Genomic DNA, 52,240 nt, shown 5'->3' with positions numbered 1-52,240 from the left:
TTTGAATACCGCGTCATGCAAGGTCGGTGTAGTATTTTTTCTCATGGCGGGTCACTGTCCAAAATTGCCTGGAGGAACTTTATCACAAGCAGCAATTTGTTAATATGCAGCCTGTTCCGAGGCTTGCCTACCTTCATATCAGTACCAAGAAAATGGTCGCTTGACCGAAAAATGGCCCAGAGGGAGAATTCCGGGCCAACGTGCATGACTACATAAATAGGTTCAAACTTATACCTGAACTGCTTCCAGCATCACCGGATGAAAATTCCGCTTAAAGTAGATCAAGCCATGCCCATCTTTGCTCAGGGTGATTTGCTTGATCCTGACCAGATGAACCAGATGTGTACCTATGGTTTGTACCTGATCGATATCCCCTTCCAGACAGGCCAACGCATCGCGCAGCATAGGTTGCCCCAGTACGCCTTTGTCCCAGACATCCCAGCTGAAACGCTCTTCCATACTGACTTTGGTCATGCCGGCGAAATGGCGCGCCATCAGTTCCTGCTCGTGGTTAAGTACATTGACGCACAGTTGACCGTTCTCCTGGAATACCGGATTCATGGCGCTGTTGCCATTGATACAAACCATCAGTGAAGGTGGCGTATCGGTGACCGAGCATACCGCCGTAGCGGTGATGCCGCAGCATCCGGCGCTGCCATCAGTGGTCACCACATTCACCGCAGCGGACAGGCTGGCCATCGCGTCGCGAAAACGCAGGCGGTGTTCATTTTCTAAAGACATACGGGCCTCCCCAGCCGAATTATTTCAGCAGTTTATCCAACTGATTGATATCTGAATTGTTGTGCAGATAGGGTACGGTCCAGCCATGCTGATCGTAATCGCTGAGGCATTTGTCGACCATCTCCATCATCTGCCCCATCGCGCCTGAATTCTGTGCCTGACGCAGACACTGCATGCGCACTTCATCCTGACTGCCCGCGTAGTTGATCTCATACAGTTCATGGCGACCGCCAAATTCACTGCCCATTGCATCCCACATCAGTTTGAGGATTTTGATGCGTTCCACATGATCCATACCGTTCGAACCGCGAACGTAGCGCGACAGGTACTTGTCAATTTCTGGATTGTTCATGTCACGCACGCTGGACGGCAGATAAATCAGCCCACTGGTGACGTTGCGCTCAACGATATTCTTGATTTTGGCGTAGGCCATCGGTGCCATAACGCGGTACGTTTGCAATGCTGCGGCGTCTGGCAAGTATGCGCCGCTCTTCCACTCTTTGGATTCAGCCCACATCGCATCGCTCAATGCCCAGAACAGATTGCGCCAGGCGACGACTTCCCCCAAATCGGCTTGCACGCCACGGAATTCCAGTACACCGGTACAGGCCAGGCTTTTTTGCAGCAGTGCCGTGATGAAGTCCAGTTTCACGGCCAACCGCACGCAGGCTTGCAGTGGGAATAATCGGGCGAATCCGCCTTCGGTGCTCCAACGGCGACAACGGTCAAAATCGCGGTAAATCAGCACGTTTTCCCAGGGGATCAGCACATGATCCATCACCAGAATCGCGTCATTTTCATCAAAGCGGCTGGAGAGCGGATAATCGAACGGTGAACCCATCGCACCGGCCACCAATTCGTAGGAGGCGCGGGAAATCAATTTCACCCCGTCGGCATCCATGGGGGCGACAAACATCAGCGCGAAATCCGGGTTTTCCCCCATGACTTGCGCAGAGCCGAAGCCGATAAAGTTGTAGTGGGTCAGCGCCGAGTTGGTGGCAACGACTTTGGCACCACTGACGATAATCCCGGCATCCGTCTCTTTTTCCAGCTTGATATAGACGTCTTTGACTTCATCGGCAGGTTTGTGGCGATCGATGGGCGGATTGACAATCGCGTGGTTGAAGTACAGACCGCTCTCCTGAATACGCTTGTACCAATGGCGGGCATTGTCCTCAAAAGGGCCATAAAATTCAGGAAAAGCACCCAATGCGCTGCCAAATGCCGCTTTGTAATCCGGGGTGCGCCCCATCCAGCCGTAGCTCAGGCGAGACCAATCGGCGATCGCATCACGCTGTTGGCGCAGTTCATCCGGGCTGTTGGCAAACCGGAAAAACTTATGGGTGTAGCCACCGTTGCCGGTATCGGTGTTCCAGCACAACTGGTAGTGTGATTTCGGATCGTGCAATGCATCGTACATTTGGGCGATTGAGGCGGCGGAGTTACGAAATGCCGGATGCGTGGTGACGTCTTTAACCCGCTCACTGTAGATATAAATTTCACGGCCATCCTGCAAACTCTTCAAATACTCTTCCCCGGTGAAGGGACGTTTTTTATCGCTGCGGAAATCTTCAGGTTTCATCATTTACCTCACAATCGGAATGAAAGGAGTCAGCCTGCGTAGGGTGAGCTGACCATGGTGTAAAATATTTGTTTCTTTTTTGTGAGCTAATTGAAGCGCGATACGTCTCTTCAGTGAAGAGACGTTTAGGGTAATCACGGGTACTTTTCAGTGGCGAGGGTTGTTTGTTAAAAAAATGTGATCCAGCAAGCTGATTGAATTATGAAACAGGGATTTGGCTGGCACGGAACGAGCTCGGCGAACAACCCACTAACCGATTGAAAAATCGTGAAAAATAGGCTGGATCCTTAAAGCCGAGTTGATAGGCGATGTCGCTGACCGCATGATCGCTAAACAGTAACAAACGCTTCGCCTCCCGCAATTGTCGGTCAAAAATCAAGCGCTTTGGCGAAAGGTTAGCGAAACGTCGGCACATATCCGTCAAACGTGACTCCGTAATTCCCAACTGAATTGTGTAGTCAGTGAGAAGCCAGTGTTCATAGAAATGATCATCAATCATCCGGTTAAAGCGCTGGAACAGTTTGAGTTCGCCGCGCATACCGCTCATGCGGTGATCGTTGAGGGGCACATTACGCAGCATCAGGCCGAATACTGCCTGCGCCAGCAACACCAGCATAGTGTCGTGTCCCGGCATGCCTGTGGTTGATTCATGCTGGATAAGCGGCCAATAGTGTTCAAGTGCCGCCAATTCATCGGGTTTATCAGCCATCGACAGGCAGATTCCCGGTACACCAAACGCATCTTTGGTGCCGGGATACATCTGCTCCAGCAAGGGCCAAATCAGCTCTTGCCGCACGGTCAGGACGTGACCATCACTGTCTGGCCTGGTAAAAAACGCATGGGGGACTGACGGGGGAGTAAGAACAAACAACGGTGCCAGCGCGGAATGGCGCTGATCGTCCAGTTGCAGCTCTATCTGCCCGGTTTGCAGGTAATGCAATTGAAAAAAACGGTCATGACGGTGGGCCTGCATATCGCGGCCAAAGAATGTCGCCATCCGGGAAAAGGATTGATAATGCACATCCTCTGAGCCCTGGCTTTCGTCATAATCCCGGCTGATGTCAATGTTGGCGATGATAATTTCAGCCATATGGAACCTCGTTTCACTGCATCCCTGCCGCGCCATCTACGGACGTCATCAGGGATCGCGTATCAAGCTGACAACGCGGTTGGAGGATCCCGGAACCGTGGCCCTGGCGTGGGTTTTTCCGGGATCTGTCCTTATACACCGCACTAGATTTACGGGGTGGCCCTTGGTCTGGAGCCCTGCATTGGGATCATCCAGATGATGAATGCACCGACGACCAGCAATCCGGCGACAAAGTAGAGTCCCGAGTTGAAATTACCGGTGGTGTCTTTAAGCCAACCAATCACCACCGGACTGACGGCGGAGCCCACATTGCCTACGGCGTTGATGACGGCGATGCCCACTGCTCTGGAGCGGAGACTGATCGACTGATCCGGTGTCGTCCAGAAAATGGCCATCGCGGTAAATGAGCCCACCGACGCCATAATGATTCCCGACAGTTGTATCGCGCTGTGGTTGGTTGCCGATGCCAGCATCCACCCCGCCGCGGCAAACAGATACGGCAAGGCGGTGTGCATTTTACGTTCCTGCAGGCGATCGGAGCGTTTACTCCACCAGAGCATCCCGGCAATGGTACAAAACTGTGGGATCGCCGCCAGGATGCCGATCATGATGGTGCTACTGCCCTGATTGAAGCTCTGGAGGATCTGTGGCGTCCATATATTGATCGCACTCAGGGTATTGGTCAGACAGAAATAGGCCAGCGTATACATCAGCACCACAGGAGTGAAAATTTCACGCCACATACTGCGTTGTTGTAATGCGGACTGGCTGAGCGCCCCTTCTGGCTGCACCAGACTCAGGCGATCGTCTTCCATCATCTGTTGCAGGTTTTTCTTGTCTTCATCCGTCAGCCATTTGGCTTTGGCCGGGGTATCATCCAGATAGAACCACACCACGACACCCAGCAGCACGGACGGGAAGCCTTCCAGCAGGAACAACCACTGCCAGCCCTTCAGCGCCAGAATACCGTCCATCGAAAGAATGTATCCCGATGCCAGCGAGCCAAGCGCCATGGTGACCGGCATGGCGATCATAAACAGCGCATTGGCGCGGGCGCGGAAATAGGCCGGAAACCAATAGGTCAGATACACCAGAATTCCCGGCAGGAAACCGGCTTCGGTAATCCCCACCAACATGCGCAGAACGTAGAGACTGGTTGGCCCGGTAGCGAACATGGTCGCCGTCGAGGCGAGTCCCCACAGCACCATGATGGTGGCGATCCAGCGCCGCGCACCGATAATCCCCAGCATGATGTTGCTGGGAATGCCAAAAATAACGTAGGTCACGTAAAACAGCGTCGTCGCCAACCCAAACATCGTGGAGCTCAGGCCAAGATCTTTCCCCATGGTCAGACCGGCAAAACCGATGTTGATGCGATCCAGGAACGAGAAGATAAACAGCACGAATAAAAAGACGATTAACCGGCGGAACAGTTTATTGATTACCGACTGCTGCTGGGCATTAAGATTCTTATGCTGGTGGGCAGGATTCTGATTCTCCGCACCTTTCACTATTGATTGTGAATCGTTCATTGTGCCTTTTCCTTAGATTGAGGTCGGTCAATCAATACACGCCAGAAGACGTTGGCGGTGCTATTTCCCTGCTCGTGACAAACCGTGCGGCCAGATTTTCCGCTGCCCGTGCCAGTAATGTGGTATCCACGCCCACGGCAACAAACAGCGCCCCCAGTTGCAGATAGTGTTCAGCGGCTTCCGGGGCAGCCATCAAAATACCCGGCGCCTTGCCTGCGGCCTTGATCTGCCCAATAGCCTGTTCGATCGCGGCTTTCACTACGGGATGCTGCGGATTGCCGGAGAATCCCATGTCGGCACACAGATCGGCTGGGCCGATAAAGACCCCGTCGACACCGTCAACCTGCAAGATTTGTGGCAAATTCTTCAGGGCTTCGCGCGTTTCGACTTGCACCAGGACGCACATTTGCGCATCGGCCTGATGCAGATAATCCGGCACGCGGTTCCAGCGCGAGGCGCGTGCCAGCGAACTGCCCACCCCACGAATGCCATTGGGTGGATAGCGCGTCGCCCGCACTGCATCCCGCGCCTGTTCGGCGTTTTGCACCATCGGAATCAATAGCGTTTGTGCGCCCACATCCAGCAACTGCTTAATCTGTACGGCATCGTTCCAAGATGGTCGGACCACCGGATGGCTCGGGTATGGCGCGATGGCCTGCAACTGGGTCAGCACGGTTTGCACGTTATTGGGTGCGTGCTCACCGTCGATCAGCAGCCAGTCAAACCCCGCACCCGCCAGAAGTTCAGCGCTGTAACTGCTGCATAACCCAAGCCACAGCCCAATCTGTGGTCGCCTTTCGTTCAGGGCCTGTTTGAATTCATTGATCAAGGGATTCATGGCATTTTCCTTATACAAAGCGACAACTGATGGAGCCCATTTGGCCGTAATCGACATGGAATGTATCGCCACGATGCGCAGCGACAGGCCGGGTAAATGAGCCGCCCAGAATGATTTGTCCGGCCTCGAGCTGAACGTCATGCGCGAAGAGTTTATTGGCGAGCCAGGCCACACCATTGGCCGGATGGTTCAGCACGGCGGCGGCCACCCCGGACTCTTCAATCACCCCGTTGCGATACAGCAACGCGCTGATCCAGCGCAGATCCAGTGCGTCAGGCTTGATTGGCCGGCCACCGAGGATCACCCCGGCGTTGGCGGCGTTATCGGAAATGGTGTCGAATACTTTGCGTGGGCGCTGGGTTTGCGGATCGACGTTGGGGCAGCGGGCGTCGATCAGTTCCAGCGCAGGGATGACGTAGTCGGTCGCGTTATAGACATCAAACAGGGTGCAATTCGGCCCACTCAGCGGTTTGGCCAGTACAAACGCCAACTCCACCTCAATGCGCGGCACGATGAAATTGTCGATGGGAATATCGCCCCCTTCCGGGAAAAACATATCATCGAGCAGGGCACCGTAATCCGGTTCGGTAATTTGCGAGCTGAGCTGCATGGCGCGGGAGGTCAAGCCGATTTTATGCCCCTTCAGGACGCGTCCCTCTTTGATTTTCAGATCGACCCAATGGCGCTGGATAGCATAGGCATCCTCGATGGTGATCTCCGGGTGATCGAGGGAAATCTGGCGAATCTGCTCGCGATTCCGCTCGGCCTGATGCAAGCGCTGTGCGATGTGGGTGACGATGTTTTTATCTAGCATGCTTAAGCTCCATTGCTTTATTTCCTCATACAGCGAGGTTTTTTATTTCAGTTCGCCGATGTGCCCCTGAGGCGCGTTGACTCAGAAAACTCAGGACGGCACATATCGCCATCACGAGAACCATGGAAAACGGTGAATCATCCTGTAACCAGGCCACCGCGACGCTGGCCAGTGCCCCCATCCCAAACTGTAAAGAGATGGCCAGGGCGCTGGCGCTACCGGCCTGCTTTCCGTGACGTTGTAACAATAATGAGAGGCTGTTGGTTCCAATGGCATTGACCAGAGAAATAAACAGCACCACCAGTAGCACCACCACGCCGAGACTGTGCGGGTAGAAAATCAGCAGTAACAGGCCGAACAGCGCTTGTGCGGCGCTTTGAACCATCAACAGGCGCGTCAGGCTGTAGACTCTCAGCAAGCGCACATTCAGCAGAAGCACGGCAATCATGCCAAGCACATTGCAGCCGAAAAGCAGCCCGTAATATTTGGCCGGGACATGGAAATAGTCGATGTAGACAAAAGGAGACCCACTGATGAAGGCAAACATCCCGCCAAACGAAAAGGCCAGCGTACCGATCGTGCACATCGACTCCCTGTTCATCAGCAATTGCCGGTAATTGCGCAATGCCGCCGGTATGGCGCTGTCATGGGTGGACTGCCTGACCAGCGTTTCGGGCAATACCCACCACACCAGAAGCCCACTGATGCATCCCACTGCGGTAAGCAGGATGAAAATGGCCTGCCAATTCAAAGACAGTCAGCAGTGCGCCACCGAGCAATGGGGCAAGCAACGGTGCGATCATCGTCACCAGCGTCATGAGCGACAGCACGCGTGGTAATTCGCCTGAGGGATAAACATCGCGCGCAATGGCCCTCGCCATCACCACCGCCGCGCCGCTGCCAAATGCCTGCAAAGCACGCAAAAACACCAGTTGCTGAACCTGTGTGACCTGCGTGCAGAGCGCGCTGGCGATGACAAACAGCGCCATGCCACTCAACAGCAATTTACGTCGGCCAAAGCGATCGCTGAGGGGGCCATACATCAGCATCCCGATACAGAAACCCGCAAAGAAAGAGCCGAGTGAATGCTGCATTTGCCCCTGCGTCGCAGACAACTGTTCTGCCATCGCCGGTAAGGCAGGCAAATACATGTCGATCGACAGCGGGCCAAAAGCCACCAGCGATCCCAACAGAGGGATCAACCAGCGAGGCGCGCGCGAGGCAAAAGGTGACGGCATGGTTTATTCCTTGCTAAACAATGCGTGAACGTTGTTTTGCTTGTAATTCAACACCGGATCCAGCTCTTCAATGGCAAGGGAGATCGCCAGATAGCGTTTCTCCATCAGCGCCGCAAAATGGTGCTTGATGAAAATGAACAGCGTTTCGCCCACCTCCTGACGGCTTTTCAGGCTGCGGCCCGCGCCGATTTTCAGGGTCATATGAACGAATGCGTAATTGTTTTTGCCGTCGGCCATTTGCCAGGTATCGAGCCAGATAGCCCGGCTGCGGATCCCGCCGATCGGGAATATCCCGGTATCGGCCAGCAATTGATTGACCCCTGCGAAGAGTTTTGGCAAATCCGCTTCGGCGCGGATGTTGTCTGTACATTCAGCATAAAAATGCGGCATATCAGCTCCTTATTTTGAGCAGTGCCAACGGGCGGGCGAACGAATCCCGGTAAGTCAGTCTCTGCCTTGACGACTTAAATAGTGACTTTGAGCAGGCCACCCGATTATGGCCTGCGTGGATTCCAGGTCCGTGTCTGGTTTGGTTAGGCTTGCACCGGTAACGGGAAAACCGCGTTCACCTGGCCGGTGCCGGAACTGGCAAACAGTTCGGTAAGGAACTCGACCTTACCGTCGTATTTGTCCCAGCCGAGCATGCCCAGCAACATCACGGTGTCGTGCATATTTCCTTCACCGAAACAGTACTGCGCGTACTCCGGCAGCATCTGGCAGAACGCGTCGAACTGGCCTTCACGCCACAGTTTCACTACCCGTTCATCCATCTGGTGGTCAAACTCGCGGGTATAGCTGTGCATGCCCTCTTCTGCGCGTTGATCGTCGATAAAACGGTGGGACAGCGAACCGCTGGCCAATACCGCAACGGTACCGTCATATTTTTCGATGGCACTCTTGATCGCCTGACCCAGCTTGCGGCTGTCTTCAAACGCATGCACGGTGCAGAACGCCGAGATCGAAATGACTTTGAATTTTTTGTCAGCGTTCATGTAGCGCATCGGCACCAGCGTGCCGTATTCGAGATTCAGGCTCGGGATGTTATGCGCCTGGGCACGCACACCCAGTTGGCGGGCTTCGTCAGCGATCATATTTCCCAATTCAGGATTACCGTCGTAGTCATACGCCATATCGCGGATGAAATGTGGTAATTCATTGCTGGTATAGACACCCTTGTAATGGTCGGTACAGTTGATGTGGTAGGCGCTGTTGACCAGCCAGTGCGTATCAAACACGATGATGGTGTCGACACCCAATTCCCGGCAGCGTTTGCTGATCTCTTTGTGACCATCAATGGCCGACTTGCGGCAGCCGTGATTTTTACCCGGTAATTCTGATAAATACATGGATGGAACATGTGTCACTTTGGCCGCTAATGCTAACTTACCCATATATCCTCTCTTGAAAACTCGGTTGGTTTTCTTCGCGAACGGGAGAACCCTTCCCCCAGGAAAGTCCGTGCAAACCGGTTTGTAGGGTATGGGGCGGTGACCCCCCGCTATCGGTTTCCGGTTTCGTCCACGGACCGTTGTCTGTTACACCCCCCAGCGGGGAATCGGGTGATCCCCCATGGAGATACAGACGTTTTTCATTTCAGCAAACACGTCAAAGCTGTACTCGCCCCCTTCACGCCCGGTTCCCGAGGCTTTAACGCCGCCGAAAGGCTGGCGCAGGTCACGCACGTTTTGTGAGTTGATGAACACCATGCCAGCCTCAATGCTGCGTGCCAGTCGCAAGGCTTTGCTGATGTCCTGTGTCCAGATGTAGGACGCCAGTCCGTATTCCACGTCATTGGCCAGACGCAAACCTTCGGCTTCGTCTTTAAAAGGAATCAGGCAGGCGACCGGTCCAAAAATCTCTTCCTGGGCGACGCGCATGCGGTTGTCGACATCGGCCAGAACGGTAGGCCGCAGGAAATGGCCGCCTTGCAGATGCGCGGGCAGATCGGTCGGTTTATCCGGCCCACCGGCCAGCAGGGTTGCGCCCTCTTCGATACCCAGCCGAATGTAGCCGGAAACTTTGTCCCAATGCCCTTTGCTGATCATCGATCCCACCTGCGTATGCGGATCCTGCGGATCGCCGACGCGCAAGCGATTGGCGCGTTCGGCAAAACGTTTGACAAACTCGGGGTAAATACTCTGCTGGATAAAGATGCGTGAGCCCGCGGTGCAGCGTTCACCATTCAGGGAGAAAATGGTAAATAGCGCGGCATCCATAGCCCGGTCGATATCGGCGTCTTCAAAAATCAATACCGGTGACTTGCCGCCCAACTCCATGGAGTATTTCTTGAGCCCGGCACTTTGCATGATGTTACGACCGGTGGCCGTACCGCCGGTGAAAGACACCGAGCGAATATCATGGTGGCGAACCAACGCATCCCCTGCCGTTGCACCATATCCCTGCACGACGTTGAGCACGCCCGCGGGGATCCCGGCTTCCAGCGCCAGTTCGCCCAGACGGTCAGCCGTCAACGGGGACAGTTCAGACATTTTCAGCACGGCGGTATTGCCCAGCGCCAGACAGGGTGCCACTTTCCAGGTCGCGGTCATGAACGGTACGTTCCATGGCGATATCAGGGCGCACACGCCAACCGGCTGAATCAGCGTGTAGTTGAGCATTTTGTCGTCGACCGGATAGGTGCGGCCATTCATCTGCTGGCAGATCTCGGCAAAAAACTCGAAATTATGCGACGCGCGCGGGATCAGCACATTTTTGGTCTGGTGGATCGGCAAACCGGTATCGGCGGTCTCCATCGCTGCGATTTCCGGGACGTTTTCGTCGATCAGTTCGCCCAGGCGGCGCATCAGGCGCGCCCGTTCTTTCATTGGCAGCCCAGCCCATTTCGGGAACGCCTCTTTGGCACTGGCTACGGCGAGTTCAATCTCTTCCTTTCCGCCTGAGGCGACTTCTGCCAGCACTTCGCCTGTCGCGGGATTGCTGGTGGTGAAATACTCGTTACTGCTGACATTCTTGCCATTAATCCAATGATTTATAGTTTTCATTTTTGGCTCTCCTCGTATTCGGCTTGGCTGACAATGCGGTTTGCCAGACGGGCAATCCCTTCAACCTCCACTATCACTTCGTCCCCAGGCACCACGTCCGACAGCCCTTTTGGCGTGCCGGTAGCGATCATGTCACCCGGTTGCAGCGTCATGAATTCGCTAAGATAGGCAATGAGGAAAGGCACATCAAAAATCAAATCTGCGGTGGTGCCGCGCTGGCGCAGTTCGCCGTTGACCCAGGTGCTGAGCGTCAGGTTGTGCGGATCGGGTACGTCGGCTCTATCAATGATCCACGGCCCTATCGGCGTCAGGGTGTCACGGCTTTTCACCCGCAGATTGGGGCGGTAGTAATTTTCCAGGTAATCGCGGATCGCGTAGTCGTTACAGACGGTGTAGCCCGCGACGTAATCCATGGCGTTTTCACGCGAGACCCGGCGCGCCGGTTTACCGATCACCACGACCAGTTCGGATTCGTAGTGCATGTATTCAACGTTGTCTGGCCGGACGGAAATCTGCTTATGCCCGGTCAGCGTGTTGGCGGCCTTGATGAAAATCAGCGGCTCTTCCGGCGCTTTGAACTCCAGTTCTGCCGCGTGATCGGCATAGTTGAGCCCCAGCGCAAAGAGGGTTCCGCTGGCCGGCGGCAGCCAGATCACGTCATCGCCGCTGACTTTTTTTCCGTCGGGCAGGCAGATGCGATCCTGCTCATCAAGGGTAACGTTGAGGTTTTGACCCTGATAGTTAATCCGAGCGTGTCTCATATCTGTTCTCCTGACAGTACAACGGTGTTTTCCAGTGATGGGAAGCCATCGGCGCTGATGGTGACGCGATCGCCGGGTTTTATGGCGACACGATGCTGTGGCGTGCCGAGCAAAATTACATCACCCGGTAACAACGTTGCGAAATCGCTCAAGGCGCTAAGCAGCTGCGCGGCCGATCGCAAGAGATCGCCCGTTGACCAGCGGTCGACCTCTTGCCCATTGATCTGGGTAACGATGTCGAGGGCGCCAACATTTGACGGATGCGCCCAATCACCGAGAGGACAGAATCCATCGCGGCACTTCGCCTTGATGGCAGGACGATAGAAACTGGTTTCCGGCAGACTCACTTCATTGGCGAGCACGTAACCGGCGATATACGCGTCAGCCTCATTGGCGGCGACTTTATGGGCGGTTTTGCCAATAACAAGAGCCAGGGTGCCCCCGCTCAACACTTCTTCACCTACGGGAAAAGGGATGGGTTGCTGCGAGCCAATCACCGTATTGCGCGGCTTGATAAACCACACAGGGGTGAGTGGCGGTGTTCTGTACGGGGCTTGCTGGAATGCTTCGTGCCAGGCGTCGATTTGGCTCTGGTGATTGAGCGCGACGGCAAATACAGTTCCTTTCATTACGTATCCCTCACAAGGCGACTGACTAGACAGACTGAGTTATCATTAATATGTTAATGACATTGTTTTATCTGGTGTGCGGAAATTACGCAATTCGGATGATCTGATTTGTGATCGCAATAACATTTATTTTACAATGGCATTGTAAATATGAATTAATACAATAAGTTATTGTAAATAGACGATCTAAATCATATTTTTTGTTTACCAGAAAGTAACTTTACCAACGATGGATTACACTCATTCATGTATTAATGAGTTTTGGTTTTTTTCGTCGAAAATGGCATTTTTTCTGGACTCTTAACTCTCACTATCTATACTGGGTTGAGACTTTTCCCGCCGATGCGGCATGGATTACCAGCTACTGAGCACTCAATCACAGAACGATTAACCAAAGGTTCGCGTATCTATGCATGAATCACTGACTATCGCCTTACTGCAAGCGCGTGAAACCGCCATGGGCTTTTTCCGGCCAATACTGAAAAGACATAACCTGACTGAGCAACAGTGGCGGATTATTCGGGTGCTGGCGGATAATCGCTCAATTGATTTTCATGAACTGGCGTGCAAAACCTGCATTTTGCGCCCCAGCCTGACGGGGATTTTGACGCGCATGGAGCGTGATGAACTGATCTTTCGCCTAAAACCCGTCAACGATCAGCGCAAATTATTTGTGTCTTTAACCCAACGCGGATTGAGCGTGTATGACGAGGCACGCGCTGAGGTTGAGCAAGGTTATTGCGCCATCGAATCGGCATTTTCGACAGAAAAAATGAACCAGCTTCTGACGCTGCTTGATGAGTTTATTGCGCTGACGGAAGGAACTGAAAAAGAGAACGCCCTCGAAGAGACGGCACAGGCGAGTCATTGACATCTGTTTTTGCAAATACAGGAAACCACCCCGCTCTTGATCACGCGGGGCGTCCAAACCTTATAACCATTTGTTGTCATGGGTAAAGGCAATCGTCAGCCAGCGATGGGGACCGAGTTCACCGATGCCTTGTGATATTTCATCGCGAATTTTGTCCAGCGCCAGCACCCCAATTTTGTCCATCTCGGGTGGGACAATAATATGGATCTCCACAAACAGTCCGCGCCCCATGCGGGTGGCATAATTGGAGTAATCCAGGAAACCGTATTGCAGCGTGAGGCGCTCCATTAACGCTTCAATCTTGGAGTCCAATGAATCCGGCGTCATTTGCAACACCTCCTGTACCGCTGCGATTACCGTTTTTATCGGCACGGGGATCAAAACCAACGTCAGTAACGCCAAAACGAACGGGTCAGTATAGGCAATCAAATGTTCGTAGCGGGTGCCTTCCATTGCCCACGACAGAATAAACGCCACCAATAACGCGGAACTGATACAGGCCGACATCAGCCAGCTTTTGGTATCCAGCGCGATTAATTCTGATTGCACGGTCTTGTTCATACGGCGTTGTCTCAGATACAACGTAAAACAGAAAACACTGACCACCACGGCATAAACAATTGCCCATCCCAATTCAAGCTCGCGTCCACCCTCTACGATACCTTTCACTGCATTCACAAACGCGTATAAACACAGCAAGACCAATAGACTGCCATTGAACGCCAGCACCAGCGGTTCTACATGCCAGAAACCGTACTGGAAGCGGCGGCTGTGCGGTTGGCCAAGCAAGCGTGACACCAGCAGCGACAGGCTGCACATACCGGCATCAATGGCTGAAAACATGCCGTCAAAAATAATTGACATGGAGCCGCAGAGAATACCAAAAAGTATCCCCATACTGGCGATGATCAGGGTACAGAAAATAGATCGCTTAAGGATCTGTTGCTCAAGTAACGTGTTTTGGCTCATGAAAATGACCCTGTCAGAAATAGACGCCCGCGCACGGTGGGTTAATCCCTATGTCATGCAATGCTATGTCGTGCGAATTGAATCTTTGTTCAATGAACTGTTGTACTTGAAGAAAATATAGTTTACGTCGGGAGAATGTGCACGTAACGTCAGACAGTTGGCGTCGAAAAGGGGGTGAAACTGTCAGAAAAATCCTCGTGGAGAACTGTTCCGAGAATGGCGATACGCTCAAGCGCGTTGGGTAGCGCACGCTCGTGCCAGCATACCTGACTCAGCGATTAATGAGGATAAGGAGTTTTCTGGGAACGTGATTATTTGTACGATAAGAATTTTTTTGGAACACGCTGCATAATATGCATTAACGTCCTGTGATTCGATATGAAAATTATATAGTGTCTGCATAGAATATTTTCGTAATTTATATATTCCGTGCTTTTTATAATTTCATAAAATAATGACTCCATTCATCCGGAAACATTTTAATACAGCTTGGCATGTTATAATTCAATGCCCATATTCTTCCGGAGATTATTTTATGAAAAAGAAATTTATAACTTTGATGGTTTCACTGATTCTTGTTGGGTGCTCATCTACTCCACCGCCTGAGAGTCACAACATTAATAATCAACTCACTGCGGGTGCTGTCACGCAATATATCCATAAAGGGAAAACAACCCAGGCAGATATTGTGGCCGTTTTTGGACAACCGCAAATTGTGACCCAAGGTGCAAATAAGGATGCGATTTGGACATACCAGGCAACAGCGCAAGTAGCAACCAAGCATGCCAGTGGCGCATTCGCCAATATATTCATCGCAGGAGTCGACAGCAATAACGCTACGACAAGCGATACTCAGCGTATTTTTACGTTAATCCTTCGTTTTGATGCAAAAGGTGTGGTTTCGGATTATCAAATGCGCCAATCAACTTTCTGAGGATATGATGAAATCAGCTCCTTTACTGTTAATTATCAGTTTATCCGTCGTAACGCTGAACGGATGTAGCACCCCGCCGCCACCGAGCATGTCCCCATTACAGCTTCAGGAGATGCAGACACACCGCGTCGATACCGACATGAAAACCACATTTAATGCCGTGATGAATGTATTGCAGGATAAAAATTATCAGATTGTGAATGCGGATGTGAATAGTGGGTTTATAAAGGCACAATCTGAAAATGTTGACACTGTATCCTCATTAAATAAAAGCCTCGCTATCATCCCTGAGATTTTTGGTACTAGTTTATATGCTGACTACCATCAATTACACACCACGATTATTTTGGAGAATATTGATGCCAATCAAACAAAATTACGTTTCAATATTAAAGAACATGAGCATAAGGTTGGAACAAATCAATCCACCTATGATATTGATACTACAATAAAAGACGCAAAAAGTTATCAATCCATGTTCGAAGCCATCGATCAACAACTGTTTCAACAAAAGATGATGAAATAAACTCTTGTCTACCCTGTTCTTACTAAGCATAAGGAAACAGCCATGAACACTCAAACGAAAATTAATCTTGTGAGAATAGAATGAAATCAGCTCCTTTACTGTTAATTATCAGTTTATCCATCGTAACATTGAACGGATGCAGCACCCCGCCACCACCGAGCATGTCCCCATTACAGCTTCAGGAGATGCAGACACACCGCGTCGATGCCGACATGAAAATCACATTTAATGCCGTGATGAATGTATTGCAGGATAAAAATTATCAGATTGTGAATGCGGATGTGAATAGTGGGTTTATAAAGGCACAATCTGAAAATATTGACACTGTATCCTCATTAAATAAAAGCCTCGCTATCATCCCTGAGGTTTTTGGTACCAGTTTATATGCTGACTACCATCAATTACATACCACAATTATTTTGGAAGATATTGATAACAACCAAACAAAATTACGTTTCAATATTAAAGAACATGAGCATAAGGTTGGAACAAATCAATCCACCTATGATATTGATACTACAATAAAAGACGCAAAAGCATATCAATCCATGTTCGAAGCCATCGATCAACAACTGTTTCAACAAAAGATGCTGAAGTAATCTCTTGTCTACCCTGTTCTAAATAAGCATAAGAAAACAGCCATGGACACTCAAACGAAAATTAATCTTGTGAGAATAGAATGAAATCAGCTCCTTTACTGTTAATTATCAGTTTATCCGTCGTAACATTGAATGGATGCAGCACCCCGCCGCCACCGAGCATGTCCCCATTACAGCTTCAGGAGATGCAGACACACCGCGTCGATGCCGACATGAAAACCACATTTAATGCCGTGATGAATGTATTACAGGATAAAAACCATCAGATTGTGAATGCGGATGTGAATAGTGGGTTTATAAAGGCACAATCTGAAAATGTTGACACTGTATCCTCATTAAATAAAAGCCTCGCTGTTATCCCTCATGTTTTTGGTACTAGTTTATATGCTGACTACCATCAATTACATACCACAATTATTTTGGAAGATATTGATAACAACCAAACAAAATTACGTTTCAATATTAAAGAACATGAGCATTTGGTTGGAGCAAATCAAGCCACCGCTGATATTGACACTACAATAAAAGACGCAAAAGCATATCAATCAATGTTCGAAGCCATCGATCAACAACTGTTTCAACAAAAGATGCTGAAATAGCATAAATGTTCCTGATTGAAATAGGGGCAATATTTCTTTAACACTTAAATAAGGGAAACGTTGAGATAATAGATGACATTCCTTTGTCATCCTGATTATCAATCAAACGTCTCCCAATTTAAGCTGTCTCCTGTGGCCATAACGGCCAGTCAGGATTTTCTTGCGTTAAATCCATCTCCATCAAGTGTTGTCCGTAATGTTGCAACAACATTAACATTTCCTGCTGTTGGGGCGTGGCTATGCCTAAAGCCAAAGCGCTTTGCAATGGAAATGCGTGCGTAGTAGCCTGTTGCAAAAAAGTATTTCTGCGCTTGATGTTAGTCGTCAATAGCACCTCTTCACTGGGGCGAAAAGCTGTGATCTCATCTTCCCGATATTGCCATTTTCCCGAAATATCACACCCTTCCGGCAGCATCTCAGTTTCGACAACCGAGAAGCCATCAGGATACAGGCGAGAAACGTCTTCTGTTATTCCACGTATAATCCCAGTCTGAGGATCAATCGCGAGTTACCAGATCAACGTCATCCATTGTGTAACCCACCACTGCACATCCATCTGGAGGTCCGCTTGAAAAGGGAAAATATCCGACGCCAAGGCTATTTTTGTAGGGGGATTTTCACTTGTTAACAGTCGATTACGAATTTTTGTTAAAAGAAATAACTACATCGTAGACTCGCGAAAATTGCCTGGTTCGTGTTTCTGTTCTGCTTAGGCGCAAGGTTAATAGATCCCGCCCAATTTATCAGCCTCAATGCGACGCAACGTTTTGCTGAGTGGGCGCACGGCTATTCGAACCAAGAAAACTTTGATGATTTGTGGGTGCTGGCGTGGATTGTGTGCTCATTGGTGTTCGCCGTCGTCGACTATCTCATAACAATGCTGATTATCCGAAAGATGCGCCGCTAAGGGCGCATTTCTTTTAAATCGTTTGACGCTCATTCCACGCATCGGCGAACTGAACATTTCCGTCAACATAATGCCAAGTGATTTTTTCATAGTTGAGGCTGACGCTTTCAACGTGGTTAATCTGTAAGCTGGTGAGTTTTACTCCCTTCGCGATCTTTAACATCGACAGATCCTTTGATGTCAGCGCCACCGTCATCTTTAAGCCACATATTAGCAGCGATTGGCATTTTTACTTTGTCCTGATGTTGTTAGTAAATCCATGCCTCGTGAAAGCCATCGCGACCAGTGCGATACAGGTGCCAGTGATACCTATCTAATTACCGCCCCGGCGAGGGAGATGAGTAGAACCGGACGGCGGCCAAGTCGATCGCTCAATGCGTCACGTCCTCGATCAGCCGCGGCAGGATAGGAAAGATCAGGCCGATCCCGACCGCGTCGAGACCAATGGCGGTGAAGATAACGACAAGCGGTTTATTCATGTACTCAATCTCAAAGTGTACTCAGTATATGCATGTATATCATCAAAAGCGCCTTATTGGCGTCATCCTATCGCCGCCGCGCCCATTGCTGCTTGGAATTAAGGCATAATGAGACTTCTCAACATTGCCTGGATTTTTCAGCATTGAAATTCTTGCTTCTTGCCAACCGATTAATAAAGTAGGATGTTGCGCGCGAAAGTCGGTTGTTGAATGTATATTTAATGAACTTTTAATGGGTTGGAGTGATCTTCTTTAAAGAATACCTCGCTTGTGGCGACCGTTTTTACATTTTATCCGCGATAACTCTCTTCATATCACCTTCTCATCCAATGAGGTTTTTCATGATTAAAAACACACTTCGCAATACCCTGCTGATGACTGCAGCGGTGATGCCCCTCTTGTTCAGCAGTACGCCGCTGTGGGCGAAAACCGGCGACAACGTCGCGGAGATTCAGCAGAAACTGGCAGATTTGGAAAAAAGTAGCGGTGGGCGTTTGGGTGTTGCGCTCATTAATACCGCAGACAATTCACGCATTGTTTATCGCGGTGATGAACGTTTTCCGATGTGCAGTACCAGTAAGGTCATGGCGGCCTCTGCGGTATTGAAACAGAGTGAGACGCAGAAAGATGTCCTGAATCAGCGAGTAAAAATCAGCAAATCAGATTTGGTCAACTACAACCCCATCACTGAAAAGCATCTTGATACCGGGATGACGCTGGGTGAGTTGAGCGCAGCGACACTGCAATACAGTGACAATACCGCCATGAATAAACTGATTACCCATCTCGGCGGAACGCAAGGCGTGACGGCATTTGCCCGTTCTATCGGCGACAAGACGTTTAGACTGGATCGTACTGAACCAGAATTGAATACGGCTATTCCCGGTGATGAACGTGATACATCAACACCGTTGGCGATGGCTGAAAGCCTGCGTAAATTAACGCTGGGTGATGCGCTTGCAAAACCACAGCGCGCGCAGTTGGTTGAATGGCTGAAAGGCAACACAACGGGCGCGGCAAGTATCAGGGCTGGTCTTCCAGAGACGTGGGTTGTCGGCGATAAAACCGGCAGCGGCGACTATGGCACGACCAACGATATCGCGATTATCTGGCCAACCAATAAGGCCCCGTTGATTCTGGTCACTTACTTTACCCAGACTGAACAGAATGCCAAATCCCGCAAGGATGTTTTGGCTGACGCTGCCAGAATTGTCACCCAGGCAAATCCCTAGGTAATTCCGTCGTATCAGCAATTTCGCCCTGAAATGGATGTCGGGGAGTGGGTTTGTAAAATGAAAAGTCACGCATAGAAATAACATTCCTATGCGTGACTGATTACAGTGATACTTTAGAAGGAAACTTTCAATTTAGCGTACACGCCATTCGACGTGATATCGCCATCGTAAGCACCGGTATAGGACAAACCGAGCGTAGCAGATTTGCCAAGCTGCGTTTCAACCCCGAGACCTACGCCGAACATATTGGAAAGCTCGCCGCCTTTGATCCTGGCAACGCCAGTATCAGCGATTTGCATGTTGGCTTCAGGGGTATTATCACCGAAGAAGTGCATGCCATAGACATCGCCTTTCAACGCCATCTTCACGTCACCTACGCTGAAGGGAAGAGCAGTACGCAGACCGAGGGTCGTTATCTGCAGGTCCTGATTGTCAACATTCGTTGTGAACGTCATGTTATCAACCGTTTCCGCATAGTTATCAGACTTGATATGCATCCAGTTGAGGCCAAAGTAAGGCTCGACTGAGAACGCATCGGTATTGAAGCCCGTGTAGGCTGCTTCTGCAAAGAGCTGAGTGATTTCAGCCTCGGTAGAAATCGCATTCGGGCCAACCGTACTGCCAACCACCAAATTGCGCATGGCATCGCGGTCTTGGTGAGTGTGCATCACACCGTAGCTAAGTGAAGCAACATCAGCGACTTTGGATACACCGTACAGACCAAAGTGCAGATCATCGCTGTCGACCTTACCGTAGGTACCGCCGTTGAAGTCCGTGGAACCGGCACCAAAGTACAGACCAATTTTAGTGCTGTCGGCGACATCGACTTCAGCACCGACCAGGGCCGCATAGAAATCAACATCCATGCTTGACTGACCATAGTCGACATCAGACCAGCTACCGATGCCCGCGGTCCAGAGACGCGCGTTGCCATCGGCCAGTTCTGCTGAACGACCCGTACCCATGCCGAGTGCTTCGTCCTTAACGGTACGGGACATGGTCATCGCATTGACTATGCTGGCGTTCTGCACGTTGAGGTAAAAATCACTGCCAAGCGCGTTATAGGTGTTGCGAACTTCGCTCTTGGTACCGGACAGCAGCGTATGGTAAAGATCGCCTGCCCCGGCATTTTCGATGGTTTCAGCAATAGCGCGTCCATTGTCGAAATCTGCGTAACTGGCAAAGTTTACATCATCATTGCGCCCAAAGCTGGCGGTGAGCACGTTGCTGTTGATTGTCACATCCGTCTTGAAGAATGCGTAATCAGGTGGCGCTATCATTGCCTTGTCAGCATCAGTCAGGACATCAGCCGTCACACTGCCCGTTGATATGATGCCGCGTTGATAGGCATCTTCATACACGTCGCGGGAGGTTGAACCGACGGTCAGCATTGACCCTTCCTTAAAGGTCAGCGCGCCAACGCTCACATCTTCACCGGCACTGACGACATAGGTGCCGCCTGAATTCACATCAATGTTGGCTTTATGGCTTGCTGTCGATGTCAGGTTACCCTTCAGCGTAAAGGTGTCGGTATAATTGGCGATCACACCAAATTTACCGCCGTTCACCATCACCGTATTACTGCCAAAAGATTCCGTGAATCCATACAGGGTACCCTTCTCGACGGTAGTACCGCCCTGATAGGTATTGTCCCCGGTCATAACCAGCGTACCTGCGCCCTGCTTCACCAGAGAACCATCGTACAGACCCGCGTCAATCTTGGCCTGAATGGATTCTGCGCGTTTTTCATAGTACTCAAGGCGCAACTTCTCGGCATCGGCCTGATTAATGATGTGGTCCGTTACGTCGGCGTTGCCATCATCCACGACAAAACTCGTACCCAGCTCATAGGCGCCCCCTGCGGCGATACCATCAGCCCTATAAGACTGTAACCAGGCGAGATCTTCCTGTTCACGCGCGTTCAGGGCGTTCTGGCTAATGTCATTGCTCCAGACATCCAATGGCGTGCTGGCAAGATTATATTCAAAATTGCCAAGCAACTGACCCGGACCGTACATGCCCTTATCGAGATCCGGAACACCCCAGCCGTAACGAACATCAGGAACGCCGTCTGCAGCAGTCCAGTAAACAAACGTGGAACCGTCTGGATTCTGGTGACTTGCTGTTGTGAACATCACATCACGCGCCTGCATCGCGGTCATATCCTGGTAACGGGAGAGCAGAACGCCCATCGCGCCAGTAACATGTGGGGCAGACATTGATGTACCGGATGAATTCCCCCAAGCCAATGCGCCTGACGTCGCATTAACCGTGGTTGAATAGATACCGTTACCCGGAGCAGCGACTGTCCACCATTTTGCATTACCCGCTTCGTTCCAGGTTGTCACGAGAGAGTAAGTACCATCAGCAAGTTGTCTCAACCCGGCAACGGCCACCCAATGTTTTTCAGCTTCTGGATTGTAGTAAGGATAAAGCGCACGATAAAACGGATTGGCAAAGTCGCGGTTACCCGTTGTAAATACCTGAACAACGTTGGTACCTTTCACTGCATCATAGGCGGCATCAACAAATGACGGATTATCACCGTATATTTTGTTGAAATAGAAATATTCATATTCGGATTGAGCGTTAGTATTCGCCGGAATATGTACCCCGGTGCTACCGCCATCACTTCCTGTTGAGCCGTTATTGATAATGCGAATATTGGTGCCCCAGCTGTTGTTAATTACCTGGGCGCCAGAATCAACAATCGCTTTCCAGCCAGTATAGAAGAATTGATAGTCCTGGAAAGGACCATAGTTATTGCCGTCTGTCCCGCCGGTGTTGCCGACATAAACATCAGCCCCCCAGGCGACACCATGCATTTCATTGCCATCGCGGTTGGCACCTACGGTACCCGTTACGTGTGTTCCGTGACCGTCGTTGACCCCCTGGATCCATTGCCCGGAAATATCATACGCTTCGCCTGCGGTATATTGACCGTTCGCCGTCTGCGGATACCGCAAGCCAGAAGATCCATACTCACCAGCAGCTTGAACCGCATGGAAGCGATCGCCATTAAGATCCGGATGCGAGAAAAGTACCGCCCCAGAATCCATCACGCCAACCTTAACGCCCTGCCCGTAAAACCCCAGCGCATAGGCGCTTGAGGCTTTCATCGCAGCCATACCCCAGTCTTTCTGATACTCTGGCGTTTCCCAACTTGTCTTATCACCAATCACACCGGGATCTGCATAGGCTGCGAGGGCGCTGGTGGTGATCGGCATTGTTGCCGCTGCAATTGCCAATGCAATAACAGATTTGCTCATGTTTCTTTTATTTCTTTTATTTCTTGGTTTCTCGTTCGCAATAACGTACTCTTGACCTATATTATCCCGTAGTGTATTAGAAATCAGGTCCATATAAATTTCCTTTTAGTTATTGGTTGGCCGCTTTCTATCCATGGCTATCCGTATGTTCAGCGGCATTCAAAGCTTGCTCTTCCTTTGCTTATTAAATATTGATAAGTGTCACGTCTTCACTATATTTTATGTGACCTCTCTCTGCATATTGTACAAACTTTCCCAGCTCAGAATTTGCAACTCATAAATAAAAGACTCATTTTTTTAAAAAAGTAAGGCTTTAATGTGGACAGAGGAAATTCTTAATGGATAAATGGGCCGTAAAACTCAGAAATATCCTACAATTAAATGATTTCTTAAAAAAAGTGGAAAGAGCCTCAGGCTATCTGTTGAAAAACTGAATCTGAGGAGGGATTGATAAACAGGTCACAAGTTAATACTGGAAAGAATATAGGCAACGGAGTTTTGCACACTGAAACACGCAATTTTATTTTGGATAGCCTTCGCCCGATCGGGTGAAGGCTATATCATTCTGGAAGAGCGATTATTCCACGGGTTTTAACCGGGCAACGAAGTGACGCAACACCGGTGGTTCGTAGGTAAAGGTATAACCCTTGATGGTGGATGCCCTGGATTTGAGTGCGATCAAGGCATCGGCGATGTAGTCCATATGGTCGTTGGTGTAAACGCGGCGTGGGATCGTCAGGCGCAGCAGTTCCAGCGGTGACTCTTTCTGTTTACCTGTATCCGGATCGCGTCCCAGCAGCAGCGAGCCAATCTCCACGCTGCGGATCCCCGCCTCAAGATACAACGCATTATTGAGTGCCTGAGCCGGGAACTGATCGGCAGGAATGTGCGGCAGAAACAGTTTGGCATCAACGAACACCGCATGGCCGCCGGTCGGATATTGAATCGGAATCCCCCCTTCCATCAACCGTTCTCCCAGATAAGCCACCTGCCCGATGCGGTAGCTGAGATAATCCTCGTTCATGCCCTCTTCCAGGCCAATCGCCATGGCCTCCATATCGCGCCCAGCCAGACCGCCGTAAGTAACAAATCCCTCCATGGGTACGCAACGGATGCGCACGTCATTGAACAGATCCTCATCGGTACGGAAACAGCATAATCCGCCAATATTCACCATTGGATCTTTCTTGGCGGACATGGTGAGCATATCGCCATATTGATACATTTCGAGCACGATCTCTTTCACCGATTTGTCGGTATAACCGGCTTCGCGCTGCTTGATAAACCAGGCGTTTTCGCAGAAACGTGCCGAGTCGATCATCACAGGAATATTGTGTTGCCGGGCAATCCGGTAAACCTCCCGCATATTGGCCATCGAAATAGGTTGCCCGCCAGAACTGTTGCACGTCACGGTCGTGACGATCGCCACCACGTTGTCTGCGCCATGTTCATGGATTACGGTTTGCAACATATCCAGGTCAAAATCCCCTTTCCAGTCATAGTACGTCTTGGTGTCGAAGGCTTTAGGGGTTACGACGTTAATGGCTCGGGCTCCGTTCAGTTCGACATGGGCCGCCGTGGTGTCGAAGTGGAAGTTGGAGATGAAAACGGGTTGCTTACCGCCTCCCTCCTTCTGTTTCTTGGCAATCAGGCACGGGAAAAGAATCTGTTCCGCGCCTCGTCCCTGGTGCGTGGGGATGGTAAAGGGATAACCGAGCAGTTTTTGTACCTGATCGCACAGATGGTAGTAGTTGCGTGAACCGGCGTAGGCTTCATCGCCCATCATCAGTCCGGCCCATTGGTGGTCACTCATTGCACCGGTGCCGGAGTCGGTAAGCAGGTCAATATAGACATCTCTGCTGGGCAACAGGAACGGGTTATATCCGGCTGCGGCAAGGGCGACTTCACGCTCTTCGCGTGTCGTCATATGAATGTTTTCTACCATTTTAATGCGGAAAGGTTCAGGAATACGTTTCATCACTTATTTTCTCCAGGTGTAACCGTGCCGTGACAATAAGCGGTATTCGCAACTTGCGGGTAAATAGATGCCGCACCGTCACTGACAGTGAAATAATATTTATCAGAAGTGTTCAGCCACAGCTGAAATAAGCGAGGAGTTAGTTTGGAAAGTTATTGGTCAGACGATGATCGATGTTAAACCAGGCCGGACTGATGCCGGAGATGCTCTGTTGGTGACACAATGTGTAGCGTGCCATAAAGCTTCCTCAACGCGTGGATGACGTGTGGCTAGCTTAAAGTAGAATGAAATACGCACAAGTGATGAAACGCACAAAAATCATTGAGGATGGATATTTTATCGAAAAGAGTGATGGGCTTCTGATTAATTTTTCAGATAGCGGAATTTCCAGCCAATTACCTTGATAGTAATTATACCCTATCGGCGATTATCCATTATCTACGACTATTCCTGATAATAAATATACCGACCAATTATAGGACGTAAGATCTGCAAATTGGCGCCGGACGGTTCATCCCGATGACGAACCGTCGGTTTTCAAACCACTGCAAGGAAAATAAGCACAATCTCACCCTGCGGACGCTTTGCTTATGCAACGCTGAAAACGCTCATCAACCCGTTTGGCAAACCAGGCCGTGGTGAGTTTGCGGGTGATTTTCGGACTTTCGAGCGTAATGCCTGGCAGGATTTGGCGCGGCAATGCTTTTCCTGTCGCTTTTTCAGCCAGTGCAAAAACATTTTTAAACAGCGACGTCTTTTCAAAATCGAGCCTATCCCCCTGTTCTAACGCCCTGCGGATCGATGAATAGCTCATATCGAGACGTTTACCCAACACGCGAACAGCGAGTTCGGTTTTGCCGGCGGTTTTGGAACCGTAATTAATCAGGTCGCCATCCAATGCCAAAGGAATTCCGGATGCCTGACTGACAGCGTTTTGAAAGGCGGCGTTACGACTGGCATACCAGCCAGCGTTAAAGTCGGCGAAACGATAGATTGGCTGCGGATAATTGGCCGGATATCCCAACAAATGTGCAATGCCGAAATACATCCCGCCCCGGCGGCTGAACACCTCATGGCGAATTGATGTTTCAACCGGATACGGATAGTTTTTTGCATGCGCCTCAGCAAAGGCGATACTGACTTGCATTGGCCCGCCGGTGTGTACCGGATTCAGGTTACCGAATAATTTTTGTCCCATCGGCACCATATCAATAAAGTCATCGAAAATGGCACTCAACTGCTTCTCGGTACGCACCGTATCCAGCCGCTGACTGTAACTCTTGCCATTGGGTGAGTTGATTTTCAGCGCGGTATGAACCAAAAACTGCGGAATGTGCAGTTGGTCAGCGCGGCGATCGATCTCCGCCCAGGCTATTTTGGATAATCCGGCTACGGGCGCTTCGGCCTGAAATGTCGATTCCTGTTCGGTCACGGCCACGACGGCGCAGAGATTTTGCGTTGTGGGGGCAATTTCTTGCGCTGCAAAAGCCGCATAGATGTCGGTAGCCCAGCCCTGTTTATCGGTGACTTTCGTGGGCATCATCGCCACAATTTTACTTTTGACATCCATTGGCCGCGGTGCGGGTTTTTCTTCGGTCTTGTGCGTTGCGCAACCCACCAGGATCAGCGCAACGCTCAAACACAGGGTGCGTACGCTGCGACGGCGTAATTTATTCTGTGGCATAGAGAGGTGTCGCAAAGAAATTTACTGGCATAGAGTCCCTGATTATCGCTTTTGTATAGCCCTAGCTTATGATTGTACTGAACTTAACGGATATGAAAGCAGGGATCCAGTGATTAAAGAGACAATCTATCCAGGGAGCTACACGTTGTTTTCCCTTCTGCATGTGATGTATTGGCGTGATAAGCGCGATGATCGCACCAAAAGAGAATGATTTTATAATAGTTGACTGTGAAAAAGTAGCGGACATTTATCCCTCAATAAAAGGGCAGTAAAGAGACTGCATCGTACTCAGTGTATTTTGCAAGGTCATATTGTCAGTCGCTCTACGTAGCACGACATATATCAATTAAGTGATGGAACAGACTCTGTATTGATCGGAATCGACAATAAACAGTGGCCAATAGGCATGCGAGTGGATGACAAAACCAGAGTTGAAATATCTGGCGAGTTCGTAAAGCATCTTCTGTATGCCCGAATGTGGCATTCTCTTTGATGCAACGCTGACTTCCTATTCAGTTCCTCGAAACGCCCCCGCTCCATAAGAACTTACAATTACCGTCCTGCATCAAAGAGAATGATTTTATGATAGTTGGCGGTGAAAAAAGTAGCGGGTATTTATCCCTCACTTGAGGGTCAATAAAGAGGCAGCATCGTGGTAAACAGAGACTATTATGACTGACAGGGTGATAAGGGATCGTTTTCAATAGTCCCTATATCGCATAATGTGTTTAAATTAATCACAGGTGATATTATGAAAGATATTCCTCTTCAGTACGCTGGGCAGCGACGTTCCTCCGTGAGTGGCCACTATTTATTGGGCAATGGTTATCGGGGATTTAACCCTATACTAAAACGCTTTGCGGGTCAGGATAGCTATAGTCCGTTTGGTGCCGGGGGGCTAATGGTTATGCCTATTGCGGTGGGAACCCAGTCAATCACACTGATCCGTCGGGACATTTGTTCTGGGAAGAATTTTTGATAATGATAATGAACGCTTTTATTGACACCTCCATTGCCACTGATGCGATAACAGACTCTGTAGGTGAAGCTGCAGGTGAAGTTATTGGCGGTACTGCTGGTAGTACACACTATAGAGGAATGGCTAGCGAAAATAATCCTCTTGCAAATGAAATATTTAATGGAGCAGGTTGGAAATCTTCTGGTAATAACATTATTTTTGCTAATGGTGCCGCCCCTTCAGATGTGATTTCTTTTTGGAAGAGTCAAATTACGTCAATTAAAAAAAGGCGTGATTTCGAAAGGAGAAATTTTGCTTTTATGGTATTTCGTCCAACTGGTGAGTCAAAAGATTTTTTCCTTTTTAGTATCAGTGGCAATAAAACATTTAAGCACGTTTTTGAACAGATTCCTGCATTCCCCCAAGAGAGGCCGAAAGCTTTTGATGTTTTTGATATACCAGAAGGGCATTATAGAGGTTTCGACACGGAATCTAAGCTATTAGAGCACTTTAACAATTATACAGATAAAAATGTGAGTGGAACAATGTATCTTTACTCTGAGAGGTTTTTTTGCGACTCATGTAGTAACGTCATTAATAATTTCGTAAGAGAATTTAAGAACATAAGATTTATTGGGTATATGGAAGAGTTTAATGGCAATGGGAAATCGTTTTTCCTTAATTGGGGTGTCATGCCCATTTTACTTTGCATTTAATTAAGTCATTGCTAATAAGGAGAGTGGAAATGACTTTATTATCACTACAGCTCAGTTTGCCCAAAGGTTGGCTACTGTGGCGCTAAATAACAATGTAGACTCATTATTTTCCAACAAGAAAGGATGTCACATCGTGTCACGTGCCCAGCGCTTACTGGATTTGATTCAACTTCTGCGTAATCACCGTTTCCCGGTGTCCGGCGCCCACCTGGCGGATGAACTAGGGATCAGTCTGCGCACGCTATATCGTGATATTGCTACCTTGCAGGCACAAGGGGCGAGTATTCAGGGTGAACCGGGAATGGGTTACGTCTTGCAACCTGGATTTATGCTGCCGCCCTTGATGTTTTCGCAAGAAGAGATCGAAGCGCTGGTATTGGGTTCGCGATGGGTTGCTGCCCGTGGGGATGAACATCTCGGTTCAGCCGCGCGTAACGCACTCTCCAAGATTGCCTCGGTCTTGCCTGATGAGCTGCGCTATACGCTGGACACGTCGGCTTTGTTAGTTGGGCCGGGTAATGCGATTCCTGCGGAAGATCTTGAATTGGCGCAACTCCGCCGGGCAATTCGCGCCGAGTGCAAAATCGAGATCGGTTATCTCGATCTTAAAGGCAATACGTCCACGCGCATCCTCTGGCCCTTTGCGTTAGGGTATTTTGATCAACTGCATATGCTGGTTGCCTGGTGCGAACTGAGGCAGGATATACGGCATTTCCGTACCGATCGGATTACCAATATCAACGTGACAGACGTGCGTTACCCACGTCGACGCCAGGTGTTGCTCAAGGAGTGGCATGCGAAAGAAAAAATCCGGCCGCAATGAACTTCGTCGGCGTGATGTGCTGTACGCCAGAGCGAAAAGATTTGGAAGTTAATTTCTCAGATATTCGTCTGATTGAACCCCTTGGGAAAGTGCTCCACGACATGAATTGATGCGAAAATGAAATCACTACTGACAGAAACTGTCAGTGGGAGAGACTATGATTATTGCGTGAGACATAATGTTAGCAAGCCAATATAATCAACATGTTATGCGGAGCGTATCTAAGATGGAACCCAATTTTATTATGCTGTATGTCGATAGCCCGGCGAAAAGCGCAGATTTTTATACCCGTCTTTTCGGTAAAAAACCGGTCGAGGCATCACCGACGTTTGCCCTGTTTATACTCGATTCGGGGATAAAATTTGGCCTGTGGTCGAAGCACACGGTAGAGCCTGCGGCACAAATGACAGGTGGTGGCGGTGAAGTGGCGTTCAGCGTAGTGGATAGTGAACAGGTCGATGACACCTATTCTCGCTGGGTCAAACAAGGTTTGTCGATCGCCCAGGAGCCGGTGCAAATGGATTTCGGTTATACCTTTGTGGCCTTGGATCCCGATAACCATCGGTTACGTGTCTATACAATGACGGAAGAGTGAATCGGCATTAGGCTATATTCAAGTATTCGATTTTTAAACAGAAATATTACAGGATAAAAAAATGCCATATCGTTTAACTGTCAAACGATATGGCAATCTACAACTAATTATAGGTAACCGTCACAACCCCCAGTGTTTTTTGTTGATTGATCCACTGAAGCTTGGTAGTCCCCATATCAGATGGCAACCGTGCGGACGAGGTATTAATCGTCTTCAATGATCGTTGATTAGTTCCATTGCGCCCACACTGTGCTTGAGTCGTTTGAGAGACGATTGAAACAGTGCATGTATCTTCAACAATACTGCCCAAGAAGCGAATTACTCCGCCTTGCGTACTTGCTGATGCAGCATAACCCATTGTCATCCATGAAAGAAACACTCCCACCATCAAAAATAGCCGATTGGTGTTCATGGTTTTCTCGCTTTCTCAAAGTTAATCGGATTGTTTTCTCATATAATTCTATTACTTTCTCAAATCGACCTATTTAATTACTAGGCCAATTTAATTATAGATCGATGTCGAGATTATTTAGTAACTTTTTATAATATATTTTTTATCCACAGTAAGATTAAGGCTGGCTCATGGGAGAATTTTCTTAATAGAAACCTTACAATACTCTGAACAGTCCTATGTTTTTTTCAATGATAAGCGAAGTAATTACCACGATAAAAGAAACATCATCGAAATTGCGTTTATGGCAGGATCAATGTTTGGTCTATATAATTAAAGATCCTGACCGGCATGATCACTGTATTCGGGGCTTGAGGAAAAGGCTGACCGAAACTTTGCCAAATGTACGGTGATGGGTGTTACGATCCACAGTAGAATAACGCGGGTATTCAGCGCCTCTCCCCTACCGGGGTTTTCAACCAGCGCGTATTGCTGGATAATAGCGTCAAGGCCCAACGTTGTTTCAGGCAGTCAGGCAACCCGTTGCGCTTATCCGACGACACAACTCAGTAAAAGGAATTTCTGTATTGGACATCCCACGAATCTACAACGTTACCGAAAGCGCTCACCGCATCCATAACCCGTTCACACCAGAAAAGTTCGCTACTCTCGGCGCTGTGTTGCGCCTGGAGCCGGGGACTCGTGTGCTCGACCTCGGCAGCGGTTCTGGCGAAATGCTCTGCACCTGGGCACGCGACTATGGAATCACGGGCGTCGGCATCGACATGAGCCAGTTGTTCAGTAAGCAAGCGGAACTCCGCGCTGAAGAACTCGGCGTCGCCGGCAGCGTCGAATTCATTCATGGCGACGCTGCCGGTTTTGTTGCCGATGAAAAGTGCGGTGTGGCAGCCTGTGTCGGTGCCACGTGGATCGGTGGGGGAGTCGCTGGCACCATCGAGCTTCTGACGAAAAGTCTCTGCACCAACGGGATCATCCTCATCGGCGAGCCCTACTGGCGTCAGTTACCCCCGACGGAAGCCGTTGCCAAAGAATGCTTTGCCAATTCTGTCTCTGACTTTCTCATGCTTCCTGATCTTGTCGCGTCTTTCGACGAACTCGGCTACGACGTTGTGGAAATGGTTCTGGCAGACCAGGAAGGCTGGGACAGATACGAGGCGGCCAAGTGGCTCGAAGCGAATCCCGACGACGACTTTGCAAAAGAAATTAGAGCCGAAATGACCATAGCACCCAAACGCCATGTCACGTACGTGCGAGAATTCCTTGGTTGGGGCGTGTTCGCGCTGATGGCACGGTGATGTGAGACAACCGGGGTATCCGCTTTTACCTGCTTTAAATAGCCTATAGTTTAGCGACGATAAGTATCGCAAACTATCAGCATGATGAATGAGAAAAAATAACTCACTCTGGGTTAAACTCGCCCAGAGTGAGTCTGTTAAGTAAATTTTTGATAGTGTCAAAATCCTTGTATTTCACCAGAGTATCGGGTGCATCCTTGGCAGCCCCTGTGCTACAGGCTTTGAACCACCCCTGCTCGGACTGCACCCGCTCAGCATTCCAGCCATACTTTCTGAACTGTGCTGATTTGGGATAACCCTGAGCTAATTACTGCATCAATAAAGCAGGTTGTTCATTCTGCATTATTTTTTTGGGATTTCTACGAATCGTATAATCATCCATTACTGGACAGGAAGGTGTAACCGTCTACGCTTTGAGAACTAGCATAAAATGGTCCATTCAGTTTTTGTTCCGTGTTGTGACTGAGTTCAAACAACGTAAAAAGGTAACTGCGCGATGGCGTTCGCTGGTGAGGATATAAATCAAAGGGATAAAAGCAAAAAAATAAACCTTTTCCTGGTGGTTGGTATTGCTGCTCTGTGTGGTATTTTTTTAACCATCCAATTTAACCCAGGATTTATGTCTGATGACAGTCTGACACAGTATCGACAGGTTATTGGTGCCCAGTCCCTCAATGACGCACATCCGGTTGTTATGGTGTATTGGTGGCGGACTCTGCTTGACGTGTTCGGTTTCCCGGGTGTGATGCTGGCTTTCCATCAACTGATGTACTGGAGCGCGCTGGTTTTATTGGTTGTTCAAATTACCCCGGTGTTATATCGCCAATTATTACTGTTGGTGATGATGGGTTTTTGGCCACCGATGCTCATGATGTCACTGCATATATGGAAAGATGTCGGCATGATGAGCGCACTTGCCTTGTGTGCCGCTGCCGTTCTGGCTTACGCGCGTAAATCACATTGGGGCTGTTTTTTAACGGCCTTGCTTGCCTTGTTTTATGCTGTTGCAGTCAGAATTAATGGTTTCATCCCAGGCATTATTCTGTTGCTGTGCCTATGTTATTTTCTAGCCCGCCAATACCGCCTTTCGTCGTGGCGTACCGCAGGAATAACGATCCTTCTTTCGCTGGGCATTGCGTTAGGACAATGGTCAATCATGGGGATGATTACTGCCGGGGTGCAACGTATCTACGGTATGGGCACGCTCCTTGTCTGGGATATGGCGGCCATTTCCGTGGCGGAAAATCAAAATTTATTGCCCCCCTACCTGCCAGAGAAAATCTCCGGCACCGATGTTTTGACGGGCCTGCAGGAAAAATATACCCCTCTGGTGAATACACCGATTTATGAGGTCGTTTCTCCCTATCTGGATGAGCAATACCATACGCAGCTAAGGAAAGACTGGTTAACACTGGTAGTGACGCATCCACAAGATTATCTGGCGCACCGTTTTCACGTTTTTACTGCATTACTGGGGCTGACAGATGGCGTTGTTTATAGTGCTTATCAACCCGGAATCAGAAAGAACTGGCTGGGGGTGCAGTTCGTTTCGTTGTCCCAAGAAGACCTGCAACGTGATTTGGCCTTGTTTGCCACGCTGGCCGCATCTCCCGTTTATCGGGTCTGGTCATATGTGTTGCTGGGGTTGGGGGTATTTCTGGTGGCCAGTTTCCGACTGGTGCGCCGGTGGGGAACGTTACGCGGTAACCTTCTCGCTGCCACTGTCAGCTTGAGCGGCCTTGCCAACGCCGCGTCATTGTTCTTTATCGCAACGGCGGCAGACTTTCGTTACATGATTTGGAGCATTTTCTCGGCCATTATTGCCATGGCGATTTTACTGGCTGATCTCCGTAATAAAAGGAACACCTGATGAAAACTGGCTCCAAAATAGCGGTTGTCATCCCGTGCTATAAGGTAAAAAAACACATTGTCGGTGTTATTGAGGGCATTGGTCAGGAGGTCGAGCGTATTTACGTCATTGACGATTGTTGCCCTGAAGATTCAGGGGATTATGTGAATACCCACTGTACCGATCCCCGTGTTCACCTTCTCCGCCATGTGGTCAATCAGGGGGTTGGCGGGGCCGTAATGACCGGCTATCAGGCTGCCATAAGCGATCAGATGGACATTATTGTCAAGATTGATGGCGATGGGCAAATGGATCCACGGTTGTTATTAAATTTCGTCACCCCCATTTTGCAACGAGAAGCCGACTATACCAAAGGTAATCGTTTCTTTAATCTGGAAAACATTCGCACCATCCCTCGAACCCGGTTATTTGGGAACGCCATTTTATCTTTCATGACGAAAATTTCATCCGGTTACTGGGGACTCTTTGACCCAGTGAATGGCTATACGGCTATTCACCGTGATATTGCTCGTCAACTCCCTTTTGACAAAATAAGTCGCCGCTACTTTTTTGAAACGGATATGTTATTTCGGTTAAACACGCTCCGGGCGGTTGTCATGGATGTTCCCATGTCGGCCAAATATGCTGACGAGATCAGCAACCTGAAAGTATCGAAAGTTATCGGTGATTTTCTTTTCAAGCATATGCGAAATTTTGTTAAGCGCATATTCTATAATTACTATCTCAGGGATATGTCTGTTGCCTCACTGGAGTTGCCATTAGGGATTATCTTTACTCTTTTTGGGACGATTTATGGTGGTGTCCATTGGCTAAAAGGATTTGAGACCAACATACCTGCCCCAGCAGGAACTGTAATGTTCTCTGCCATGCCGGTTATTGTGGGAATTCAATTTATCCTGGCATTTATCAGTTATGACATCGCCTCAGTACCCGATAAGGTGCAATATATCCGCTATTCTCCAACCAGTAAAACTGATCGAGGGTCACTATGACGTATTTAGTGGCATTATTATGCGTTATCGGTATCGCCACGGGGCAGATATTATTTAAACTCAGCGCGACAATAATGCATAAAATGGGCAGTATTTATGCTCCCCGAGGATTGGTTATTCTTTTTTTAGCATTGCTGTTGTATGGCGTGACTACGCTGGCCTGGGTCTGGGTATTACAAAAAATGGCACTAGGTAAGGCGTATCCTTTGATGGCCCTGGCTTTTATTTTAGTTCCTATAGGAAGCTATTTTGTTTTTGGTGAGCGGTTTCATATTCAATATGTGATTGGTGTAGTCATGATAATATTTGGTATTTACCTCGTCTTGTCACGGCAGTGAGTAAAGTTAGAGGGGATTCGCGCCCTAACCTGCGCTCAACCATGTGACGCACGATGGCGTTGCGCATTCATCTGGAGGTTCCAATGATCCCGACCATTACTGCCTTTGAACGGTCGCCTGATGGCGGCCAGGGGTTGGCGCGCGATACGCGTGTCCGCTGGGCGCTGGAAGAAGTGGGGCAACCTTACCAGGTGCGGCTGGTTTCATTCAAGGCGATGAAGGAACCCGAACATCTCGAGTTGCATCCTTTCGGGCAAATTCCGACCTATGAGGAAGGCGATCTCACCCTATTCGAGACCGGGTCCATCGTGTTGCATATCGCGCAGAACCATAAAGGTCTGTTGCCGGTCGATGCCAATGCCAGAGCGCGCGCCATTACCTGGATGTTCGCCGCGCTCAATACGGTGGAGCCCCCAATCCTCGAACTCGCAAACGCCAAGTTGCTGGAGAGTGACCGATCGTGGAGCAAGGAGCGACTGCCGCTGGTCATGGATCGCGTCCGCACCCGGCTACGCGAATTGGCCAATCGCCTCGGCGATGCCGACTGGCTCGATAGTTCGTTCAGTGCCGGCGACCTGATGATGGTGCATGTGTTGCAGAGATTGAAGTCGTCGGGAATGCTGGACGAGTTTCCAAACCTCGCCGCCTATGTCGCCCGCGGCGAGGCTCGACCTGCCTACAAACGCGCTTTTAACGCTCAATCGGCAGTTTTCACCGCCACGTCGACCGCCCCCTAGAGTTTTCAGGCAGAGATCTTCCTCTGGGCGAGGTGCGTCTGGTGAATAAGGCGTTTGGTCTCTGAACCAGTTGGTGAAGGGAAAACTCAATCAGGATCCTGCACGGTAAGCACCTTGTTTTATAATATCTCCGGTTATTTTTGCAAAATATCGGCAATGACACCAAACTCAATAAATTAAAAATTTCAAATATATAAACCGAGAAAATTTGACATTATGATATGTGAAAAATGTGATTAATATTTACTTTTGAACATATTATAAAGTCGGTTATTTTCCATTAATTATAATGTTATTCATAAATCACCTGCATATTCAATGTGTAAAATTATCCTGAGAATCGTTATTTAATATGATGTAATGGTTTGAATAAACATATTTGTTTTTTAATTGGGTTTTATAAGGAGCAATATTATGAGTGATATGTTGAAATGTTCATTGGGGTATCTTGGCGCACTTCGGTCTGCTGCCGATGGGAATTATCTCCTGGGTAATGGTTACCGCAGCTATAATCCTGTATTGAAACGTTTTTTTTCGTGGGATCGTTCCAGCCCTTTCGGCATGGGGGGTACCCATGGCTACAACTACTGTAATGGCAACCCGGCACGACTATCCGATCCTTCAGGGAGAGGACCAATAGAAGAAGATATCTTGTTCCTCGTTGATATTCTTGTCGTTGATGGTGTGGAGGATACGGCAGGAGGGGTAGCTATTGCAGCGGAAGTGGGTGTTGACGCAGTAGCAGAAGTTGATGAGGCGTCTGCATTAACCAGTTTTGAGAATAAAATGAGCTGCCTGCCAAACGAAATGGTTGACCAGATATATTCCTATCTTGATGAGGATAATCTCAATGGCGTCAGCCAATTGTGGAAAGGATTAGAAACTCAGGTTGAGGAGTATAAGCTGGGGCTTAATAGGCGTTCATTCAGGAAACTTACTGAGCGCATAGATTCGAGGTTGTCGAATTTTAAAACAAGAAGCGCGTTAAGTGATGACGTGGTTGCCAGTGTATTACAGCGCGCATGGGATTCACGTAAAATGAAAATGCTAAGTGAAAGCGACATCAAGAATATGTTTGATATCTATCTAAATGGTAATAATAAGTACGAATTTTCCCGTGAGAGGGGAGTAACGAAAGTGATGCACCATACTAATGTCCCTGTCCAACCGCAAATCCCCTATATTGAACCTCAACAGGACTTTTTTAACCTAAACGAACTGATGATGCTAGGGATGCTCTAGTCAAAAAGGAGGGTAATTCCCCCCTGAGCGTTTCGGCACAGAAGAAAAGCGTTGCGGTCTAATTCATCTCATCTTGAAACGGTATGCTTCAATTACTTTTATAAGGAGAATGTAATATGAGAAAAATGACCGTAATGCTGGCAATGCTGTCTGTATCGCTGTGTGCCGAAGCCGGGGATTTTGTGTTACGCAGTTCAGACATTGCGCAAGGGATGATGATGAAAAACGCGCAGGTATTTGCGGGTTTTGGCTGTAGCGGCGCCAATCAATCACCACAATTGTCGTGGCAAGGTGCGCCAGCAGATACCAAAAGCTTTGCTATCACCGCATACGATCCAGACGCGCCAACCGGAAGCGGTTGGTGGCACTGGACTGTCGTCAACATCCCGGAACAGGTGAATGCTTTGCCTGCTGATGCCGGAAAACCAGACAGTAAAACTTTGCCTGCGGGTGCGATAGAAGGCCGCAATGACTTCGGTTATGCTGGATTCGGTGGCGCATGTCCACCGGAAGGTGATAAACCTCACCGTTACCGTTTTACTGTTTGGGCGCTGAAAACGGAAAAATTGCCTATCGACGCGGGTTCCAGCGGTGCATTGGTCGGTTTTATGCTGAACAGCAATGTAATAGCGAAAGCTGAACTCGTGCCCGTATATGGTCGTTAATAGCCAGTAATTGAAGATATAAGCACGTTATTGGAGAGCGAAACGGATGGCGATACAAGCAGTTAATCACACTCAGAAAATCATGACCACCGCGGAGATTACTGCCTGTCACTCACATGTGTTGCATCGGGTGACACTATTCACCCCTGCCCTTTGTCATGTGCGTAAAGGTAGCAAGATGCTGCAATGGGGTGAAAGAGTATTAACTGTGGGTAAAGAATCGCTCATCCTGTTTCCAGCGGGTATCGAGTTAAAAATAGCGAATACCCCTGAAGCCGGTAAATACCATTCAGATATGGTTAATCTCACTCAAGATATTTTGCGCGATTTTCGTCAAAATCATGTGGGTTCACTGACGCCAGGCTCATCGGATTCGCTATCCGTTCCCTTTGATACGCACACTCGATTGATGTGGGACAGTCTATTACAAGCGATGAGAAGTCAGTCTCCGCATCCGCTTCAAGTCCATATAGTGCAAGGATTGCTTTTAGCTCTGCATCTGGCAGGAAATGCGGGGGTGTTATTGCGTAACCGTCATGATCCACTGGCAGAACAGATCGAGCAAATTTTCCTGACGGATCCTGCACGCGAATGGTCTGTAGATGATGTCGCACAGCAGATCTATATGAGTGGTTCTTCATTGCGCCGCCGTCTGGCGCTCGAAGATAAAAGTTTCCGCTCTATCCTGGAAGGTGTGCGCATGGGGTGCGCCTTGCATTCATTGCAGACAACCGAATTGTCGGTTGGTCAGATTGCCAATGAGAGCGGTTATGCTTCCGCCTCTCGTTTTACCGCCCGTTTTCGTCAACGCTTTGGATTGGTTCCGAGCGCCTTACGCCATGCAATGCGTCATCCGTAAAGGGTAATGACCTTCATAAGAGGGTTATATAAAATACAAGCCGAAAAGATCTATTATTTGCAATTAGCCGGCTAACGTTTCCCCTGTTGCTGGAGTTATTGCCCCCGGCAACCACAACCGACCCCATGCCCCAGTACAATGGCAGCCCATTGTTTTATCTGGTTTTTGCTGATTCAGAAACTGCCTAAGCTGCCAGAGTACGCGCGGTGACGCACCACATAGACTCAAAAACTGTGGTCAGTTTTTGCAATTTTGCTTTAATGGTAAAGCTCTAGTGGCATTTTATCATCCCGATTTATACCGGGGTGATAACGATAACCTTAGATTATAGTTACAACATTCATATGTCTGTAAACTCATAAACTTAAACATCGAGTATAAACATCAACGCTTAACAGGCGCGAAAATTCAGCGAAGCAATTATTCTCCCAGGATATCGAGCATGGCGCTTTTGCTGGCCTCAAGATTGCGTATATAGCGCATCACCGTTTCAGGCTTTTTCCAGGTGCCCTCGTGCATGATCTTAGGCAACGAAACGTCGTTTTTTGCCATATCTTGCGCCGCCCCTACCCTTGCACTGTGACCGGTCCAGGTGGAGTAGCGTCCCCCCTGGCGATCGGCAAGAACCGGACCTTTAACCGCCAGCCAACCACTCTTAAAAATACTCTCTAACGTGACTGCCGATAACGTCTTTTCATTGCTGGAAATAACACGATTGGATTTGTTTACCCTACAAAAAATATAGGCATCAGGCTGGTTTAGTAATCCAGATTGTATTAACCAATGGCGAAGATGCGTTGTCGTGAAATTACTCAAAGCCTTGACCAAACCGTCGCCGGAAATAATGGTTTTTGTTCTGCCAATATATATTGTCGTATGTCCGTTGCTGGAAAAATTAATATCCCCAACCTTCAAGCGCGATATTTCACTCATTCGCAGCAGCGTATTATAGGCAATGGATAAATATGCCAGATTGCGCGCCTCGGTTAATTGTTCAGATCCGGCCCATATTGCAGCAACTGCTTTTAGATCAGTAACATGAAATGGAATCGCCTGCCCTATTCTCTCGCCATTTTCAACTGCCATCCGGCTGATTTTTTTAACGACGCGCGTCACGATGGGATGTTGGCCTGCGGGCAATAATCCCCCCTGCCGTTGTAGCATTCCCAACATTGCCAAATGCTGACGCACCGAACTCACGGCCAGACGTTGTTTCATGAATAAAACATATTCGCGCAGGGGTTCTGGTTGAATAGGTAAGTAGGGATAATCATGTTGCCAGCACCAACGACCCCAGGCGCGAAAGGCGCTGATCAACTGACGCCAGGTATTTTCAGAATATGCCTCCCGGTCATCAATAAAGCCCTGAAGTTTACGCAATATCTCCTGATCAATTCCTTCGCTTGAAAACGTCGTAAGTGCAGAACTTGCCGGTTGAAGCAGGTTATCGTTCAATTTTTATCCATATTTTCCATATTGCGCTACGTGAAATCTGAATAACATTCACAGGCATTACCCTGCATATTTTGCGTAGCGTTGTTTGCTTAATTGCCAGAATGACCCTGACAGCGATTAAAGATTGTGCAGCAAACCCTTAATTTGTGAGCTTCGGCCCTCTTTTCAACTAGCCGTTCAGATCGATAAAGAGATCGGTAGGATCGTTGATAGCTTTATATAAGTCCCATTATATAAAGTAATTCAAGAAAAAACTATTCATACCTGAGTTGATGGCATTTTTTGCCTTTGAAAACAGTAAGGTAACGGGATCCTTAATCAGAGATATAATCCTACAATCCGGAGATTATAGGATTACGCTTTTATCGTGGGGATCAAACTGGCAGCGCAACAGATCTGGATCTATGCACAGGAATGATTAACTGACGTTGTAAAGCCGATCGCCCCTGAAACCAATGCGATGTGAAATCGATAGTGCGGCTTCAGAAACCAATGTTCCCAACTCATTTATCCGCTGAGGATTCCCAAGCATTTTTGAAGAGAGGCAAGCGACGCTGATCGCGGCCAAGGGTTCATTGCGGGAATCGTAGATCGGTGCGGCCACACAAAATACATCCATATTGTGTTCACGATCGTCGATCGCGTACCCTCTTCTGCGCGCTTCATTCATTTCACGAAGCAGGTGCTCTTCCGTGGTGATTGTCGTTGGCGTAATTTTCGGCATGCCACCCGTTCGGCGAACAATATCAAGCAAACGTTCATCGGAGTAGGAAGACAACAGCGCTTTACCCAAACCGGTGCAATACATTGGACGGTTTGATCCTAACTTGCACGAGGTGCGAACAGAACTTTCACTTTCTGCTTTGTCGAGGTAAACCAACATCCCGCCACTTTCGATCGCGAGAAATGATGTTTCGTTGACTTGTGCGGTGATTTTTTCGAGAGCTGCCTTCGCCACATCATAGAAAGGTTTTTTGTCTCGATAGCCAGAACCGACCTGAAAAAGTTTCACCCCAAGCCGGAAGGACTTGAGGCGATCGTCGGCAACTTCCAGGTATCCTTTATCGACCAGCGTATAAATGATATCGAACGCGGTACTTTTGGGAATATCCAGATACTTGCTGATTTCCGTGATGGTCAATTCATTTGGACTGTGCGCGAGCAGTTCGAGGATCTCAAGCGCCCGCCCCACTGACCGGTTAAATTTGTCCATTGAATAAAAGCCTTAAAAAATATTTCCACTATTATAGCGTATCCAATCCTCTAAAATCCCTTAAAAAAGGGCGCTTATCCAGCGCCGTGATGACGAACTCTGCTCTTTAGGCCTGTGGCGTTTTGCCATTGCGAAACGTGGTAACAAAATTGTTCGCAAGTTCAGTGAGTCCCTGCCAATTTTCGTCGGCGATCATTTTCTTATTGATGAGTTCGCTGCCGACCCCGACAGCAAAAGCGCCAGCTTTGGCAAAATCTGCGGTATTCGATAAAGTAATCCCACCAACAGCAATCAGGGAGAGGTAATCGAGTGCGCCGCGGACATCCTTGAGATAATCCGCACCCAGGGCTTTAGCCGGGAACAATTTCAACAAATCTATCCCCATGCGACAAGCCTGCATCATTTCGCTTGGTGTCACGACAGCTGGGATCATAAGCCGCTGTTGTTCATGAACTACTTTTACAACTTCCGGATTGAAGTCAGGTGCCAGTACAAAGTTGGCTCCGGCGTTCAGTACGAGCTGAGCCATAATAGGATTTAACACGGTACCCGCACCGACATACATCCGATCGCCGAATTCAGCTGACAACATTTCAATAGACTGCAAATATCCAACGGTATTGCAGGTCACTTCGATGACCCGAATACCTCCTTCATACAATGCTTGCGCCAGCGGCAATATCTGATCCGGTGTCACGTGGCGAGCAATGGCTATAATTCCTGTCTCTTCAATAGCCTGAATAACCTTTTGCTTAATCAAAGCGCATTCCTTCTCTACGGCGTACTACGTGTAAATCACCGGCAGACTGCATTGATTCTCATCCTGCCGGTGTCATTATGCTCAATATTTTCAGTTAGTTGCAGCGATAGGTTTGGTTACCAGGAACCAGTAGCACAAGGCTGCACACCCAGCGATAATACCGCCACTCACGAATGCCAATGTGTATGAACCCGTTGCGTCAGCGATCATGCCCGTTACCAGAGGTGATAAAGAACCAGCAAAATATCCACCAAAGTTCTGAATGCTCCCTACTGAACCGACCATTGCTGCAGGTGCAACGTCACCAGGTAATGCCCAACCCGTCGCAGACAGCGCAGAAAGCAGAGCCATTGCGACAACCAGCAGAGCAAGTGTCGATGTCAAACTGGTGGCAAAAGGAATGCAAACTACCGTAATACCGGCTAACAGTGCTGAGACACTAATTGTGACGCGTTTTGCAACCAGTGAATCTTTGAATATCTCGCGGTCCATTAACCATTTGGAAATATATCCACCGACGACTGCACCTACAATACCACCAAAGTACGGAATACTTGCATAAATACCCAGTGACTTAAGTTCGATATTCTGCGTTTTCATCAAATAGAGCGGCAGGAAGGTGGTGAAAATGTTCATCATCCATACGTAGCAGAACCAACCTAATATCATTCCCCATACGCATTTGTATTTAAATAATGAGCCCCAGGTAATTTTCTTGCCGTCATCACCAATAGCGTTACCTACTGCCGTGCCGCCACCGCCCTCTTTAATATAATCCAGTTCTTCTTTGGTGATTGTTGGGTGTTTCTCTGGTTGATGATAGAGGAACACAAAGAAGACCATGAATACTAACCCAAGCGCACCTGCAATATAGAACAGCGAACGCCAGCCGAACGGAACAATAATGGCGACAAGAATCGGTGGAGCGATTGCCGGGCCCCATTTTGATGCGGCGTCCCAGAAACCGGTCGCCAGCGCACGTTCCTTTTTAGGAAACCAGGTCGCCGTAATCTTCGCGGCACCCGGCCAGCAAGGGGCTTCGGTCACACCCAGCAAGGCACGGGCAAAAAGCAAGCTGGCCAAACTGCTGCACGCACCCGTCAACATGGTGGCACCGCTCCACAACCCAATTGCCCAAGTATATACCTTTTTTGGACCTAATTTATCCACCAACCAGCCTGACGGAAGTTGGCACATCGCATAAATCAATGCGAAAACCGATCCCATCAAACCAATATCCGTGTTGGTTAAATTAAGGTCTTTCATCATATCCGGTGCAGCTATTGATAAACTTGCCCGGTCAATATAGTTAATAATGCCGCCAATTAATAACAGGAAAACAACAAACCATCTTTTCTTCCCTGTTCTCTGCGTGGCTGCCGCTGATTTCACGGTTGTATTCATAGTGATAGCCCTATCAATAATTCATTCGTAGGATACAGTGATTACAAAAGTTTTTTATAACGTGCCAATTCCATAATTCCGATGCCAGAAAGGGGCTGCGGATTATCATCAATAACGTGGATTTTGCCAGTGAAGAAGGCGTCATCCTTAATTAATGCGGCGAAGGCTTCTTTAAGTATTTTCTTACCACCAACGACGATCGTGACATCAGGCGTTACTTTCAGCGCATCGCTATTTTTGATAGCGGTAATATCGCTGGAGAGCACTGCGCCCAATAAAAAGTTGGCTTTCTGATTTTTCGATTGTTTCGCAAACATATCTAAAATTCGAACCGAGAAGCAGCTGCGCGACAGGCCAACCTGCTGGCAAGTGCGACTGCCTTGCAGCAAGGAAGCACTGTCGATTTCATCGGCGAAACCATGTTCAAGGGAACTGGCCAGAATCGTATTTTGCGTGATGACATCCAGGAGTTCGCCGCCGATGGTGGTGACACAACCTGTGATCCGGTTTTGTTCATCGATACGGATAAACTTTGAGTGCGAGCCCGGCAGAATGATCAGCGCCGGACCTTGCAGACCCATGGATTGGATGACACCAATCGTTTCAGTCTCCTCACCACGCATAATGTCCATGGCTTCAACATTTTCTGCTGATACCGCGTCGGCATTATTGCGCACGCCAGGTACAAACCATATCGGCTGGTCGGCAACTTCCGGCATGTCCACTTTTACCATTCCCTGCGCCAGTTCTGCGATACCTGCCGGAGCAATCTGGTGCGCCAATTCATAGAGCCCCACATTGGAGGTAATCATGCCTGACGACAGTAAAATCAGCGGATCGCTATACGTGATCCCCGCCTGTTTCATCGCGTCATCAACGGCCGTTTTCACGCCCTTGATCAACGTATCTTTGCTGCCGCTGATCGCGGTATCACGCACGCCTACGGCCTGGAAAGACTGAGCAATAATGTCATTATCTTTCCATACGCTTACGCGCGTATTTGTCGTCCCTGTATCTATGGTTATTGCATACATAGTAAATTCCCAGAGGTTTGATGAGTAATATGATAATTATTCAGTATAGTCTTAATAGATATTGCTGTTAGTCAGTACGGGTATTAATAAAGAACCTGTTAACAAATATGACTTTTGGCGATATAGCACGCCCCTTTAATTCCCAGCATGGCGATTTCTTGTGAATCTGTTATTGAGACAATATTATTTTTAACATCCCTGGTCTCTTTCAGCATTTCTTGATATATCTTGCAGCGCTCAGGTGCGCCAACAAAAATAATGTCACCTTCGAGTGAGAAACCCTGTTCTTCCGCTTCATCAAAGAGTTTCATATCATCCGCCGCGATAGTGGATTCGCAATAAAACTTACGCTCTGCCGCGGTGGTGGGTAATGAAAACTGAATAAAACGGGTAAAGAGCAGGCTGCGCAACAACCCGGTTTTACTGACACATTCGTAGGCGTGTTTCAGAATCTCTGTAGAGAAGATACTCTCTTCTTTTTTCTCGTTATTGACGATACTGGCATTGATAAATGTTTCTTTGCGAACGGCCGCGTAGACCTGTCCGCTCAACGAAGTAATGCTGCCAGCGATCGCCCCATCCCTATTGATATGAATGAGTTTTGTGGTTGACCCCAACTCCACGATGGTGGCAGGCAACGTCAACTGCATGCTGGCGATCACACCGATAGCCTGCGTCTCTTCACCCCGCATCAGGTCAATCTTCCTGATGTTGTCCCATGTCGCTTCACCCATATCGTTTTTCACGCCAGGGATAAAGATAATAGGTAAATCGAGTGGCAGAATCTCATTTCCTGCAACCTGAACGGTGTGCCTGGCGAAGTCATTGATATTCACTGGCGCAACCAGATGAGGGATCTCCATTAATCCCAGATTGGAAGTAATCATCCCCGATGCAATAGCGAAATCCACCTGTTTTACATTCAGGTCATTCTTTTCGAGCAATTTTTCAATTGCCTGAGTAAGTTCCTGTTTCAGTTGCTGGTTATTACCAGTAGTGACCGTACTATTGACACCAATCGCGATCTCATATTTATCCGCGACATTTTCCTGGTCCATTAAATACAGTCTGGTATTGGTCGAGCCGCAATCAATGATAATATACATGTGAATTCCCTGGCAAAATCAGGTAACTATTGAAAGGTAGGCAAATTATTGCTCGCCTACCTCCCCTTATTTTTATTAGAGGCAGCGTTGGTAGATACCGCGAATAGTTTCAGCATCAGGTACTTTTGGATTATTCGACAGCACCACTTTCATGGTGGTGAGAACATTATTCACCATCCAATCAAAATGTTCCTCTTTCACCCCAAGTTCTGTCAGCGTTGGCATCATATTGATATGGGTCAGTAGTTTTCTGACCGCGTCCACGCTGCTGGCAGCGGCTTGTTCGGTCGTCATGTCCTGGGTATCAACGCCCATTGCACGGGCAATAGCGGCAAATTTCTCTGGCGCTGCCGGCCAGGTGTATTCCATGAAAGGCATATAGATTGCAGCAATACCTTCTGCATGCACAACGTTCAGCAACCCACCCATTGGATGCTGCAAGGCATGCGGCAACGTGGTACCCGCACAGTCAATAGCCATCCCGGCCAGTGAACTGGCGAACGTGACTTTTTCCCACGCCGCCAGGTCGGTGACGTCATCATAAACACGCGGCAGATTTTGCGCGATCAGTTCAATCGCTTTTAACGACAGCATTTCACTCATCGGATGCGCATTCTTGGAGATGAAGGATTCCAGGGCATGGAAAAGCACGTCTGCACCCGGACCCGCGATAACGCGTTTCGGCAGGGTCAGCATGAGTTCTGCATCAATGATCGCGGCTTTCGGATAGATCAGCGGGTTAACGAGACCTTTTTTATCATTTGTTTCCGGGTTGTTGAACACGGCAGTACGGTTTGCTTCGCTGCCCGTTCCTGCCGTTGTTGGGATCAATACGATAGGTAACGCCGACGTTCCCTGCTTTTTACCGTAAACATAGTCCCAGATACTTCCTTCGTTTACCGCGGAGAAAGCAATTCCTTTTGCCATATCCATGGCGCTGCCGCCACCGATGCCGATCACCATATCGCAGCTTTCACGATTGGCCACTTCTGCGCCTTCGGCAACCAGCGTGGATAATGGGTTTTGCATAAAGCGATCAAATACGCTGAACGTGATGCCTGCCTTCGTCAGATTTTCCTTCAATGCAGCCAGTTGCCCCGTTGGCTTGGCACTGTCTGAAGCCACTATCAGCGCCTTTTTGCCATAAGCGGCGGCGATATCCCCTGCCTGCTTAAACTTACCGGCCCCAAAATAAAATTTCACTGGATTCATGTATTCAAACGATGACATGTCTTGCTTCCTTGTTCGTATATGCGGACGTTGTTCGATATTGTGAATACAATACTAAATTGAATATTTTCATTCGACCAACGGAATCGTCACAAACAGAGATCCCGATCACCATGTTTTTGTTTTGTGAAAAATTCGATAAATTTAGGTAGTCAAAAGAGAGGATGTTTATGTCACTGATTATCAGAGGAATGTTTTAAGAATACTACTGGCAATTGCCGTTGACCAGGGTCAGTCCGGCGGTTTGCGACGTGCGTGATGGCGCAGGCAACTGATAACTCACATGGCACTGCTGCCCGCTCTCTTTGCCCCATTGCACCAGCAGCGTGCCTTTTTCGGGCATTCCGGTTAAGTAAACCTCCCCACCGTCGCCGACGATGCTGGCATGCTCTTCTGTACGATCGGCGTCAGTGACCGTGGCACCAAAGGGCACAGGTTGACCATTAGCCCGTAGCAGGGTCATCATCACCCGCTGGCCGATACGAGGTTGATAATCGGCCACCACCACCGCACCGCGTGTTGGTGTGACGGTCCGAGTGGTTAGCTCCAACTCGACATCCTCGGGCAACGTGGCGGTATCCAGCCCGAGCATATTATAGCGGTACGGGGTGATGTAGGGCACCACGGCATAGCCACGCCAGTCGGTTTTCACTCCCGTACTATTCGCTACACTGACCCCTTTGGCACCCGGTGCTTTTACCAGGGCGACCGTTTCACCCAAGGGTTGAGACAGGGTAACGCCATTTTCATGTACCAGTATTCCCCCCTGGACACCGTAGTTGATCCGTTGTTGCTGGCTGCCGTAGCTGTAACCTGCATTAAGCTGACCACTGCCGCCCCGGTAGCCCGCCGACAGGTTGCCATTGCTGCCGTTTTCCTGACTGCTGTACCCCTGCGTCACACCCCAGCTCAAATTGTTTTGCTCCAGAGCCGTACCGCTAAGTCCCAGGGTGTGGCTGACCCGTCCCTGATTGCTGCTGTTCATGTTGTAACTGGCCCAGGTGTTGTCGAGCCAGCCAGAAAGCGGGATGCTGACATTCAGCGACAGCAGATGTTCGGTACCACTACTGTTAAGAGGACTCTTACTCTGGCTATAGCTGATACTGTAACTGATGGCACGCCAGTTGTTGTTATACCCCACGCCGAGGGTCTGCACCTTTGGCCCGTCCCAGAACTCTTCATTCACCAGACTGAGCGCCAGAGAGCCAACCTCTTGCCCCAGATTCTGGCTGACCGTAACCTCTATGCGACTGCGGCGGTGCTGCGGCATCTCAGCAGGCTGCTCAGACTCCCCATTATAGGTATCCAGCGTTTCCTGTAGCGTGTAGAAGCCATCGGAGAAGTCGCGGTAGTTCGCGAAGCTGATGTTGGTTCCGGTTTCGGCAAAACTTTTTCCGTAACGCAGTCGCAAAGACTGTCCATTGCTGCGCTGTGCATTCGCGGGCGTGGCCTGGGCTTGGGTGACGTCGACCGAGAATGCACCGATCTGCCCCATATTCTTGCCAACCCCCAACGCGAACGATTGATAGTGACTGGCTGTCTGCCCTCCGCCGTAGAGCGTCACCCCCCAGGGCAGGCCATAGATCGCAGTAACCTGGCCGAAGGAATCTTCCTCTATCTGATTATTCGCCGGGCGGTAGCGCCCCCCAGCCAGACTGTATTTAAGTTGCCCTTCCCGCTGCAACACCGGAACAGAAGCGAAAGGGATCACCAAATTCTGTTCACTGCCGTCTGCCTCGGTAATGGTCACGTCCAAATCGCCGCTACCGGAGGTCGGATACAGATCGCTAATCTCAAACGGACCTGCCGGAACATAGCTCTGATAAATAACGTATCCATTCTGGCGAATGGTGACTTGTGCGTTGCTTCTGGCAATACCGCGTACTACGGGGGAATAGCCGCGCAGGCTTTCCGGCAGCATCTCTTCATCAGACATCAGTTGACCACCGCGAAAAGGGACGCTGTCAAAAATCTCGCTGGCGGAGTTGGTGTCGCCCAATATCAGTTGACTTTTCAATAACGTAATATCGCGCTGCAGATAGGTGTTGATTGACTGCCATTGCCCATTTTCGTTATCGCCCCCACTCTCCTGGTTCCAGACAGAATAGTTACGCAGACGCCAGGGGCCCAAATTCAGACCGCTACGCAGATTCAGGTAGTAGCTATTGCTGCCCTCGGTATTTTCGTCGGCACGGGAGTTGGAACCGCTGAAGTTATAATTGGTGAGCAGCACCGGAATACCCTGCTGCCACTCTTCCGGATCCACATAGCCGCGCGCCTCGCTCTTCAGTGCTGCCTGCGGAATGCTCAGGTTCAACTGCTGGCTGTTAAAACGGAACTCGGTATAGGCACCGGGGATGCTGGCGGATAAATCGACGCAACCGTCCGTCTCCGTCAACGTACCAAACGCGGCGATATTCACGCCAATGCTGGCCAGATCATCACTGCTCAGGCAGGGCTCCAGACTGCTCTTTCCTGTCTCATCATTACGCTGGACAAATTCAACAACTCGTGAGTCAATGACCTGATTATTCAGCAGCAAGTCAACCTGGTATTCTCCCGGTGCCTGTGAGTTGCCTGCCTCAAAAACCGAGAGATCTGCCCCTCCCTGTTCAGGATTATCGATCTGTAGCAGTTCAGGATTAAAATACTCGCGTGCCTGGGCAAAATGCAGGCCAGCCACCATCAAAACCAGCAGGCACGCCAACGCCCCCCATTTGGAGAGGGCGCTTTTTTCACCTAAGTACGTATCTGATTGATGACGCATTCAAGGAACCCTGCTCACTGTCGGAACCTGGATGGATTCAGGGCTGACACATGATGTCTTCCACTAACGTGCAAAAAGATTGCCAGTATTAAAGGGAAAATTGGTAGGTATCACTGGTGCCACCATAATCGTTGATGATCTTCCAACTGACTGCACTGCCTGTCACTCCTGCGGGTAACGTAAAGTTCACCGTGCCGTTAGGCGCCACCATCGTCACGTTAGGGATCGTTTTCCCACCGAGTGAAACCGAATAGAAACTCAGATAAAAAGGAGAGTTGTTGATCGCCTGCAGCGCATTGCCGCTACGTTGCCATTTGAGGTTTTTCGCCGCGTCGTTCAAGGAACCTTTGATACCCGCCGGGCGATAAATCAGCTTGATGCGTGTTTTGACGGCGATTTGCAGCGTGTTGTCGGCCTTCTCTGTGGAAGGAATGGATTTGACGTTCAACCAGAACAGGGATTCTTTATCTTCCGCAAGATTGCCCCCGGCGCGGACAATGCGCAGCACGTTATCTTGCCCCGCATTGAGTCTGAACAAAGGTGGGGTGACAACAAAAGGCGCTTTGCCCTGCACACCCTCCGGGTTTTCAGCCCAGGATTGGATCAGATAAGCGACTTTATCGGGGTTCTTCACGTTCAGCGCGGCTTCTTTCTTGCCACCGTTATAGATCACCCGTGTACCGCCAACGATGACGCCCGCTGATGCGCCGAGCGACGCCAGCAACAACCCACAGAGCAATGCCTTATGCCAAAGTTTCATAGGATAATTTCCTGTAACCGGAAGCCATGATGCCAATAGAATTGCAGACTCATCTGCTACAGATTGGCAGAACGGGAAGTTCAGCGCTAAACGCGAATTTATACTTCTCTTTGAAAGTATATAAACGCAAAGGTAATAGTGTGGGTTTTTTTGTTGTATTCAGAAGGAAAAATGCCCCACTTTTGAGTGAGGCATGATGTTATTTCTGTCATCGTTACCGCGTGATAGTCCACGAAATAGCGTGCTACGGGCAGATTTTGCAGCAAAGTCGATTAATTAGAGGGATCACCCTTTATTTGATTAACCGATTTTTATTAACCTTTTTGCCATCAACCGAGATGTCAGCATAACCACTCTCTTTGATGTCATTGACGGCAAGCCGCCCCTCAACATCAACACGCAAATGATGCACATTACTAAAGGTACCCGGAGCACTTAAACTCACACCGGTCCATGCGAATTTGGAGTAATGCTCACTTAAATTCTTCTCCTGGCTGGTCATAAACGCGGTGAGGGGTGTTAGAACGACCTTATCAAGTGAAATCAAATAGTCATTCACGTTGAATTTTGATGCATCGCCCATAACGCGGATCTCTACCAGGGCAGGTTTTTTAAACTCACCACTTCGGGTATCCATGCGCATACTTAACAATTTTTTCGGGTCTTCCGGATTCTGATAAGTGACAGTACAGGTTGTCATCACACCTTGCGGCCTGTTAGCACTGCGGGGATCAATGTCACCACCAGAAGCAAAAGAGGCTCTTATCGTTGATACCTTTGCCTCATCGCCGAGTTTTTCTTTAACTTTCTTAAAACAAATATCTATTCCGTCTGACAGCGAATACTTATAGTCTGTGTCATTAGCATACAAAGGAAAGTGCGTTAACATTGTCATACCAAGAGTGATCGATAATGCGCTCAATTTGACCGATTTTTTCATGCATAAACCTCGTAAAGTTTGATTGAGTAAAAGTATATGGAACTAAAGTAGAGGGTATTTGGAGCGCATGAAAAGCATTGGGGAGAAATAGCCAATCTGTAGGTGAAGATACCGATATTTCATCATTTTCGTTCTGCTTTCACGTCAGACTCAGTTTGCTATCGGTTGATCTGTATCATTGAATATTTCGCACGTTTCATGATCTTCTAATAAATACTGCTTTCATCTCATATTTCTTGTCTGTTGTGGATTAAGTATGATTTTCCTTCTCTTTTCCAAAAGTCAGACCGTCCGCCATGGGCGTCTATAATATCCCGTCTCTGGATACCATTGCCATTTGGATGAGATTTATGTTTGTTAAATGTGATGCAAATACAATTCTTAATGTATGCAGACATCATTGTTCGAATTCATTCTCCCTTTCATTTCCTGGCGGAGGTTCAGCGCGACGCGTTGGGCTTTGCTGTTGCGCAAAGCCCATCAATTGTAGGTAAACGAGGCGACGACCGAGGCATTGATTGAGCCGGGCGTAACCCCGCCACTTGCGGTGTAAGCGCGGGTTCTCAGTGAAAACGTGGCAGTTTGGCTGCCGCTGTTTACGTCAACTGTGGCCGTCTTGCCATTGCCGTAGTTCATTCCATCGCTCCCGGTTAATTCGATCGAGAGATTGGTTGCCGTGCCCTGGTTCTTGTATCGTTCGGCATCTGCGCCATCCTGAGTACCGGAAAAGGTGGCCTGTACCTTGGAGGTGGATGCCGGGCAGTCTCTCAGGACTATCTGGAAAGACTTCCAATCACTCCCGGTTCCCGCTGTCGCCAGCGTCGTCGCCTGGATTTGCTGCAGATCGACATTGATGACCGAGTTGCTGCTGTCAACAACGCAAGGAGAGGCGATGACATTTCCCGTAATATTGATTGTACTGACATCCGCTGCGTTAAGGATCATGCTGTGAGTGGCTAATAAGCATAACCCGCCGAATTTCAGTTTGGTTGATATTGTCATGTCTCTCCCCGTGAAGTTATTACAGACCTGGATATTTGTTTTACAAAAAGCACGCGTTACTTAGGTTCCAACTCACAGCGGGTTATTTACAGTCAATGGGTCAATGAATTTATGTTATTTCACCGCATCTGCATGAGAGGCAGAATTAAATTCAGAACGTCCGTGTGGCAATGACCCATCTATTTCACCCGTGAAATTTTCCCCATTAAAATAACAACCCGCGGGGCTTACTGATATATCACCGTAAACTGGGCGCTGGCATTGGCGATACCCGCCGTTACCGCACTGGACGTCGCCTTGTAGCGGGCAACAAAGTCCAGGGTGTTAGCCACAGCGGGGGCCAGGGCATAAGGCTGTGAATTTTCAAATAATCTCACTACCTGCTGGCTGGCGTCTGACAGTTGGATCGCCACACCCGTTGCCGCATCTACCCCGTAGCCTAGTGCCAGCAGGCTGTTGTCGCCCGCCACGCTGGTACCGTCAAACTTCACCACGGCACTGCTCGCCGCAACTGGGCAATCTTTCAGGACCAGTTGGAATGCCGTCGGGGCAGAGGTCGAACCAACTCCGGTAAATGCCGTGGAGGCCACTTTGCCCAGGGTGACCGTCAGGTTCTGCGAGTTGGTATCAACGGTGCAGGCGACGTCTGTGATTTCACCGACGAAGTTGATTGTACCGTCTGCAGCAAATACGGCAGGAGCAGCAACAACAGAGGACAGCAGGGCAACAGCAAGTAAATTCTTCTTCATCATAAAATCTCTATTTAATTAATAACAGGGTTAGGGTTAAT

48 protein-coding genes and 5 pseudogenes are annotated in these 52,240 nt (G+C 49.0%); 18 read left to right on the top strand and 35 right to left on the bottom strand.

Annotated features, from left to right (window positions below; all coding sequences use genetic code 11):
• Positions 1-228: 228 nt before the first annotated feature.
• The 12 genes and pseudogenes from hpaC to DRI82_RS20975 all read right to left on the bottom strand — a co-directional run bounded on the left by hpaC (position 229) and on the right by DRI82_RS20975 (position 12,227).
• Positions 229-741, bottom strand: coding sequence for a 4-hydroxyphenylacetate 3-monooxygenase, reductase component (gene hpaC, locus DRI82_RS21030; RefSeq protein WP_114195860.1), 513 nt, complete (start codon positions 739-741; stop codon positions 229-231).
• 19 nt (positions 742-760) lie between these two features.
• Positions 761-2,323, bottom strand: coding sequence for a 4-hydroxyphenylacetate 3-monooxygenase, oxygenase component (gene hpaB / locus DRI82_RS21025; RefSeq protein WP_114195865.1), 1,563 nt, complete (start codon positions 2,321-2,323; stop codon positions 761-763).
• Between the two features lie 199 nt (positions 2,324-2,522).
• Positions 2,523-3,413, bottom strand: a complete 891-nt coding sequence (gene hpaA / locus DRI82_RS21020; protein WP_114195859.1) for a 4-hydroxyphenylacetate catabolism regulatory protein HpaA — start codon at positions 3,411-3,413, stop codon at positions 2,523-2,525.
• A 149-nt stretch (positions 3,414-3,562) separates the two neighbouring features.
• Positions 3,563-4,945 (bottom strand): 4-hydroxyphenylacetate permease, encoded by a 1,383-nt coding sequence (gene hpaX / locus DRI82_RS21015; RefSeq protein ID WP_114195858.1) that lies wholly within the window; start codon positions 4,943-4,945, stop codon positions 3,563-3,565.
• Positions 4,946-4,976: 31 nt separating this feature from the next.
• A complete protein-coding gene (gene hpaI / locus DRI82_RS21010) occupies positions 4,977-5,774 on the bottom strand; it encodes a 4-hydroxy-2-oxoheptanedioate aldolase (protein WP_281269796.1) in 798 nt (265 codons plus the stop codon).
• Between the two features lie 19 nt (positions 5,775-5,793).
• A complete protein-coding gene (gene hpaH, locus DRI82_RS21005) occupies positions 5,794-6,597 on the bottom strand; it encodes a 2-oxo-hept-4-ene-1,7-dioate hydratase (RefSeq protein ID WP_114195856.1) in 804 nt (267 codons plus the stop codon).
• Between the two features lie 25 nt (positions 6,598-6,622).
• Positions 6,623-7,835: pseudogene (locus tag DRI82_RS21000) on the bottom strand (Bcr/CflA family multidrug efflux MFS transporter).
• A 3-nt stretch (positions 7,836-7,838) separates the two neighbouring features.
• Positions 7,839-8,225 carry a 5-carboxymethyl-2-hydroxymuconate Delta-isomerase gene (locus DRI82_RS20995; protein ID WP_114195855.1) on the bottom strand — a complete coding sequence of 129 codons (387 nt, stop codon included), beginning with the start codon at positions 8,223-8,225 and terminating at the stop codon, positions 7,839-7,841.
• A gap of 143 nt (positions 8,226-8,368) precedes the next feature.
• Entirely contained in the window at positions 8,369-9,226 is an 858-nt protein-coding gene (gene hpaD / locus DRI82_RS20990; RefSeq protein WP_114195854.1) for a 3,4-dihydroxyphenylacetate 2,3-dioxygenase, read from the bottom strand.
• Positions 9,227-9,370: 144 nt separating this feature from the next.
• Positions 9,371-10,837, bottom strand: a complete 1,467-nt coding sequence (hpaE, locus tag DRI82_RS20985) for a 5-carboxymethyl-2-hydroxymuconate semialdehyde dehydrogenase (protein WP_114195853.1) — start codon at positions 10,835-10,837, stop codon at positions 9,371-9,373.
• Positions 10,834-11,598: a fumarylacetoacetate hydrolase family protein gene (locus DRI82_RS20980; RefSeq protein WP_114195852.1), complete on the bottom strand. Its 765-nt coding sequence runs from the start codon at positions 11,596-11,598 to the stop codon at positions 10,834-10,836. Before DRI82_RS20980 ends, hpaE begins: the two co-directional genes overlap by 4 nt.
• Positions 11,595-12,227 (bottom strand): fumarylacetoacetate hydrolase family protein, encoded by a 633-nt coding sequence (locus tag DRI82_RS20975; protein WP_114195851.1) that lies wholly within the window; start codon positions 12,225-12,227, stop codon positions 11,595-11,597. The genes DRI82_RS20980 and DRI82_RS20975 overlap by 4 nt, the downstream gene beginning before the upstream one ends.
• 409 nt (positions 12,228-12,636) lie before the next feature.
• On the opposite strand from DRI82_RS20975, the gene hpaR reads away from it, so the two are divergent.
• Positions 12,637-13,098: a homoprotocatechuate degradation operon regulator HpaR gene (gene hpaR / locus DRI82_RS20970; protein ID WP_114195850.1), complete on the top strand. Its 462-nt coding sequence runs from the start codon at positions 12,637-12,639 to the stop codon at positions 13,096-13,098.
• Positions 13,099-13,158: 60 nt separating this feature from the next.
• Here hpaR and DRI82_RS20965 read toward each other — a convergent pair whose 3' ends face one another.
• Complete coding sequence (locus DRI82_RS20965) at positions 13,159-14,067, bottom strand: cation diffusion facilitator family transporter (RefSeq protein ID WP_114195849.1); 909 nt, start codon at positions 14,065-14,067, stop codon at positions 13,159-13,161.
• A 535-nt stretch (positions 14,068-14,602) separates the two neighbouring features.
• Here DRI82_RS20965 and DRI82_RS20960 point away from each other — a divergent pair.
• The 4 genes from DRI82_RS20960 (at position 14,603) to DRI82_RS20945 (ending at position 16,725) form a co-directional block, all read left to right on the top strand.
• The gene (locus tag DRI82_RS20960) at positions 14,603-15,001 is read left to right on the top strand and encodes a hypothetical protein (RefSeq protein WP_114195848.1); all 399 of its coding nucleotides are present in this window, start codon (positions 14,603-14,605) and stop codon (positions 14,999-15,001) included.
• Positions 15,002-15,005: 4 nt separating this feature from the next.
• Complete coding sequence (locus DRI82_RS20955) at positions 15,006-15,527, top strand: hypothetical protein (RefSeq protein ID WP_157968120.1); 522 nt, start codon at positions 15,006-15,008, stop codon at positions 15,525-15,527.
• Between the two features lie 80 nt (positions 15,528-15,607).
• The gene (locus tag DRI82_RS20950; protein ID WP_157968119.1) at positions 15,608-16,126 is read left to right on the top strand and encodes a hypothetical protein; all 519 of its coding nucleotides are present in this window, start codon (positions 15,608-15,610) and stop codon (positions 16,124-16,126) included.
• 80 nt (positions 16,127-16,206) lie between these two features.
• Complete coding sequence (locus DRI82_RS20945) at positions 16,207-16,725, top strand: hypothetical protein (protein WP_157968118.1); 519 nt, start codon at positions 16,207-16,209, stop codon at positions 16,723-16,725.
• A 118-nt stretch (positions 16,726-16,843) separates the two neighbouring features.
• Here the strand turns inward: DRI82_RS20945 and DRI82_RS20940 are convergent, their stop codons facing one another.
• The 4 genes and pseudogenes from DRI82_RS20940 to DRI82_RS20925 form a co-directional block, all read right to left on the bottom strand.
• A complete protein-coding gene (locus DRI82_RS20940; protein ID WP_114195844.1) occupies positions 16,844-17,140 on the bottom strand; it encodes a tail fiber assembly protein in 297 nt (98 codons plus the stop codon).
• A gap of 505 nt (positions 17,141-17,645) precedes the next feature.
• Positions 17,646-17,756 (bottom strand): annotated as a pseudogene (locus DRI82_RS24820) (type VI secretion system tube protein Hcp); the annotation flags it as partial.
• Between the two features lie 16 nt (positions 17,757-17,772).
• Positions 17,773-17,859: pseudogene (locus DRI82_RS24815) on the bottom strand (type VI secretion system tube protein Hcp); the annotation flags it as partial.
• Positions 17,860-17,947: 88 nt separating this feature from the next.
• Positions 17,948-18,111: pseudogene (locus tag DRI82_RS20925) on the bottom strand (tetracycline resistance MFS efflux pump); the annotation flags it as partial.
• Between the two features lie 341 nt (positions 18,112-18,452).
• Here DRI82_RS20925 and bla point away from each other — a divergent pair.
• Positions 18,453-19,343, top strand: a complete 891-nt coding sequence (gene bla, locus DRI82_RS20920; RefSeq protein ID WP_114195842.1) for a class A beta-lactamase — start codon at positions 18,453-18,455, stop codon at positions 19,341-19,343.
• Positions 19,344-19,459: 116 nt separating this feature from the next.
• On the opposite strand, the gene DRI82_RS20915 is transcribed toward bla, so the two are convergent.
• The 4 genes from DRI82_RS20915 to DRI82_RS20900 form a co-directional block, all read right to left on the bottom strand.
• Positions 19,460-22,615 carry a S8 family serine peptidase gene (locus DRI82_RS20915; protein WP_281269793.1) on the bottom strand — a complete coding sequence of 1,052 codons (3,156 nt, stop codon included), beginning with the start codon at positions 22,613-22,615 and terminating at the stop codon, positions 19,460-19,462.
• 577 nt (positions 22,616-23,192) lie between these two features.
• A complete protein-coding gene (gene tnaA / locus DRI82_RS20910) occupies positions 23,193-24,593 on the bottom strand; it encodes a tryptophanase (protein ID WP_114195840.1) in 1,401 nt (466 codons plus the stop codon).
• Between the two features lie 139 nt (positions 24,594-24,732).
• Positions 24,733-24,831, bottom strand: a complete 99-nt coding sequence (locus DRI82_RS20905) for a tryptophanase leader peptide (protein WP_114195839.1) — start codon at positions 24,829-24,831, stop codon at positions 24,733-24,735.
• A 330-nt stretch (positions 24,832-25,161) separates the two neighbouring features.
• On the bottom strand, positions 25,162-26,277 hold the full coding sequence (locus tag DRI82_RS20900) for a DUF1615 domain-containing protein (protein WP_114195838.1): 1,116 nt from the start codon (positions 26,275-26,277) through the stop codon (positions 25,162-25,164).
• Positions 26,278-26,614: 337 nt separating this feature from the next.
• Between DRI82_RS20900 and DRI82_RS24810 the strand changes: the two genes are divergently transcribed.
• The 4 genes from DRI82_RS24810 (at position 26,615) to DRI82_RS20880 (ending at position 29,369) form a co-directional block, all read left to right on the top strand.
• Positions 26,615-26,770 (top strand): hypothetical protein, encoded by a 156-nt coding sequence (locus DRI82_RS24810; RefSeq protein ID WP_425452683.1) that lies wholly within the window; start codon positions 26,615-26,617, stop codon positions 26,768-26,770.
• A 488-nt stretch (positions 26,771-27,258) separates the two neighbouring features.
• Positions 27,259-27,951: a deaminase domain-containing protein gene (locus DRI82_RS20890; RefSeq protein ID WP_114195836.1), complete on the top strand. Its 693-nt coding sequence runs from the start codon at positions 27,259-27,261 to the stop codon at positions 27,949-27,951.
• Positions 27,952-28,084: 133 nt separating this feature from the next.
• A complete protein-coding gene (locus DRI82_RS20885) occupies positions 28,085-28,774 on the top strand; it encodes a helix-turn-helix transcriptional regulator (RefSeq protein WP_114195835.1) in 690 nt (229 codons plus the stop codon).
• Positions 28,775-29,000: 226 nt separating this feature from the next.
• Positions 29,001-29,369 carry a VOC family protein gene (locus tag DRI82_RS20880; protein WP_245956894.1) on the top strand — a complete coding sequence of 123 codons (369 nt, stop codon included), beginning with the start codon at positions 29,001-29,003 and terminating at the stop codon, positions 29,367-29,369.
• 103 nt (positions 29,370-29,472) lie between these two features.
• On the opposite strand, the gene DRI82_RS20875 is transcribed toward DRI82_RS20880, so the two are convergent.
• Positions 29,473-29,781, bottom strand: coding sequence for a type 1 fimbrial protein (locus DRI82_RS20875; protein ID WP_114195834.1), 309 nt, complete (start codon positions 29,779-29,781; stop codon positions 29,473-29,475).
• A 566-nt stretch (positions 29,782-30,347) separates the two neighbouring features.
• Here DRI82_RS20875 and DRI82_RS20865 point away from each other — a divergent pair.
• The 8 genes from DRI82_RS20865 (at position 30,348) to DRI82_RS20830 (ending at position 37,779) form a co-directional block, all read left to right on the top strand.
• Positions 30,348-31,076, top strand: coding sequence for an SAM-dependent methyltransferase (locus DRI82_RS20865; protein ID WP_114195833.1), 729 nt, complete (start codon positions 30,348-30,350; stop codon positions 31,074-31,076).
• Positions 31,077-31,695: 619 nt separating this feature from the next.
• The gene (locus DRI82_RS20860; RefSeq protein ID WP_157968116.1) at positions 31,696-32,946 is read left to right on the top strand and encodes a hypothetical protein; all 1,251 of its coding nucleotides are present in this window, start codon (positions 31,696-31,698) and stop codon (positions 32,944-32,946) included.
• Entirely contained in the window at positions 32,946-33,938 is a 993-nt protein-coding gene (locus DRI82_RS20855) for a glycosyltransferase family 2 protein (protein WP_114195831.1), read from the top strand. Before DRI82_RS20860 ends, DRI82_RS20855 begins: the two co-directional genes overlap by 1 nt.
• Positions 33,935-34,276, top strand: a complete 342-nt coding sequence (locus tag DRI82_RS20850; RefSeq protein ID WP_114195830.1) for an EamA family transporter — start codon at positions 33,935-33,937, stop codon at positions 34,274-34,276. Before DRI82_RS20855 ends, DRI82_RS20850 begins: the two co-directional genes overlap by 4 nt.
• Before the next feature lie 83 nt (positions 34,277-34,359).
• Positions 34,360-35,013, top strand: a complete 654-nt coding sequence (locus tag DRI82_RS20845; protein WP_114195863.1) for a glutathione S-transferase family protein — start codon at positions 34,360-34,362, stop codon at positions 35,011-35,013.
• 414 nt (positions 35,014-35,427) lie between these two features.
• On the top strand, positions 35,428-36,255 hold the full coding sequence (locus DRI82_RS20840) for an RHS repeat-associated core domain-containing protein (RefSeq protein WP_114195829.1): 828 nt from the start codon (positions 35,428-35,430) through the stop codon (positions 36,253-36,255).
• Positions 36,256-36,371: 116 nt separating this feature from the next.
• Positions 36,372-36,920 carry a kinase inhibitor gene (locus DRI82_RS20835; protein ID WP_114195828.1) on the top strand — a complete coding sequence of 183 codons (549 nt, stop codon included), beginning with the start codon at positions 36,372-36,374 and terminating at the stop codon, positions 36,918-36,920.
• Between the two features lie 46 nt (positions 36,921-36,966).
• Complete coding sequence (locus DRI82_RS20830; protein ID WP_114195827.1) at positions 36,967-37,779, top strand: helix-turn-helix transcriptional regulator; 813 nt, start codon at positions 36,967-36,969, stop codon at positions 37,777-37,779.
• 63 nt (positions 37,780-37,842) lie between these two features.
• On the opposite strand, the pseudogene DRI82_RS24435 reads toward DRI82_RS20830, so the two are convergent.
• The 13 genes and pseudogenes from DRI82_RS24435 to DRI82_RS20765 form a co-directional block, all read right to left on the bottom strand.
• Positions 37,843-37,992 (bottom strand): annotated as a pseudogene (locus DRI82_RS24435) (MBL fold metallo-hydrolase); the annotation flags it as partial.
• A gap of 207 nt (positions 37,993-38,199) precedes the next feature.
• A complete protein-coding gene (locus tag DRI82_RS20820) occupies positions 38,200-39,234 on the bottom strand; it encodes a tyrosine-type recombinase/integrase (protein WP_114195826.1) in 1,035 nt (344 codons plus the stop codon).
• A gap of 418 nt (positions 39,235-39,652) precedes the next feature.
• Complete coding sequence (locus tag DRI82_RS20815; protein ID WP_114195825.1) at positions 39,653-40,447, bottom strand: IclR family transcriptional regulator; 795 nt, start codon at positions 40,445-40,447, stop codon at positions 39,653-39,655.
• 106 nt (positions 40,448-40,553) lie between these two features.
• On the bottom strand, positions 40,554-41,207 hold the full coding sequence (locus DRI82_RS20810) for a bifunctional 4-hydroxy-2-oxoglutarate aldolase/2-dehydro-3-deoxy-phosphogluconate aldolase (RefSeq protein ID WP_114195824.1): 654 nt from the start codon (positions 41,205-41,207) through the stop codon (positions 40,554-40,556).
• A 90-nt stretch (positions 41,208-41,297) separates the two neighbouring features.
• On the bottom strand, positions 41,298-42,611 hold the full coding sequence (locus DRI82_RS20805) for an MFS transporter (protein ID WP_114195823.1): 1,314 nt from the start codon (positions 42,609-42,611) through the stop codon (positions 41,298-41,300).
• Between the two features lie 41 nt (positions 42,612-42,652).
• Positions 42,653-43,645, bottom strand: coding sequence for a 2-dehydro-3-deoxygalactonokinase (locus tag DRI82_RS20800; protein ID WP_114195822.1), 993 nt, complete (start codon positions 43,643-43,645; stop codon positions 42,653-42,655).
• Between the two features lie 98 nt (positions 43,646-43,743).
• Positions 43,744-44,751, bottom strand: coding sequence for a 2-dehydro-3-deoxygalactonokinase (locus tag DRI82_RS20795; RefSeq protein ID WP_114195821.1), 1,008 nt, complete (start codon positions 44,749-44,751; stop codon positions 43,744-43,746).
• Between the two features lie 75 nt (positions 44,752-44,826).
• On the bottom strand, positions 44,827-45,981 hold the full coding sequence (locus tag DRI82_RS20790) for an iron-containing alcohol dehydrogenase (RefSeq protein WP_114195820.1): 1,155 nt from the start codon (positions 45,979-45,981) through the stop codon (positions 44,827-44,829).
• A 205-nt stretch (positions 45,982-46,186) separates the two neighbouring features.
• Complete coding sequence (locus DRI82_RS20785; RefSeq protein ID WP_157968115.1) at positions 46,187-48,748, bottom strand: fimbria/pilus outer membrane usher protein; 2,562 nt, start codon at positions 48,746-48,748, stop codon at positions 46,187-46,189.
• An 88-nt stretch (positions 48,749-48,836) separates the two neighbouring features.
• Complete coding sequence (locus tag DRI82_RS20780; protein ID WP_114195819.1) at positions 48,837-49,508, bottom strand: fimbrial biogenesis chaperone; 672 nt, start codon at positions 49,506-49,508, stop codon at positions 48,837-48,839.
• Between the two features lie 292 nt (positions 49,509-49,800).
• Positions 49,801-50,448: a hypothetical protein gene (locus tag DRI82_RS20775; RefSeq protein ID WP_114195818.1), complete on the bottom strand. Its 648-nt coding sequence runs from the start codon at positions 50,446-50,448 to the stop codon at positions 49,801-49,803.
• Between the two features lie 480 nt (positions 50,449-50,928).
• A complete protein-coding gene (locus DRI82_RS20770) occupies positions 50,929-51,450 on the bottom strand; it encodes a fimbrial protein (RefSeq protein ID WP_114195817.1) in 522 nt (173 codons plus the stop codon).
• Positions 51,451-51,677: 227 nt separating this feature from the next.
• The gene (locus DRI82_RS20765) at positions 51,678-52,199 is read right to left on the bottom strand and encodes a fimbrial protein (RefSeq protein ID WP_114195861.1); all 522 of its coding nucleotides are present in this window, start codon (positions 52,197-52,199) and stop codon (positions 51,678-51,680) included.
• Positions 52,200-52,240 lie beyond the last annotated feature (41 nt).

It is taken from the genome of Edaphovirga cremea (assembly GCF_003332275.1).
Taxonomy (GTDB): domain Bacteria; phylum Pseudomonadota; class Gammaproteobacteria; order Enterobacterales; family Enterobacteriaceae; genus Edaphovirga; species Edaphovirga cremea.
This window is presented reverse-complemented; position numbering and strand designations above follow the sequence as displayed.

Coding starts and splice junctions, on each gene's coding strand:
- DRI82_RS20790 (WP_114195820.1), bottom strand. CDS start 45,981: ATGTCATCGTTTGAATACATGAATCCAGTGAAATTTTATTTTGGGGCC.
- hpaX (WP_114195858.1), bottom strand. CDS start 4,945: ATGAACGATTCACAATCAATAGTGAAAGGTGCGGAGAATCAGAATCCT.
- DRI82_RS20890 (WP_114195836.1), top strand. CDS start 27,259: ATGATAATGAACGCTTTTATTGACACCTCCATTGCCACTGATGCGATA.
- DRI82_RS20950 (WP_157968119.1), top strand. CDS start 15,608: ATGAAATCAGCTCCTTTACTGTTAATTATCAGTTTATCCATCGTAACA.
- DRI82_RS20880 (WP_245956894.1), top strand. CDS start 29,001: ATGGAACCCAATTTTATTATGCTGTATGTCGATAGCCCGGCGAAAAGC.
- DRI82_RS20945 (WP_157968118.1), top strand. CDS start 16,207: ATGAAATCAGCTCCTTTACTGTTAATTATCAGTTTATCCGTCGTAACA.
- DRI82_RS20900 (WP_114195838.1), bottom strand. CDS start 26,277: ATGCCACAGAATAAATTACGCCGTCGCAGCGTACGCACCCTGTGTTTG.
- DRI82_RS20770 (WP_114195817.1), bottom strand. CDS start 51,450: ATGACAATATCAACCAAACTGAAATTCGGCGGGTTATGCTTATTAGCC.
- DRI82_RS20830 (WP_114195827.1), top strand. CDS start 36,967: ATGGCGATACAAGCAGTTAATCACACTCAGAAAATCATGACCACCGCG.
- DRI82_RS20940 (WP_114195844.1), bottom strand. CDS start 17,140: ATGCTGCCGGAAGGGTGTGATATTTCGGGAAAATGGCAATATCGGGAA.
- DRI82_RS20960 (WP_114195848.1), top strand. CDS start 14,603: ATGAAAAAGAAATTTATAACTTTGATGGTTTCACTGATTCTTGTTGGG.
- DRI82_RS20785 (WP_157968115.1), bottom strand. CDS start 48,748: ATGCGTCATCAATCAGATACGTACTTAGGTGAAAAAAGCGCCCTCTCC.
- DRI82_RS20800 (WP_114195822.1), bottom strand. CDS start 43,645: ATGTATGCAATAACCATAGATACAGGGACGACAAATACGCGCGTAAGC.
- DRI82_RS20795 (WP_114195821.1), bottom strand. CDS start 44,751: ATGTATATTATCATTGATTGCGGCTCGACCAATACCAGACTGTATTTA.
- DRI82_RS20915 (WP_281269793.1), bottom strand. CDS start 22,615: ATGAGCAAATCTGTTATTGCATTGGCAATTGCAGCGGCAACAATGCCG.
- DRI82_RS20860 (WP_157968116.1), top strand. CDS start 31,696: ATGTCTGATGACAGTCTGACACAGTATCGACAGGTTATTGGTGCCCAG.
- DRI82_RS20955 (WP_157968120.1), top strand. CDS start 15,006: ATGATGAAATCAGCTCCTTTACTGTTAATTATCAGTTTATCCGTCGTA.
- DRI82_RS20765 (WP_114195861.1), bottom strand. CDS start 52,199: ATGAAGAAGAATTTACTTGCTGTTGCCCTGCTGTCCTCTGTTGTTGCT.
- hpaB (WP_114195865.1), bottom strand. CDS start 2,323: ATGAAACCTGAAGATTTCCGCAGCGATAAAAAACGTCCCTTCACCGGG.
- hpaE (WP_114195853.1), bottom strand. CDS start 10,837: ATGAAAACTATAAATCATTGGATTAATGGCAAGAATGTCAGCAGTAAC.
- DRI82_RS20815 (WP_114195825.1), bottom strand. CDS start 40,447: ATGGACAAATTTAACCGGTCAGTGGGGCGGGCGCTTGAGATCCTCGAA.
- hpaD (WP_114195854.1), bottom strand. CDS start 9,226: ATGGGTAAGTTAGCATTAGCGGCCAAAGTGACACATGTTCCATCCATG.
- DRI82_RS20840 (WP_114195829.1), top strand. CDS start 35,428: ATGAGTGATATGTTGAAATGTTCATTGGGGTATCTTGGCGCACTTCGG.
- DRI82_RS20850 (WP_114195830.1), top strand. CDS start 33,935: ATGACGTATTTAGTGGCATTATTATGCGTTATCGGTATCGCCACGGGG.
- hpaA (WP_114195859.1), bottom strand. CDS start 3,413: ATGGCTGAAATTATCATCGCCAACATTGACATCAGCCGGGATTATGAC.
- DRI82_RS20980 (WP_114195852.1), bottom strand. CDS start 11,598: ATGAGACACGCTCGGATTAACTATCAGGGTCAAAACCTCAACGTTACC.
- DRI82_RS20845 (WP_114195863.1), top strand. CDS start 34,360: ATGATCCCGACCATTACTGCCTTTGAACGGTCGCCTGATGGCGGCCAG.
- DRI82_RS20835 (WP_114195828.1), top strand. CDS start 36,372: ATGAGAAAAATGACCGTAATGCTGGCAATGCTGTCTGTATCGCTGTGT.
- hpaC (WP_114195860.1), bottom strand. CDS start 741: ATGTCTTTAGAAAATGAACACCGCCTGCGTTTTCGCGACGCGATGGCC.
- DRI82_RS20975 (WP_114195851.1), bottom strand. CDS start 12,227: ATGAAAGGAACTGTATTTGCCGTCGCGCTCAATCACCAGAGCCAAATC.
- hpaH (WP_114195856.1), bottom strand. CDS start 6,597: ATGCTAGATAAAAACATCGTCACCCACATCGCACAGCGCTTGCATCAG.
- DRI82_RS20875 (WP_114195834.1), bottom strand. CDS start 29,781: ATGAACACCAATCGGCTATTTTTGATGGTGGGAGTGTTTCTTTCATGG.
- DRI82_RS20965 (WP_114195849.1), bottom strand. CDS start 14,067: ATGAGCCAAAACACGTTACTTGAGCAACAGATCCTTAAGCGATCTATT.
- DRI82_RS20995 (WP_114195855.1), bottom strand. CDS start 8,225: ATGCCGCATTTTTATGCTGAATGTACAGACAACATCCGCGCCGAAGCG.
- DRI82_RS20805 (WP_114195823.1), bottom strand. CDS start 42,611: ATGAATACAACCGTGAAATCAGCGGCAGCCACGCAGAGAACAGGGAAG.
- tnaA (WP_114195840.1), bottom strand. CDS start 24,593: ATGAAACGTATTCCTGAACCTTTCCGCATTAAAATGGTAGAAAACATT.
- DRI82_RS20855 (WP_114195831.1), top strand. CDS start 32,946: ATGAAAACTGGCTCCAAAATAGCGGTTGTCATCCCGTGCTATAAGGTA.
- bla (WP_114195842.1), top strand. CDS start 18,453: ATGATTAAAAACACACTTCGCAATACCCTGCTGATGACTGCAGCGGTG.
- DRI82_RS20905 (WP_114195839.1), bottom strand. CDS start 24,831: ATGGCACGCTACACATTGTGTCACCAACAGAGCATCTCCGGCATCAGT.
- hpaR (WP_114195850.1), top strand. CDS start 12,637: ATGCATGAATCACTGACTATCGCCTTACTGCAAGCGCGTGAAACCGCC.
- DRI82_RS20775 (WP_114195818.1), bottom strand. CDS start 50,448: ATGAAAAAATCGGTCAAATTGAGCGCATTATCGATCACTCTTGGTATG.
- DRI82_RS20780 (WP_114195819.1), bottom strand. CDS start 49,508: ATGAAACTTTGGCATAAGGCATTGCTCTGTGGGTTGTTGCTGGCGTCG.